This is a genomic window from Pseudomonas sp. GW821-FHT09A09 (assembly GCF_059418405.1).
This window is the reverse complement of the sequence record NZ_JBWKPU010000045.1, coordinates 1-46,234: the sequence shown is the minus strand read 5'-3', so window position 1 is coordinate 46,234 and position 46,234 is coordinate 1. Positions and strand designations below refer to the sequence as shown.

The 46,234-nt window shown below is 63.2% G+C and carries 44 protein-coding genes; 23 read left to right on the top strand and 21 right to left on the bottom strand.

Going from position 1 to position 46,234, the window contains the following annotated elements:
- Nucleotides 1–90: 90 nt before the first annotated feature.
- Both AC07OV_RS27410 and AC07OV_RS27405 read right to left on the bottom strand, forming a co-directional pair.
- Nucleotides 91–762 (bottom strand): response regulator transcription factor, encoded by a 672-nt coding sequence (locus AC07OV_RS27410; protein WP_176998983.1) that lies wholly within the window; start codon nt 760–762, stop codon nt 91–93.
- 227 nt (nt 763–989) lie between these two features.
- Entirely contained in the window at nt 990–2,234 is a 1,245-nt protein-coding gene (locus AC07OV_RS27405) for a methionine gamma-lyase (RefSeq protein ID WP_495093361.1), read from the bottom strand.
- A 123-nt stretch (nt 2,235–2,357) separates the two neighbouring features.
- Between AC07OV_RS27405 and AC07OV_RS27400 the strand changes: the two genes are divergently transcribed.
- Nucleotides 2,358–2,828, top strand: a complete 471-nt coding sequence (locus tag AC07OV_RS27400) for an Lrp/AsnC family transcriptional regulator (protein ID WP_495093360.1) — start codon at nt 2,358–2,360, stop codon at nt 2,826–2,828.
- 3 nt (nt 2,829–2,831) lie between these two features.
- On the opposite strand, the gene AC07OV_RS27395 is transcribed toward AC07OV_RS27400, so the two are convergent.
- Nucleotides 2,832–3,620 carry an AraC family transcriptional regulator gene (locus tag AC07OV_RS27395; RefSeq protein ID WP_178923240.1) on the bottom strand — a complete coding sequence of 263 codons (789 nt, stop codon included), beginning with the start codon at nt 3,618–3,620 and terminating at the stop codon, nt 2,832–2,834.
- A gap of 85 nt (nt 3,621–3,705) precedes the next feature.
- Between AC07OV_RS27395 and AC07OV_RS27390 the strand changes: the two genes are divergently transcribed.
- From AC07OV_RS27390 to AC07OV_RS27325, 14 genes are all read left to right on the top strand, one after another.
- Entirely contained in the window at nt 3,706–4,704 is a 999-nt protein-coding gene (locus tag AC07OV_RS27390) for a bile acid:sodium symporter family protein (protein WP_495093359.1), read from the top strand.
- A 107-nt stretch (nt 4,705–4,811) separates the two neighbouring features.
- Nucleotides 4,812–5,597, top strand: a complete 786-nt coding sequence (locus tag AC07OV_RS27385) for an EAL domain-containing protein (RefSeq protein WP_176998988.1) — start codon at nt 4,812–4,814, stop codon at nt 5,595–5,597.
- A gap of 63 nt (nt 5,598–5,660) precedes the next feature.
- Nucleotides 5,661–6,287 (top strand): response regulator, encoded by a 627-nt coding sequence (locus tag AC07OV_RS27380; protein ID WP_495093358.1) that lies wholly within the window; start codon nt 5,661–5,663, stop codon nt 6,285–6,287.
- Nucleotides 6,288–9,959 carry a transporter substrate-binding domain-containing protein gene (locus AC07OV_RS27375; protein WP_495093357.1) on the top strand — a complete coding sequence of 1,224 codons (3,672 nt, stop codon included), beginning with the start codon at nt 6,288–6,290 and terminating at the stop codon, nt 9,957–9,959.
- Between the two features lie 304 nt (nt 9,960–10,263).
- Entirely contained in the window at nt 10,264–10,722 is a 459-nt protein-coding gene (locus AC07OV_RS27370; RefSeq protein ID WP_494998789.1) for an REP-associated tyrosine transposase, read from the top strand.
- 265 nt (nt 10,723–10,987) lie between these two features.
- Nucleotides 10,988–11,533 carry a fimbrial protein gene (locus tag AC07OV_RS27365; protein ID WP_176998991.1) on the top strand — a complete coding sequence of 182 codons (546 nt, stop codon included), beginning with the start codon at nt 10,988–10,990 and terminating at the stop codon, nt 11,531–11,533.
- Nucleotides 11,534–11,595: 62 nt separating this feature from the next.
- Nucleotides 11,596–12,333, top strand: a complete 738-nt coding sequence (locus AC07OV_RS27360) for a fimbria/pilus periplasmic chaperone (RefSeq protein ID WP_495093356.1) — start codon at nt 11,596–11,598, stop codon at nt 12,331–12,333.
- Nucleotides 12,334–12,359: 26 nt separating this feature from the next.
- Complete coding sequence (locus AC07OV_RS27355) at nt 12,360–14,930, top strand: fimbria/pilus outer membrane usher protein (RefSeq protein ID WP_495093355.1); 2,571 nt, start codon at nt 12,360–12,362, stop codon at nt 14,928–14,930.
- Between the two features lie 12 nt (nt 14,931–14,942).
- Entirely contained in the window at nt 14,943–16,061 is a 1,119-nt protein-coding gene (locus AC07OV_RS27350; RefSeq protein ID WP_176998993.1) for a fimbrial protein, read from the top strand.
- 9 nt (nt 16,062–16,070) lie between these two features.
- Nucleotides 16,071–17,282: an EAL domain-containing response regulator gene (locus AC07OV_RS27345; protein WP_176998994.1), complete on the top strand. Its 1,212-nt coding sequence runs from the start codon at nt 16,071–16,073 to the stop codon at nt 17,280–17,282.
- Nucleotides 17,279–17,563, top strand: coding sequence for a hypothetical protein (locus AC07OV_RS27340; RefSeq protein WP_494998792.1), 285 nt, complete (start codon nt 17,279–17,281; stop codon nt 17,561–17,563). Before AC07OV_RS27345 ends, AC07OV_RS27340 begins: the two co-directional genes overlap by 4 nt.
- Nucleotides 17,564–17,618: 55 nt before the next feature.
- Nucleotides 17,619–17,978: a type 1 fimbrial protein gene (locus AC07OV_RS27335; protein ID WP_494998793.1), complete on the top strand. Its 360-nt coding sequence runs from the start codon at nt 17,619–17,621 to the stop codon at nt 17,976–17,978.
- Between the two features lie 124 nt (nt 17,979–18,102).
- Nucleotides 18,103–19,287 (top strand): sugar transporter, encoded by a 1,185-nt coding sequence (locus AC07OV_RS27330; protein ID WP_495093354.1) that lies wholly within the window; start codon nt 18,103–18,105, stop codon nt 19,285–19,287.
- 11 nt (nt 19,288–19,298) lie between these two features.
- Entirely contained in the window at nt 19,299–19,658 is a 360-nt protein-coding gene (locus AC07OV_RS27325; RefSeq protein WP_494998794.1) for a lysozyme inhibitor LprI family protein, read from the top strand.
- Between the two features lie 46 nt (nt 19,659–19,704).
- On the opposite strand, the gene AC07OV_RS27320 is transcribed toward AC07OV_RS27325, so the two are convergent.
- Complete coding sequence (locus AC07OV_RS27320; protein WP_176998999.1) at nt 19,705–20,115, bottom strand: hypothetical protein; 411 nt, start codon at nt 20,113–20,115, stop codon at nt 19,705–19,707.
- 212 nt (nt 20,116–20,327) lie between these two features.
- On the opposite strand from AC07OV_RS27320, the gene aqpZ reads away from it, so the two are divergent.
- Entirely contained in the window at nt 20,328–21,032 is a 705-nt protein-coding gene (gene aqpZ, locus AC07OV_RS27315; protein WP_176999000.1) for an aquaporin Z, read from the top strand.
- Nucleotides 21,033–21,083: 51 nt separating this feature from the next.
- Here aqpZ and tal read toward each other — a convergent pair whose 3' ends face one another.
- From tal to AC07OV_RS27280, 7 genes are all read right to left on the bottom strand, one after another.
- Nucleotides 21,084–22,007, bottom strand: a complete 924-nt coding sequence (gene tal / locus AC07OV_RS27310; RefSeq protein ID WP_495093353.1) for a transaldolase — start codon at nt 22,005–22,007, stop codon at nt 21,084–21,086.
- 24 nt (nt 22,008–22,031) lie between these two features.
- Nucleotides 22,032–22,985, bottom strand: coding sequence for a sugar-binding transcriptional regulator (locus AC07OV_RS27305; RefSeq protein ID WP_495093352.1), 954 nt, complete (start codon nt 22,983–22,985; stop codon nt 22,032–22,034).
- A 45-nt stretch (nt 22,986–23,030) separates the two neighbouring features.
- Nucleotides 23,031–23,831, bottom strand: coding sequence for an SDR family oxidoreductase (locus AC07OV_RS27300; protein WP_494998797.1), 801 nt, complete (start codon nt 23,829–23,831; stop codon nt 23,031–23,033).
- A gap of 23 nt (nt 23,832–23,854) precedes the next feature.
- Nucleotides 23,855–24,619, bottom strand: a complete 765-nt coding sequence (locus AC07OV_RS27295; protein WP_494998798.1) for an SDR family oxidoreductase — start codon at nt 24,617–24,619, stop codon at nt 23,855–23,857.
- Between the two features lie 155 nt (nt 24,620–24,774).
- Nucleotides 24,775–26,283 carry a sugar ABC transporter ATP-binding protein gene (locus AC07OV_RS27290; protein WP_495093351.1) on the bottom strand — a complete coding sequence of 503 codons (1,509 nt, stop codon included), beginning with the start codon at nt 26,281–26,283 and terminating at the stop codon, nt 24,775–24,777.
- Between the two features lie 15 nt (nt 26,284–26,298).
- Nucleotides 26,299–27,231 (bottom strand): sugar ABC transporter substrate-binding protein, encoded by a 933-nt coding sequence (locus tag AC07OV_RS27285; RefSeq protein WP_176999006.1) that lies wholly within the window; start codon nt 27,229–27,231, stop codon nt 26,299–26,301.
- Nucleotides 27,232–27,281: 50 nt separating this feature from the next.
- Nucleotides 27,282–28,289, bottom strand: a complete 1,008-nt coding sequence (locus tag AC07OV_RS27280; protein ID WP_176999007.1) for an ABC transporter permease — start codon at nt 28,287–28,289, stop codon at nt 27,282–27,284.
- A 361-nt stretch (nt 28,290–28,650) separates the two neighbouring features.
- On the opposite strand from AC07OV_RS27280, the gene AC07OV_RS27275 reads away from it, so the two are divergent.
- Genes AC07OV_RS27275 through AC07OV_RS27265 form a run of 3 tightly spaced genes read left to right on the top strand, consistent with a single transcriptional unit; the run spans nt 28,651 to nt 31,889 of the window.
- Entirely contained in the window at nt 28,651–29,487 is an 837-nt protein-coding gene (locus AC07OV_RS27275) for a transketolase (protein WP_494998801.1), read from the top strand.
- Complete coding sequence (locus tag AC07OV_RS27270; RefSeq protein ID WP_495093350.1) at nt 29,477–30,409, top strand: transketolase family protein; 933 nt, start codon at nt 29,477–29,479, stop codon at nt 30,407–30,409. Before AC07OV_RS27275 ends, AC07OV_RS27270 begins: the two co-directional genes overlap by 11 nt.
- A gap of 4 nt (nt 30,410–30,413) precedes the next feature.
- Nucleotides 30,414–31,889, top strand: coding sequence for an FGGY family carbohydrate kinase (locus AC07OV_RS27265; protein ID WP_495093349.1), 1,476 nt, complete (start codon nt 30,414–30,416; stop codon nt 31,887–31,889).
- Nucleotides 31,890–32,004: 115 nt separating this feature from the next.
- Here the strand turns inward: AC07OV_RS27265 and AC07OV_RS27260 are convergent, their stop codons facing one another.
- The 6 genes from AC07OV_RS27260 to AC07OV_RS27235 all read right to left on the bottom strand — a co-directional run bounded on the left by AC07OV_RS27260 (nt 32,005) and on the right by AC07OV_RS27235 (nt 36,700).
- The gene (locus AC07OV_RS27260) at nt 32,005–32,949 is read right to left on the bottom strand and encodes an aliphatic sulfonate ABC transporter substrate-binding protein (RefSeq protein WP_176999011.1); all 945 of its coding nucleotides are present in this window, start codon (nt 32,947–32,949) and stop codon (nt 32,005–32,007) included.
- 238 nt (nt 32,950–33,187) lie between these two features.
- Nucleotides 33,188–34,084 carry a DMT family transporter gene (locus AC07OV_RS27255; RefSeq protein ID WP_495093348.1) on the bottom strand — a complete coding sequence of 299 codons (897 nt, stop codon included), beginning with the start codon at nt 34,082–34,084 and terminating at the stop codon, nt 33,188–33,190.
- Nucleotides 34,071–34,346, bottom strand: a complete 276-nt coding sequence (locus AC07OV_RS27250; protein ID WP_495093347.1) for an Ada metal-binding domain-containing protein — start codon at nt 34,344–34,346, stop codon at nt 34,071–34,073. Before AC07OV_RS27250 ends, AC07OV_RS27255 begins: the two co-directional genes overlap by 14 nt.
- Nucleotides 34,343–35,041 (bottom strand): 2OG-Fe(II) oxygenase, encoded by a 699-nt coding sequence (locus AC07OV_RS27245; RefSeq protein ID WP_495093346.1) that lies wholly within the window; start codon nt 35,039–35,041, stop codon nt 34,343–34,345. Before AC07OV_RS27245 ends, AC07OV_RS27250 begins: the two co-directional genes overlap by 4 nt.
- Nucleotides 35,042–35,043: 2 nt before the next feature.
- Nucleotides 35,044–35,751, bottom strand: coding sequence for a 2OG-Fe(II) oxygenase (locus AC07OV_RS27240; protein WP_495093345.1), 708 nt, complete (start codon nt 35,749–35,751; stop codon nt 35,044–35,046).
- A gap of 85 nt (nt 35,752–35,836) precedes the next feature.
- Nucleotides 35,837–36,700, bottom strand: coding sequence for a LysR family transcriptional regulator (locus AC07OV_RS27235; RefSeq protein ID WP_495093344.1), 864 nt, complete (start codon nt 36,698–36,700; stop codon nt 35,837–35,839).
- Nucleotides 36,701–36,802: 102 nt separating this feature from the next.
- Here AC07OV_RS27235 and AC07OV_RS27230 point away from each other — a divergent pair, with 102 nt between their 5' ends.
- Nucleotides 36,803–37,801: a quinone oxidoreductase family protein gene (locus AC07OV_RS27230; RefSeq protein ID WP_495093343.1), complete on the top strand. Its 999-nt coding sequence runs from the start codon at nt 36,803–36,805 to the stop codon at nt 37,799–37,801.
- 60 nt (nt 37,802–37,861) lie between these two features.
- On the opposite strand, the gene AC07OV_RS27225 is transcribed toward AC07OV_RS27230, so the two are convergent.
- Together AC07OV_RS27225 and AC07OV_RS27220 are read right to left on the bottom strand one after the other, a co-directional pair.
- Nucleotides 37,862–38,209, bottom strand: coding sequence for a hypothetical protein (locus AC07OV_RS27225; RefSeq protein WP_494998811.1), 348 nt, complete (start codon nt 38,207–38,209; stop codon nt 37,862–37,864).
- Between the two features lie 145 nt (nt 38,210–38,354).
- On the bottom strand, nt 38,355–39,077 hold the full coding sequence (locus tag AC07OV_RS27220; RefSeq protein WP_495093342.1) for a pirin family protein: 723 nt from the start codon (nt 39,075–39,077) through the stop codon (nt 38,355–38,357).
- Between the two features lie 180 nt (nt 39,078–39,257).
- Here AC07OV_RS27220 and AC07OV_RS27215 point away from each other — a divergent pair, with 180 nt between their 5' ends.
- Nucleotides 39,258–40,208, top strand: a complete 951-nt coding sequence (locus tag AC07OV_RS27215) for a GlxA family transcriptional regulator (protein WP_495093341.1) — start codon at nt 39,258–39,260, stop codon at nt 40,206–40,208.
- A 149-nt stretch (nt 40,209–40,357) separates the two neighbouring features.
- A complete protein-coding gene (locus tag AC07OV_RS27210; protein WP_495093340.1) occupies nt 40,358–41,809 on the top strand; it encodes an ATP-binding protein in 1,452 nt (483 codons plus the stop codon).
- Here AC07OV_RS27210 and AC07OV_RS27205 read toward each other — a convergent pair.
- Both AC07OV_RS27205 and AC07OV_RS27200 read right to left on the bottom strand, forming a co-directional pair.
- Nucleotides 41,756–44,518, bottom strand: coding sequence for an ATP-binding protein (locus tag AC07OV_RS27205; protein WP_495093339.1), 2,763 nt, complete (start codon nt 44,516–44,518; stop codon nt 41,756–41,758). The genes AC07OV_RS27210 and AC07OV_RS27205 overlap by 54 nt on opposite strands.
- Nucleotides 44,519–44,576: 58 nt before the next feature.
- Nucleotides 44,577–44,975 carry a helix-turn-helix domain-containing protein gene (locus AC07OV_RS27200; protein WP_176999023.1) on the bottom strand — a complete coding sequence of 133 codons (399 nt, stop codon included), beginning with the start codon at nt 44,973–44,975 and terminating at the stop codon, nt 44,577–44,579.
- Nucleotides 44,976–45,180: 205 nt separating this feature from the next.
- Here AC07OV_RS27200 and AC07OV_RS27195 point away from each other — a divergent pair, with 205 nt between their 5' ends.
- On the top strand, nt 45,181–46,089 hold the full coding sequence (locus tag AC07OV_RS27195) for a LysR family transcriptional regulator (protein ID WP_176999024.1): 909 nt from the start codon (nt 45,181–45,183) through the stop codon (nt 46,087–46,089).
- The last annotated feature ends 145 nt before the right edge of the window (nt 46,090–46,234 follow it).

The following is a 46,234-nucleotide window of genomic DNA, read 5'->3' as shown; positions in this document are numbered from 1 at the left end:
CCCCCCCCCCCCCCCCCCCCCCCCCCCCCCCCCCCCCCCCCCCCCCCCCCCCCCCCCCCCCCCCAGCTCCCACATTTGTTCAGCGGTGCCTTAAAGTGCTGTGGTTTCTTCAGTGGCATACATCCACCGCAACAACGAATGCCGCCCGCTGATCCCCAGCTTGATCGATGCGCGCTTGAGGTAGCTTTCGATGGTGTTGACCTTCAACGCCAGTTGCTCCGCCAATTCCGGCGCGGTACGCCCGGCCAGCAGGCCGACGCACACTTCCAGTTCGCGGTTGGACAAGGTCAGCCCCGATTGCACCAGGCGTTCTTCAATGCGCCGGCGCAGGGTGTCGATGCCCTGGCTTTGCGGTACTTGCAGTTCGCTGTCGGTGCGGCACGGCTGGATGGCGGCGATGTGTTTTTCCACCATGGGCAGCAACAGCGAGGAAAAGTCCTGCAACATGCTGCGTTCCTGCGGCGAAAAGCTGTCGGACTGGCTCGCGCGGTACACCGACAGCACATAGCGCATGTCGTCTTTGCGCCGCGTCAGGTGCAGTTGTGCCGCGGGCTGTTCTTCCCCCAGCGCGGTCATGGAATCGGTGTACACGGGGCTGATCTTGCGGCGCAATTGCCCTTCGGAACTCACCCGTAGTTGCGAGATATGCGTGGCGTCCACTGCCAGTTGGGTGAGGATGAGGTCGTGCAGCATGCGTGGGAAATGGCGACTGCCGGTGCTGGCGATGACCTTGCCTATATGTGGGAACAGGTGTGAGTTCATCAATTCGTCCATGAGTTTCAGGTGCAGGCATTCGGCTATATAGCGACGGGGATTAAGAAGGTAACAAGTGCGAATAACCCACAGTGATAATGCGTCCCGTCGGAACGTATGCTAGTACAGCCTGGCGAAAGGATGGGGATCCAATCTGTAAAAAGTCGACATTAAAAACACAAAACGGTGGTCGGACCTGTCCGACCACCGTTGTGGGAAAGTGCCGTGCTTGAGCCTTATCTGACGGCGTGAGCAACCATCGGGGTATGACGCGGGGTTGTGCGTGTGCACTTGGCCAGGGCTTGCTGCACATCCGCGAGCAAATCGGCGACATCTTCAAGCCCCACCGACAGGCGCACCAGGCCTTCACTGATGCCGTGGGCCGCCCGTTCCTCGCGCGTGTAGGTGGAATGAGTCATGCTGGCCGGGTGCTGGGCCAGGGATTCGGCATCCCCCAGGCTGACCGCGCGGGTGAACAGCTTGAGTGCGTTCATGAAGCGTCGGCCAGTTTCGATCCCGCCCTTGAGTTCGAAGGCGATCATGCCGCCCGATTGGCTCATTTGCCGCGCCGCTAACTCGTACTGTGGGAAAGAGCGCAAGCCGGGGTAGGTAACGCTCACCACGGCCGGGTGCGCTTGCAGCGCTTCGGCCACGGCCAGGGCGTTGCTGCAATGGCGGTCCATGCGCAGGGCCAGGGTCTTTAGCCCGCGCATCAACAACGACGCATCCTGCGGCGACATCACGGCGCCGGTCAGGTCCTTGAGCCCTTGCAGGCGGATACGCTGGGCCAGCGCATGGCTGCTCACGGCGATGCCCGCGGTGATATCGCCATGGCCGCTGAGGTATTTGGTGGCCGAGTGCACCACCACATCTGCGCCCAGGTCCAGGGGGCGTTGCAGGTAAGGGGTGCAGTAGGTGTTGTCGACCACCAGCGTGATGTTGCCGTGCGTGTGGGCGATGTCGGCCACGGCGGCAATGTCCACCAGTTGCAGGTTGGGGTTGGCCGGGGTTTCGCAATAGATCATGCGCGTGGCGGGGGAGAGCGCGGCACGCAATGCCTGCGGGTCTGTGAGGTCAATGTGGCGCACCTTGATACCGAATTCGCCAATACCGTGGTGCAGCAGCGCGAAGGTGCAGCCGTAGAGCGTCTGGCTGACGATCACTTCATCGCCGGGGCGCAGCAGGGTCCAGAACGTGGCGGCGATGGCGCCCATCCCGGAGCTGAACGCCACCGCGGCCTCGCCATTTTCCAGGGTGGCCATGCGTGACTCCAGCAGTGCCAGGGTCGGGTTGGAAATGCGCGTATAGAAGTGCCCATTGGCCTCGCCGGCAAAACACGCCGCGCCGTATTCGGCGGTGGGGAAGGCAAAGGTTGCCGACAGGTAGGTGGGCGGCACGAGCGCGCCGTGGTGGTCCTTGGGGTCGTAGCCGTGGTGGATGGCGCGGGTGGAAAAGCCGAATGCATTGTGTTTATTGTTCATGTCGGACGCTCCTTATTTCCTACAATGCTATGCTCATAACCAGAGATGAACGTTGCAAAAAATGCGCATAAATCCCGCGTCCTGGGTTGAATCTCCTATAAAAACAATGAATAGAGGCACGTTATGCCCGTGAGTCTGGACCGCACCGACAAAGCCCTGTTAAACGCCCTGCAGGGCAATGCTCGCCTCACCGTGGCCGAACTGGCCGACCGCGTATCCCTGACCACATCGCCGTGCTGGCGACGGGTGAGGAACCTGGAAGAGAGCGGGGTGATCAGCGGCTACCAGGCGATCCTGTCGCCCAAGGCCCTGGGGTATGGGGTGACGGCATTTGTCAGCATCATGATGGAAAGCCACACCCAGGAAATCGCCCGCAAGTTCGAGCAGCGGCTGTTGGAAATTCCGGAGATCGTGGCGTGCCACAACGTGTCGGGGCGCTATGACTTTTTGCTCGAAGTGGTGGCCAAGGACCTGGAGTCGTTTGGCGAGTTTGCCCGCGAGGTGTTGCAGACCCTGCCGTGCGTCAAGGAGATCTATTCGAGCTTTTCCTACAAGTCGGTCCGGCCCTTGCGCGTGATCCCGTTGCCGGGATAAAGCTCAGCGAAAGAACTCCCCCGGCGTCGCCTCGAACTGCTGGCGAAACGCATTGATAAACGCCGACGTCGACTCATACCCGCAGCCCAGCGCCACGTCCGTCACCCGCTCGCCTTGCTCCAGGGCGGGCAGGGCGGTCAGCAGGCGCAGGCGTTGGCGCCAGGCGCGAAACGTCAGGCCGGTGTCACTGAGGAACAACCGGCTGAGGGTCTTCTCACTCACCCCCAGTTTCTGGCTCCACTGGCCCAGGGTAGTCTGCTGTTCCGGGTGCGCGTTGAGGCTGCGGTAGATCTGGCGCAGGCGTGGGTCCAGGGGCAGCGGCAGCATCAGGTCGACCTGAGGGGCGGCCGCCAGTTGGTCCAGCACCACTTGGGCCAGGCGCCCGTCGGGTCCGTCTTCGGCATACTCCACCGGCAACTCGCTGAAACTGCGGATCAACTCGCGCAAGAGGCTGCTCACTTCCAGTACATGGCAGCGTTCGGCCGCCCAGGTGGTCACGCTGCAATCGAGGTACAGGCTGCGCATTTCGGTGTGCGGCGAACTGAACACCCGGTGCGGCACGCCTGCGGGGATCCACACCGCACGCTGGGGCGGCGCGACGAAGCGGCCGACGCTGGTCTGAATCTCCAGCACCCCGGAAATCGCGTAGGACAATTGCACCCACGGGTGGCTGTGCCGGCGGGTCAGCGCCCGGTTAGGCAGCGATTCGGTGCGCCCATACACCGGGCGTGGCAGGCTGGAGAGCCCGGGCACCGTGCGGCGGACGGTCTTGTCATGTCCTTTAGGCGGCATTTACTGGCTCATTGGCGTTAGTCGGTAACAAGCCGTTACGTTAGAGTCGCGAGGATGCTCTTGGCAACCCCTGGAAGATTTGCTTATGACCCGCCCGCGTTTTCTGCCTGACAACTTCACCCTGACGTTGATTGCCACGGTGATCATCGCCTCCCTGCTGCCCGCCAGCGGCCAGACCGCCGTGGCCTTTGGCTGGGTCACCAACCTGGCCATCGCGCTGCTGTTTTTCCTGCACGGCGCCAAGCTGTCGCGCCAGGCCATCGTCGCCGGTGCCGGCCACTGGCGCCTGCACCTGCTGGTGTTCAGCCTGACCTTTGTGCTGTTCCCGCTGCTGGGCCTGGCGCTCAAGCCGGTGCTGTCGCCGCTGATCGGCAAAGACCTGTACATGGGCATGTTGTATCTGTGCGCGTTGCCGGCCACGGTGCAATCGGCGATTGCCTTTACCTCCCTGGCGCGGGGCAATATCCCGGCGGCGATCTGCAGCGCAGCGGCCTCCAGCCTGTTCGGGATTTTCCTGACGCCGTTGCTGGTCACCCTGTTGCTCAACGTGCATGGCGATGGTGGCTCGACCGTCGACGCGATCCTGAAAATCAGCGTGCAACTGTTGCTGCCCTTTATTGCCGGGCAGATTGCCCGTCGCTGGATCGGCGAGTGGGTCGGCCGCAATAAAGCCTGGCTGAAATTCGTCGACCAGGGTTCAATCCTGCTGGTGGTGTACGGCGCGTTCAGCGAGGCCGTCAACGAAGGCATCTGGCACCAGATCCCGCTGTGGGAACTGGGTGGCCTGGTGGTGGCGTGCTGCGTGTTGCTGGCCTTGGTGCTGGTGGCGTCCACACTGCTGGGCAAGGCCTTTGGCTTTAACCAGGAAGACCGTATCACCATCCTCTTCTGTGGCTCGAAGAAGAGCCTGGCGACCGGTGTGCCGATGGCGCAGGTGCTGTTTGCCGGGGCGACCATGGGCGTGCTGATCCTGCCGCTGATGCTGTTCCACCAGATCCAACTGATGGTCTGCGCCGCCCTGGCGCAGCGCTATGCCAAGCGCCCGGAGTCGATTCCGGAGCTGATGGCGCAGGTCGATCCTTAATCCTCTCTTGGGAAATTTCCTACGTATAGGTGGGAAGTTTCCCTTATAGATCAAGACTATTCCCGGCCACTATTACCCCATTCGCACCCGCAAAGTGGTTGGTAAGCATGGCCTCTTCCCCCGTCAAACCCTTGCCCAGTGAGTTGGAGATCCAGCGTGGCCTGGCCTTGGGTGAATTTCGCGCCTGGTTCCAACCCAAGTTCTTCATGCACACCGGCCAACTGGCGGGCGTGGAGGCCTTGGTGCGTTGGGAACACCCGGCGCGGGGCGTGCTGCTGCCCGAAGACTTCCTGGCCGCCGTGCTGGCCTATGACCTGATCGACGACATGTTCAAGCAATTGCTCGAGCAAGGCCTCAGCCTGCTCGGCGTGTTGCGCCGCCAGGCCATGCAGTTGGAGCTGGCGTTCAACCTGCACGCGTCGCAATTGCTCAGTGGTGCCTTGGTCGCCCACATCCAGTGGGCCCTTGGGCAGCACGGTTTTTCCGGCGCTTCCCTGGTGTTCGAGTTTGCCGAAAACGGTTTGCTGAACGCCTCGCCAGCGGTCCAGGAAAACCTGCTGCGCCTGCGCATGCTGGGCTGTGGCTTGGCCATCGACGACTTCGGCAACGGTTTTACGTCCCTCAAGTTGCTCTGCCAACTGCCCTTCAACCAGCTCAAGCTGGACGGCGGCTTTGTGCGCCACAGCCCCAGCATGGTCAGCAGCACCCTGGCACTCTCGCGGTTCCTGGGCATGAGCCTGGTGATCGAGGGGGTCAGCGACCCGCAGATCCGCGACGGCGTGCTGGCCCTGGGCTGTGAACTGGGCCAGGGTTTTTACCTGGCCCGGCCCATGGCGGGCTACCGTTTGCTGCCGTGGCTGGAAGCGCAGGCATCGGGCTATTCAAAGCTCTAAGAAATTTCCTACACTCAGGTCGCGCTCGTGTATTTTGTGGCGGCGTGTCTCACAGGGGTTGTTATGTTTAAAGCTTTAGTCGTGGATGATCATCCGTTTATTCGCTCCTCGGTGAAGATGCTCCTCAAGCAGGAAGGCTATGAGGTCGTGGCCGAGGCCGACAACGGCGCCGATGCGGTGCAACTGGCCCGTGAACACGAGCCTGAACTGATCGTGCTGGATATCGCCATGCCCAAGCTCGACGGCCTGGAAGTGATCGCGCGCATTTGCGCCCTGGGCCTGCGGTGCAAGATCCTGGTGCTGACCTCGCAGTCGCCGCTGTTCTATTCCATGCGCTGCATGAAGGCCGGCGCGGCGGGGTATATCTCCAAGACCAACGACCTGGATGAACTGATCAAGGCAATCAAGGCGGTCATGGGCGGCTACACATTCTTCCCCAACCTGGCCCACAGCTCGGTACGCCGCAGTGACGCTGAAACCACCGACCTGGAATTGATCCAGAGCCTGTCCGACCGCGAACTGACCATCTTGCAGCAGCTGTCCCAGGGCTTGAGCAACAAGGAAATCGGCGACGCGATGCTGCTGAGCAACAAGACCGTCAGCACCTACAAGACCCGCCTGATCGAGAAGCTCAAGGTCAAGTCGGTGGTGTACCTGGCCGATTTCGCCAAGCGCAATAACCTGGTCTGAATGAACAGGTCCTCGCGCAAATGGCTGATGGGCGCACTGCTCGCCGGCACCCTGAACGGCGCCGTGCTGGCGGCTGCGCCGGCTGACACCTATCAGGTCCTGGGCCGTTCCCATGTGTCGGAATACACCGTCTCGCTCGCCGAGCAGGACTGGAGCTGGCTGCGCGGGAAAGGCGCTTTGGTGCTGGGCGCGTCCGCCCCGGATTACTCGCCGTTTGGCATGACCACCAACGGCCGCGATTACGAAGGCATCACCGCCGACTACGCCAAGCTGCTCAGCGAACTGTTGCGCACCCCGGTGGAAGTGCGCCGCTTTGCCTCCCGGGCCGATGTGATCGAGGCGCTCAAGCGCGGCGAAGTGGACTTTCTCGGCACCGCCAATGGTTTTGAGCAGGCCGACCACGACCTGCTGATGTCGACGTCCTATGCCGAGGACCAGCCGACCCTGGTCACCCAGGTCGCCAACAGCCAGACCCTCACCGAGGACCTGGCCGGCAAGAAGATCGCGATGCTCTACCACTACCTGCCGCCGCAGGAAGTCGAGGCGTTCTACCCCAAGGCCACCTTGCAACTCTATCCCTCGACGTTGAGTGCGATCGGTGCCGTCGCCTTCGGCAATGCCGACGTGTACCTGGGCGACTCCATCAGCGCCCAGTACCTGATCAACAAGAACTACTTGAACAACGTGCAACTGGCCGACTTCTCGCGGATGGAGGTCAGCAACTTCTCCTTCGCGGTGGCGCAGGCCAACACCCGCCTGCTGCACATCATCAACACCGCGCTGGCGGCGATCCCCCAGGGCGAGCGCATGACCATCCTGCGCCGCTGGAGCGCGGGTGGCGGCAGCATGCCGGGGCGTACGGCACTGAACTTCAGCGCCAGTGAGCTGCGCTGGATGGCCGCGCACGCTCATGTGAGGGTGTCGGTCGACGACAGCTTCGTGCCGTTCTCGTTTTTCAACGAAGACGGCGAGTTCCGTGGCATCAGCGCCGATGTACTGGCCAAGGTCGCGCTGCGCACCGGCTTGAAGTTCGACGTGCGCAACACGCAGTCGGTGGCGGGCATGATCGAGCAGATCCGCACGGACAAAGCCGACTTGTTGATTACCGTCACCCCCAGTCAATCCCGTGAAAGCCAGATGCGCTTCACGCGGCCTTACTTGAGCACCCCTTACGTGCTGGTCAGCCGCACCGGCCCGAACAGCCCGGCCACTCTGGATGACATGGCCGGCAAGCGCCTGGCCGTGATCACCGGCAACCCGGTGCGCGACCAGTTGCTGGATCAGTACCCGAACATCACCCTGGTCAACGCGGAGAACGCCCAGCAAGCCATGGCCCAGGTGGCCAACGGGGAGGCCGATGCGGCGGTCAATTCGTTGATCACGGCGCGCTACATGATCTCGCGCCAGTACCGCGACCGGTTGCGCATCACCACCACGGTCGGCACCGAATCGGCGCGGGTTGCGTTCGCCACGTCGCGCGGTGCGCTGGAGCTGTATTCGATCCTGGAGAAGGCACTGCTGAGCATTCCGCCGGAGGAAATGGACGAAGTCACCAACCGCTGGCGCAGTGAAATTGCCGTGGATGACAGCTACTGGCTGCGCAACCGTGCCCTGATCCTGCAAGGCTTTGCCGTTGCCGCAGTCTTGTTGCTGGTGGCGTTTGGCTGGATCGCCTACTTGCGCATGTTGATGCGCCAGCGCAAGCAGGCACAGATCGCCTTGAATGACCAGATGGAGTTCATGCGCGTATTGATTGACGGCACGCCGCATCCTATTTATGTGCGCGACCGTGAGGGGCGCTTGCGCATCTGCAACAGCGGTTACCTCGACGTGTTCGGCGTGGAGCGTGACGCCGTGCTTGGCAAGACCGTGGTCGAAGGCGTGCTCAAGCGCGCCGACGAAGCCGCTGCCTACCATGAAGACTATTTGCAGGTGATGGCCGACGGCGTACCCCGGGTGCAGGATCGCCGCCTGACCATGGGGCCGGACAACGTGTTGACCATTTACCACTGGATGCTGCCGTATCGCGGCAGTGACGGTGAAGTCAGCGGCATGATAGGCGGCTGGATCGACATCAGCGAACGCCAGCACTTGCTCGAAGCCCTGCGCGAAGCCAAGGAAGGTGCCGACGCGGCCAATCGGGCCAAGACCACGTTCCTGGCGACCATGAGCCATGAAATCCGCACGCCGATGAACGCAATTATCGGCATGCTCGAACTGGCGATGAAAAAGGCCGACCAGGGCGTCACCGACCGTTTCTCCATCGAAGTGGCGTCGGGCGCGGCTCGCGGCCTGCTGGACCTGATCGGCGATATTCTCGACATTGCGCGCATCGAATCCGGCCGCCTGTCCCTGGCACCGGAGCGCGCCAACCTGCGTGAACTGGTGGAATCGGTGGCGCGGATTTTCGAAGGGTTGGCACGGCAGAAACAGCTGCAGTTGATCCTCGACCTGGATGCCAGTATCAACCGTGAGGTGCTGGTGGACCCGCTGCGCTTCAAGCAGATTGCGTCCAACCTGTTGAGCAATGCGATCAAGTTCACCGGCCAAGGCCAGGTGCGCCTGCGGGTCAGCGCCGAACCTGGCGCCGATGATGAGCGCCTGGCGATCTGCCTGCGGGTGGAGGACACCGGCAGCGGTATTTCCAGCGAAGACCAGCAGCGTCTGTTCAGCCCGTTTGCCCAGGCCAGCAACCATGGGCAGTCGGCGCGTGGCGGCTCTGGCCTGGGCCTGATGATCAGCCGCACATTGTGCGAAATGATGGGCGGCACCCTGGTGCTGCACAGTGTGTTGGGGCAGGGCACCCAAGTGGAAATGCGCGCCAGCCTGCCCACCCTGGCGGCGCTGGAACATGCGCCGGCTGCCGAGCCGGTGCAGATGCCGGCGTCCCAGGCATTGAAGGTGCTGGTGATCGACGATTACCCGGCCAACCGCCTGTTGCTCACCCAGCAACTGCACTACCTCGGCCACCGCGTGGTGGATGCCGAGGACGGCGCCCATGGCTTGCGGGCCTGGCGTGCGGAGCATTTCGACGTGGTGATCACCGACTGCAATATGCCGTTGATGAATGGCTATGAACTGGCCAGGGCGATTCGTGATGAAGAACGCGCCAGGGGCCTGCAACCCGGGCTGATCCTCGGCCTGACCGCCAATGCCCAGCCCGAAGAAAAAGACCGCTGCCTGGCGGCGGGCATGGACGATTGCCTGTTCAAGCCCATCAGCCTGCAGGACCTGAGCGCACGCCTGACCTCCCTGACCCCGGAAAGCGTGCCGGCACCGGTCGAGGCCTTGCCGGACGACATCGACCTCACCAGCCTGGAACAACTCAGCCGGGGCGACGAGGCCTCCATCAGAAGCCTGCTGCACGATCTGGCCACCAGCAACCAGCAGGACATGTCACGCCTGATGCAGCTGTTCACCCAGCACGACGTCACGGGCCTGTCCGACCTGGCGCACCGGGTCAAGGGCGGCGCGCGGATCATCAAGGCACAACGCCTGATCCAGGCCTGCGAAGCCTTGGAAACCGCCTGCGAAGGGCTCAATTCGGCCGTACTGACCGACGCCGTCGACGCCCTGCAACAAGCCATGGAACAACTCGAACACCACCTCGACACCTACCTGGCTTGTAGTGAGCGAGCTTGCCTCGCGCCGCAGGCACCGCGCACTCCCTGAAAAACCACGGCGCCCGAACTGGCACCGCCACACGCCTGTCCCTGAAATCCACGGCGCCCAAATTGGCTGCCACACACCTTGTAGTGAGCGAGCTTGCCTCGCGCCAGAGGCACCGCGCACTCCCTGGAAAAACACGGCGTCCGGCTTGAGACGGCGGCGCCCCCGGTGCGGGGCAAGCCCGCTCACTACAACGCCCGTGTCCGTGGTGTGGGGTACAGACACGTTCGGTAACTGGATGGCGCGGGGCGGAGGCGGGAGGTGGGCTAGCGTTAGTGCTCTCAAGGACGTTCCCAGGAGCAGCGGTTTGCTACCCACCCCTCAAACCCATCGCCTGCGTCGTGGCCGTTATTCGGAACACGGGCGCAGCTACCTCATCACTGCCGTCGTGCACCACCGCCAACGCCTGTTCACCGACCTGTTTCTCGGCCGCCTGCTGGTTGCCGAATTCCGTCGGGTCCATGAACAAGGCCTGGTCGACTCCCTGGCCTGGGTCATCATGCCCGACCATATCCACTGGTTGTTTGAACTGAAGCAGCAAACGCTGGCCGACGTGGTACGGCGTATCAAGTCACGCAGCACATTGACCATCAACAGACGCCGCCATAGCCAAGAGCGCGTGTGGCAACCCGGGTATTACGACAGGGCTGTGCGGGTGGAGGACGACATTCGCACCATGGCGCGTTACATCGTGGCCAACCCGTTGCGCGCAGGCCTGGTTGAACGGGTGGGTGACTATTCGCTTTGGGACGCCGCCTGGCTCTAATGCCCACTCCCTTAAAAACCACGTCGACTGAATTGGGGCGGCTGCGCCCCCCGGCGCGGGGCAAGCCCGCTCACTACAGATCTTTGGTGTGGGAAATTTCCTACGTGTTGCGGGGATGGATACTACATGGCTGGGTAATTCCAAGGCGGAAGATAAACCTCGTCGACACAGCAGATGCTTTGTTTATTTCAGGCGCGTATCCGGCGCCTGGCAACTCATCCGTGCATGGCGACAGTGATTAAAACTTTCCCCTTGGAGTTGCACCATGAAGATCAAAGCCCTCTCGCTCGCAGCCCTGGTTTGCGCCACCGGCGCCCAGTTCGCCAATGCTGCCGATGGCACCATCAATTTCAACGGTGAGCTGGTCAACCAGACCTGCACCATCGCCGTTGACGGCGTTGTCAGCCCGGCCGTTGCCACTGTGACCCTGCCAACCATCTCCACGAGCCTGTTGACCGCTGCCGGCCAGGCCGAAGGCCGTACCGGTTTCAACATCCAGTTGAGCAACTGCGTCGGTTCTGCCGCCACCGCTGCTGCGTTCTTCAACTCGGGCGCCACCGTAGACCCGGTCACCGGCAACTTGAACAACATGACCGGCACCGCCACCAATGTGCAACTGCAACTGGTCGATGCCCAAGGCGGCGCGGTGATCCAGGCCGGTAACACCAACCAGCTCACCCGCACCACCCGCAACACCATCGACGCCAGCGGTGCGGCCAACATGCCGTACGCCGTGCAGTACTTCGCCACCGGCACCACCACCGCCGGCACCGTGGTCAGCTCCATCACGTACAACGTCGACTACCAGTAAGCCCCAGTCACATCTGCGCGCGGCCTGTGCGGCGCGCCGATGTGCGGCTGATGAGGTGTGTTATGTCCTGCCTGAAAATGCTCCGCCGTAGCGCATGTGTGGCCCTCGCCACGTTGGTCTGCTCCCAGGCCATGGCCGGTGTGGTGATCACCGGTACCCGTTTGGTCTACCCCGCGGGCCAGAAGGAAATCACCGTCAAATTGAACAACAACGGGATGCACCCCGCGCTGGTCCAGGCCTGGGTGGATACCGGTGATATCAACGCCAGCCCCACCAGTTCCAAGGCACCGTTCGTGCTGTCGCCGCCGGTGTCGCGCATCGACCCGAGCAAGGGCCAGAGCCTGCGCCTGATGTTCACCGGCGCGCCATTGGCCAGCGATAAAGAGTCGGTGTACTGGCTCAACATCCTGGAGATCCCGCCCAAGGCCGATGGCCCGGTGGACCTCAATGTGCTGCAAATGGCGTTTCGCTCGCGCATCAAGATTTTCTACCGCCCCGATGGCCTGCCGGGCAGTGCCACCGATGCACCCGCCGGGCTGCAATGGAAGGTCATCCCGCAGGGCCAGGGCTATGCGCTGCAGGCCTACAACCCGAGCGCGTTCCATGTGTCGCTGGTGGAACTGACCCTCGCGACCGGCAACCAGCGCTTCGAAGGTGAGAACGGCATGGTCGACCCGGGTGCGACCCGCGTGTTTGCGGTCAATGGCCTCAAGGCCTTGCCGGGCGCAGGCCAGGTCGAGTTCAACGCCATCAACGACTACGGCGCCCTGATGCCGATGCAACAACCGCTCAAGCCCTGACCTCCATCGCGCACGAGTAACTGACCATGACTATTCCAGGCCTGGGCCACGGCCCGCAGGCGCAACCGCGCTTTGCCCTCAACCCGCTCGCAGTGGGTGTCATCACCGCGCTGGTCGGGTGCCTGGCACCGTCGGCGTGGGCTGAAGACGTGCAGTTCAACGACGCCTTCCTGCCCGAGGATTCCCGCAGCCTCGACCTCACCCCGTACCAGAAGAGCAACCCGGTGCTGCCGGGCAACTATCGGGCGGATGTGGCGGTCAACGGCAGCCTGGTCAGCCGTCAGGACATCCGTATCAACGCCGATGCCGATGGCAGCCACCCCGTGGTGTGCTTCAACAGCGGCCTGCTGCAGCTGATTGGCGTGGACATGCACAAGCTGTCGGCCCACGCGAGCGCCGCCCTGGAGAGCGGCGCCACGTGCCTGGAGCTGGGCCAGTTGATCGAAGGCGCCATCGCGACCTTTTCGCCGGACAACCAGCAATTGGATATCAGCATTCCGCAGGTGGCCTTGCGCCGGGACGCCCGTGGGTATGTCAGCCCTGAACTGTGGGACCGTGGCGTCACGGCCGGCACCTTGAGCTACACCTTCAACGCCAACCACAACAAGACCGACTTTGGCACCTACGACTCGGCCTACCTGGGCCTGAATGCCGGCTTGAACCTCGGCGACTGGCGCCTGCGCCACAACGGCTCGCTCAATTGGCAGAAGGACTCGGGCCAGGACTACCAGACCCTCAACACCTACGCCCAGCGCGACGTGACAAGCCTGCAAAGCCAACTGACCGTGGGCGAGGCCAATACCAGCGGCGAGATCTTCGACACCCTGGCCTATCGCGGCGTGCAACTGGGCACCGATGACCGCATGCTGCCCGAGTCCCAGCGCGGCTACGCACCGGTGATCCGTGGCATTGCCCGCACCGGAGCACGGGTGGCGGTGCGCCAGGCCGGCAACCTGCTCTACGAAATCACCGTGGCGCCCGGCGCCTTCGTGATCGACGACCTGTACGCCACCGGATACGGCGGCGACCTGGACGTGACCGTGTACGAGGCCGATGGCAGCGAACAACGCTTCGTCGTGCCTTACGCCGCCACCGCCCAACTGCTGCGCCCGGGCACCTCGCGCTTCAGCGTGACCGCCGGTGAAACCCGCAGCAACTACCTCGACCGCCAGGCCAAGCTGGTGCAAGGCACCTACCAACTGGGCCTGAGCAATATCTTCACCGGCTACGGCGGCGTACAGGGCAGCGATGACTATCGCGCGCTGCTCGGCGGGCTGGCGTTCGGCACGCCGATTGGCGCCATGGCGGTGGATGTGACCCAGGCCCAGACCGACCTTAAAAGCGGCCAGGCCAAAGGGCAGAGCGTGCGCATGAGCTACAGCAAGAACATCCTCAGCACCGGCAGCAACTTCGCCGTGGCGGCCACGCGCTTCTCCACCCAGGACTACCTGGATTTCACCAACGCGATGCAACTGCTGGATGCCGAGCGTACGGGCCTGGATACCAGCCTGTTCGGACGCCCGCGCAGCCGTGTGTCCCTCACCGCCAACCAGAGCCTCGGCCCGTGGGGCCAGGTGGCGTTCAGCGGCTTCACCCAGAATTACTGGAACCAGCCGGGCCGCGATGTGCAATACCAGTTCAGCTACAGCAAGCAAGTGCGCCAGGTCAGCTATGGCATCAGCGCCAACCGCAGCCGTGTCGGCCTGGGCGAGATGGACACCAGCCTGTTGTTCACCGTGAGCATGCCTTTGGAGTTCGGCAAGTCCACCCACCAGCCGCAACTGTCGGCGCGGGTCATGCGTGACACCCAGGGCAGCTACAGCGAGCAGGCGACCCTCAGCGGCACTGCCGGCGAGGATCGTCAGTATCAATACAGCCTCACCGGTGGCCATGAAGGTGCCAGCGGTGCCAACAGCACCTCGGTCAACGGCCAATACATCGGGCCCAAGGCGATTGTCGGTGGCACGGTCAGTCGTGGGCAGGGCTACGACAGCCTGTCGCTGAATGCCAGCGGCAGCGTGGTCGCCCACCCCGAAGGCGTGACGTTTACCCCGTATCGCGGCGAAACCATGGCCGTGATCAGCGCGCCAGGTGCCCAGGGCGCCAAGGTGGTCGGCTTCCCGGGCCTCAAGCTCGATGGCCGAGGCAATGCGGTGGTGCCTTACCTGCGCCCCTATGAATTGAACGAAGTGGCGATCGACCCGATCGGCTCTTCCCTGGACGTGGAACTCACCGAAACCAGCCAGCAAGTCGCCCCGCGCGCCGGTGCGGTGGTGGCCCTCAAGTACGGCACCAGCACCGGTGAAGCACTGTTGCTCAACGTGACGCTCACCGATGGCAGTGCGCTGCCGTTCGGTGCCAGCGTGACCGATGACCGGGGCGTGTCCGTGGGCGTGGTGGGGCAGGGTGGCCAGCTGTATGCGCGGGTCAAGGAGGATGCGCGGCGTTTGTTGATCAGTTGGGGAACCCAGGCCGGCCAGCAATGTGCGTTGCCGCTGCCCGCCGGCAAAAGTGACGGCCAGCAACTGCGCCAGCTGGATGTGGTGTGTGCCTCACCAACGGACACGTCGCGGCTCAGTGCCGCGCGGTCGAACTGATTCGGAGGTTATATGAAGTCTGTATTGGCCATTTTGGCGTGTGTGTTGAGTGTGTTCGGCAGCCAGGTTTCGTTCGCCGCCGTGTGCCGCTTTTCGGACGACAATCCGTTGGGAAACCGGGGTGTGACAGCCACCATGCCGTTGTTGGGGACGAACATCACGGTGGGTCGTGATGTGCCCCTGGGGGCTGAGGTGTATCGCCAGACGTTCGCGCCCGCCAGCGTCATCAAAACCACGTGCAACGACATCAGCACCTACGCGATTGAACGCAATTTCTTCACCCGCACGCCGATGCCGTTGAGCAGTTGGTCCTCGGGCCCCTATGCCGGGAAAATCTATGAAAGTGGCGTGCCCGGGATCGGCATCGTAGTGACGCATGGTAATGATGCCTTGCCCTATGACTGGAACTGGATGAACTGCACCGGTTGGACCGTCACCTGCGTGATTTCGCTGGGCACGGGGACGCTCTCGTTCACGGTGCTTTTCATCAAGACCGGGCCTGTGTCTGCGGGCGTCGTCAATGGCAGCAATATCCCATCGCCGGGTCGCAACCTGATCACCGACATGACGATGGACATGATCCGCCTCAACTTCTCCGGCAGCATCAATATCGTCTCGCGCACCTGCGCCACGCCGGACGTCGCGGTGCCCATGGGCAGCCATCAGCTCAGTGAGTTTTCCGGGCGCAACACCTTCACGCCCTGGAAGGATTTCTCCATTGCCCTGAACAACTGCCCGGCGTTCAACGGCTACTACCAGAGCAGTGGGCCGACCTGGGTCAGCGATGGCGGCAGCGGCGTGGTGGGCAACCTGGATTCACGCAAGAGCAACGTGCTGCGGGTGCGCATCGACCCGACGCTGGCGGCGGTCAACCCCACCCAGGGCATTCTGAACGTCAACCCCAGCGCGCCCGGCGACAGCCCGGCCGCTACCGGTGTGGGGGTGCAGGTGGCCGACAGCCACGGCACGCCCTTGCCACTGGCCACCTTGCGCGCCAGTGGTATCACGCCGCGTGCCGATGAAGGGGCCAGCTATTCCATACCGCTCAAGGCCCGCTATATCCAGACCGAAGACCGCATCACGGCCGGTCCGGCGAATGCCACCGCCACCTTCACCATTGACTATTACTGAGGCTTTTTCATGTCATTTCTACCGCTGCGGGTCCTGGTACTTGAGGACCATCTGTTCCAACGTTCCGTGGCCGTCAGCTTGTTGAAGCAACTGGGCTGTGGCGAAGTGCTGGAAGCTGCCAATGGCGACGAGGCCTTGGTGGCGCTGCACCGCGCCGGCAGTGTGGATGTGGTGGTGTGCGACTTGCAAATGGATGGCATGGATGGCCTGGAGTTTATCCAGCGCATCAGTGCCACCGGGCAGGTGGGCGCGATCATCGTCAGCAGTGGCCTGCCTTGGGACGTGCGCCGCGCGGTGCGCCAGATGGGCGCGCTGCTGGGGGTGAACATGCTTGGGGATATTGGCAAGCCGTTGCAGGCTGAAGCCCTGCAGCCGTTGCTGGAACTTGCGTTGAGCCAGCGCCCGGTGGTTCCTGAGGTGCAGTCGCCGCTGGACATCGCCGATGAGCCACAGGTACGCCAGGCCATTCTCGACCAGCAACTGGAGGCTTGGTATCAGCCCAAGTTCGACCTGCAGACCGGTGCCGTGCTCGGGGTGGAAGTGTTGGCGCGCTGGAACCACCCGTTCAAGGGGGTGCAGTCGCCCGCGGTGTTTCTGCCGGCGATGGAAAAAGCCGGCCTGATGGACGAACTGCTGTTTGCCCTGATGCGCCAGGGCCTGGCCCTGCAACGCCAGGCCAAGGGCCAGGGTTTGAGCCTGGACCTGGCGTTCAACCTGCACGCGGCGCAGTTGGCCGATGCCGGCCTGACCGCCCACATCAAAGGCCTGCTCAGTGCCTACCAGGCGCCGTGCGCAGGCATCACCTTTGAACTCACCGAGAGCGGCCTGCTGGAAGTGCCAGCCGTGTCCCTGGAAAACCTGGTGCGCCTGCGCATGCTGGGGTGCCGCCTGTCCATCGATGACTTTGGTGCCGGGTTCTCCTCGTTGCAGCGCCTGTGCCAGTTGCCGTTCAACGAGATCAAGCTCGACGCCGAATTCGTCCGTGGCCTGGCCCATGAGCCACGCTGCCGCGCGGTGATCGGCAGCACCCTGGCCCTGGGCAAGACCCTCGACATGTCGGTGGTGGTGGAAGGCATCGAAACCGCCGAGCAACACCAGCAACTGCTGGAACTGGGCTGCACCCAGGGTCAGGGCTACTGGCATGCGCGGCCGATGCAGGGCGCCGACCTGTTGCGCTTGCTGCAAGGCGACGCGCAACTGCGCCGTTGGAGCCAGCCATGATCAATAAAGCCTTGCGCATCATGATCGCCGACCCGCAGCATCACCAGCGCCTGCGCCTGGAACAGGACTTCAACCGCCAGGGTTATTACGCCATTGCGCCGGTGTCGAGCCTTGATGAAATGCTCACGCTGCTCGATTACGGTGGTATGGGCTTTGACCTGGTGCTGGTGAACGCCAGCCTGGGCGCGAGCGAGCGTTTCGACCTGTCGGCCTATTGCCTGGAGCACCCACGGGTGGGGCAGGCGTTGATCTACGCGGTGCCCCAGCGACAAACGGCCTAAAGTCCGAGCCGTCGTGGACGACTACCTTCTTAACTACACAAGAAGGAGCGTCGGCATGAACCTCAAGCGTTTGTCATTGGTTACCGGCTTTCTTGCGGTGTGGGCGGGAAGCTGCATGGCGGCCTCTTCGGGCGTCATTCAGTTTCACGGGAGCATTGTCGAGCCCGGTTGTGTGCCGGACGCACCGGGCGGCGCCGCGATGCTGTTGAAAAACTGCCCGCAAGCGTCACGCGGTAGCCAGTTCGACGTGCGGCCAGCCCGTAGCGTCCAGGCGCTGGGCAACGCTGCGGCCAACGTCAAGCTGGTGACGGACAGCGGCGAGGGGCGCTATTACGACCAGCGGTATGTGCTGGTGGATTCACGGGGCAAGCCCATTCAATCGGGGGCCTACGTGGTCACCATGACCTCGCCTTGAGGGCGCTTGAGGTTAATTTGAGCGGGATGAGCGTCAACAACCAGGTCGCAAACCTATAGAATGCTCGGCGGCGGCGCTTGTCCTGGGCGGCCGCTTGATCATCGCCAGAGTACCGCGCCCTTCAATGAGCATTTCAGCCGCAACCCCCCAAGCCAACTGGCAACCGGTCATCGCCCTCGCGCTGGCCGCGTTTGTGTTCAATACCACCGAATTCGTCCCCGTCGGGCTGCTCAGCGCCATTGGCGCCAGCTTCGACATGCCCATCGCCAGCGTCGGCCTGATGCTCACCATCTACGCCTGGATTGTGTCCCTGACCTCGCTGCCGGTGATGCTGCTGACCCGCAACGTCGAGCGGCGCAAATTGCTGATCGTGCTGTTTGGCCTGTTTATCGCCAGCCATGTCCTGTCCAGTGTTGCCACCAGCTTCGGCATCCTGATGCTCAGCCGGGTCGGCATTGCCTTGTCCCATGCGTTGTTCTGGTCGATCACCGCCTCGCTGGCGGTGCGCCTGGCGCCAGAAGGCAAGCAGGTGCAAGCCCTCGGTCTGCTGGCCACCGGCACCTCCCTGGCGATGGTGCTGGGCATTCCCCTGGGCCGCCTGCTGGGCGAAGCCATGGGCTGGCGCACCACGTTCCTGGTGATCGGCGCCTTTGCGGCCGCCCTGGTGTTCTGGCTGGCGCGCACCTTGCCGTTGCTGCCCAGCCAGAACTCCGGCTCCCTGCGCAGTTTGCCATTGCTGTTCAAGCGCCCGGCGCTGGTGGCGCTCTACGTGCTCACCGCCATGACCGTGACCGCGCAGTTCACCGCCTACAGCTACATCGAACCCTTCGTCGAAGGCGTGGCCGGCATGAGTGGCGGCGCCGTGACCCTGATCCTGCTGGTCTTCGGCGGCGCGGGCATTATCGGCTCGCTGCTGTTCAGCCTGGTACACCGCTTTAACCCGCACCTGTTCGTGGTCGGCGCGGTCTCCATCCTGGCCGCCTGCCTGGCGCTGCTGTTACCCCTGAGCGGTGCCGAGTCGTACCTGGTGGCACTGAGTGTGTTCTGGGGCATGGCGATCATGGGCTTCGGCCTGGCTATGCAATCGAAGGTGCTGGTATTGGCGCCGGATGCCACGGACGTGGCCATGGCTATGTTCTCCGGCATCTACAACATCGGCATCGGCGGCGGCGCCCTGATGGGCAGTTGGGTTGGCAGCCAGTTCGGCTTCGCCTGGATCGGCGCGGCGGGCGGCTTGCTGGCGGCAATGGCGTTGATTGGGTATTGCCTGGCGATTCGCAAGTTCGGGACGGGTGTACCCCGTCAGTGAGGAGATACCTTATGACGATCAAACCTTTGGTGCTTGCGCTGCTTGCCAGCGTGTCGGCACTGTTGGTCAGCCCTTCGAGCTTCGCCGCCAGTTTCGATTGCACCAAGGCCAAGGCGCCTGACGAAATCACCATCTGCAAGACCGTCAGCCTGAATGACCAGGATGTGACGATGGCGTTGCTCTACGACCTGAACAAGCACTTCATGGCCATGGGCGGGCGCGGCTCGTTGATGGACGGGCAGGCCGAATGGCTCAAACAGCGTCAAGCCTGTGGTTCGCAGGTGAGCTGTCTGAGCAACGCTTACACGCAGCGCATTGGCATGTTGCGGCGGTTTATTGATGAGCGGGTGATGACGAAGGGGCCGTTTTGATAGCGCTCTGATTTCTGCGGCGTGACGCCTCAATCGGTTTCGGCAATCAGGAGCGATTGCACACTGGATAACGTTTCCAGGTTTGAACGTATTCCCAAAGCAGCTTGCGTTCCAAGTGCTTGATATAGGCCTTCGTTTGAGGGCTTCCAATGTCAACCGGGCAGGCGGACACCCACAGGTGTTCGACCGGCGTGGTCTCCCTCAGGGTCTGTCTGAAGGTGTTGCCGCCTGAGTGACCTGGCCGTTCGTTGAACGCAGACACATTGAACTGCTGCAGTCGTTTGGCAAGCGTCTGCCCGGTGGTCTCACCGATGTAGATAGTTAACTCATGCCCGGTGTGTGAGTCAGGTTTGCTTTCGCTGCGAGCAATGTAATAAACGCCGGGTAATTGTTTCCCGGGCAGTTCGTTGCGGTTTGTCCAGGGATGCCAATCAGAGAACTCCAACTTATGCGGCATATGCCTTTCTTCCTTGTAAGACCTAAAGAGGCAATGCTATCTCGAAAAGTGGCTACAGGCCACTATCTGGCGATCCACGTGTTTCATGTATTGACCGAAGACTGGTAAAGAAGACCCCGTAAAAACCAGACAAGTCTCACGGAGTATCTTGTTGCGCATTGCTACCGTCGCCCAGGACCGCACACATCCCGTGTGATGGCACCTGAGTAGCAATGGAGTCGCGTGTGCAAAAGCGTTTGACTGTAGAGTTTCTGGGCACTTTCTGGCTGACGTTCGGCGGCTGTGGCAGTGCCATTCTGGCGGCGGCATTCCCTGGGTTGGGCATTGGTTTTGCCGGTGTGGCCCTGGCATTTGGTCTGACCGTGTTGACCATGGCCTATGCGGTGGGAGGAATTTCCGGCGGGCATTTCAACCCGGCGGTGACCGTCGGCCTGTGGGTGGGGCAGCGAGTGTGTGGCGCTAAGGTGTTGCCCTATATCGTGGCGCAAGTCATCGGCGCGATTGCCGCGGCTGCGGCGCTGTATGTGATTGCCAACGGCCAGCCAGGTTTTGAGATGGGCGGCTTTGCAGCCAACGGCTACGGTGCGTTGAGCCCGGGCCTGTTCGACATGAAGGCCGCGCTGGTGGCTGAAGTGATCGCCACGTTCTTCTTTGTGCTGATCATCATGCGCGTCACCGCGCCGGGCCCGGCCGCCGCCTTCGCGCCGATTGCCATCGGCCTGGCCTTGACCCTGATTCACTTGATCCTGATCCCGGTGACCAATACCTCGGTCAACCCTGCACGCAGCACTGGCCCGGCGTTGTTTGCCGGCGGTGAGTACATTGCGCAACTGTGGTTGTTCTGGCTGGCACCGATTGTCGGCGGGGTGCTGGGCGCGTTGGCGGCGCGTGCATTGGACGAACGCAGCCCGCAGTAATGCGGCGGCTTTTGCAGGAGCGTGCTTGTGCGCTCCTGCATAAAACCTGCGTTACAGCGCAGCCAGTACGGCCTCGAGTTTTTCCTGGTCTCGCGCGAATTGGCGAATGCCTTCGGCGAGCTTTTCGGTGGCCATCGCATCTTCATTCGACGCCCAACGGAACTGCGCTTCGGTCAGTTGCTGGCGCGCTTCGCCCGTGGCACCCGGCACCAGTTTGCGTGCCAGCGTGCCGTTGTCGTCGGCGAGTTTTTGCAGCAGGTCCGGGCTGATGGTCAGACGATCACACCCCGCCAGTTCTTCGATCTGGCTGAGGGTGCGGAAACTGGCGCCCATGACCACGGTCGGGATGTTGTTGGCCTTGTAGTAGTTGTAGATGCGCGTCACCGACTGCACGCCCGGGTCTTCGGCGCCGGTGTAGTCCAGGCCGGTGTTCTTGCGGTACCAGTCGTAGATGCGGCCCACGAATGGCGAGATCAGGAACACCCCTGCGTCGGCGCAGGCCACGGCCTGGGCGAAGGAGAAGAGCAGGGTGAGGTTGGTCTGGATACCGGCTTTTTCCAGGCGCTCGGCGGTGCGGATGCCTTCCCAGGTGGAGGCCAGCTTGATCAGCACACGGTCACGGCCGATACCGGCCTGGTCGTACAGGGCGATCAGCTGGTTGGCCTTGGCCCACAGCGCGTCTTCATCGAAGGACAGGCGTGCATCCACTTCGGTGGAGATACGCCCCGGGATCACCTTGAGGATGCCAGCCCCCACCGACACCGCGAAGTGATCGCAGGCCAGGTCTACATTGCCCTTGGAGTGGGCGACGGCGCTGCGCAGCAGTTCAGCGTATTCCGGGATGGCGGCAGCCTTGAGCAGCAGCGACGGGTTGGTGGTGGCGTCCACCGGGCGCAGGCGGCTGATGGCTTCCAGGTCGCCGGTGTCGCAGACCACGGTGGTGAATTGTTTGAGTTGTTCGAGCTTGGACGTCATGGACGGCAGTCTCCAGAAAAGGGGTTAGTGGTTCAGGGCCTGGGCGGTGTCGAGGTCGGTGATCAGGATGTCGAGGTAGCCGCCCTTGAGGGCACCGCGAATCGCCTGGACCTTGTTCAGCCCGCCCGCCAGGCCAAGCACACGTTGGATCGAGCGCAGTTTGGGCAACGTCACCGACACCACGAATTCTTCGTCTTCTTCCAGTACCGGTTTGCCCTGGGCGTCGAAGTAACGCAAACAGATATCACCCACGGCGCCGCGTTCGGCGAGCAGGCGCAGCATGTCTTCGGTGTAGTAGTTGCCGCTGTTGCGAAGCAGTTGCGAGGGTTCCAGGTCGCCAATGCCGACGATCGCCAGGGTGATGCTGTCAAAGCGCTGCAGCACCTCCTTGACCTCTTCCATCTGCACGATGCGCTGCTTGCTTTCCACCGACTGCTCGATGCTCTGGGACGGCAGCAGGAATGCCGGGCAGTTGAGCAAAGTGGCCAGGCGCTGGGTGAGCAGGGTGGCTTCGAAGGCGCCTTTGTGGCCCACGCCGCCGAGCAATTGCACCACTTCCTGGGCGCCTTGCTTGCCCGGTTGCGCGTGCAAATGGCCGACCATGGCGCGGATGGTGCTGCTCCACGACGAAATGCCGATATGGTCCTGGGGCGACAGGCTGGTTTCCAGGTAATGCGCTGCCGCCGAACCGATGGCCTGCTTGATGCTTTCATCGTTGCCGGGTTCGGTGGCTTCCACCACGATCACCCGGCGCACGCCGTAGCGGCGTTGCAACTGGGTTTCCAGTTCCAGATGCAGGCCTTGCAGGCGCATCACGCTGATCTTCACCACGCCTTCCTGCAGCGCCCGGCGCAGGGCGCGGCTGATAAAGGACTGGGACAGGTCCAGTTGCTCGGAAATCTCGGACTGCTTCAGCCCTTCTTCGTAATAGAGGCTGGCGATCTTGGTGATCAGGCGCTGTTCTTCGATCTGGCTCATGAAAGCCTCAATAAATGAATCAATGTCGGTGAGGATACCAAACCCTTACGACATGATCAGGCCGCCATCGATATTGATCGCCTGGCCGGTCAGGTAGGCCGCATCGTCGGAGGCCAGAAACGCCACCAGACCCGCCACATCCGAGGGTTTGCCGGCGCGGCGCAGGGGGATGTTCTTGACCCATTCGGCCATCAGTTCGCCCTTGCCGTAGCGTTTTTCATCGGTGCTGAGGATCTCGCCCCACACGCGGTCGTTGTAGTCCCACATTTCGCTTTCGATGATGCCGGGGCAAAACGCGTTGACCGTGATGTTGTGCCGCGCCAGTTCCAGCGCCAGGCTTTGGGTGATGCCGATGACGCCCATCTTGCTCGCCGCGTAGTGCGGGGTATAGATAAACCCCTGGCGGCCCTGGCCGGACGAGGTGTTGATCAAGCGCCCGCTGCCTTGCTTGACCATGTACTTGGCTGCTTCCCGGCAGCCCAGCCAGACGCCGGTGGTGTTGACGTGCAGCACCTTGTCGAAGTCGGCACGGGGCATTTTGTCGTAGTGATCAATGGTGATGATGCCGGCGTTCTGCACCGACACGTCGATGCTGCCAAAGCGCGCGTGGCCTTCGCGGTAGAGCTTTTCGATATCCTCTTCGTCTGTGACGTCGATGCCCAGGGCGAGGGTGGCGACCTTGTATTCCTGGGCCAACTGGTCGGCGGTGAACGTCACGCGCTCCAGGTCGTTGGAGGCCAGCACCAGATTGGCGCCTTCCTGGGCGAAGCGTTCGGCAATGCCGGCGCCGATGCCACGGCAAGCACCGGTGATGACTACAGTTTTACCGCTGAAGCGTTGCGACATGACAAAAGGCTCCAAAAAAAGGTTTACCAGCAGACAAAACCACCATCGACCAACAGGTCGACGCCGGTGCAGAACGACGAAGCCTGGCTGACCAGGAAAATCGCCGGGCCGACCATTTCTTCCACGCTGGCCATGCGGCCCATGGGCGTGGTCTGTTCAAAGATCTTCACCTGGTCGGCCACTTCCGGGCGCGAGTTCATCGGCGTGGCGGTGTAGCCGGGGCTGATGCAATTGACCCGCAGGCCCTTGTCGGCCCATTCCATCGCCAGGCTTTTGCTCAGATGGATCACCCCGGCCTTGGACGTGTTGTAATGGGCTTGCAGCAAGCCACGGTTGACGATGCTGCCGGACATGGACGCGATGTTGACGATAGCGCCCTTGCCCCGGGGCAGCATTACGGCAGCCTGGGCCTGGCAACTGAGGAAAATCCCGGTGAGGTTGATGTCCAGGGTGGTTTGCCAGCGTTGCAGCTCCAAGTCTTCGGCGGCCTGGGCATTGGCGATGCCAGCGCAGTTGACGGCCACGCTGAGTTCGCCGAGTTCGGCTTCGGTACGCGCCACCGCCGCGTCGAGGGCAGCACGTTCGGTGACGGTGCCGCTCAGGGTCAGGGCGCGACGGCCCAGGGCCTGGATGCGTTCCACGGTGCTGGCGATGCCGGGGCTGCCCGGCAGGTCAAAACAAGCCACATCGGCCCCAGCCTCGGCCAGCCCGACCGCGATGGCCTGGCCAATCCCGCTGCCGGCGCCGGTCACGAAGGCTACCTGGCCGTGAAGACTAAAAAGTTGCATGAACGACTCCATTATTTGAAATAACACCGAACCCCTGTGGGAGCTGGCTTGCCTGCGATGGCGGTAGCTCAGTCACATTTGCATTGGCTGACCCTCCGCTATCGCAGGCAAGCCAGCTCCCACATTGGATCTTCATTGTTTGCGAGGGTAGGGCACTAGGCCGTGGCCATTTCCATCACCGAAACCGGTGTGGCCTCGCCGCGCTCCAATATTCCCATCTGCCGGCCCCGGCTCATCACCATCACCCGGTGGGACAGGCCCAGCACTTCGTCCAGGTCCGAACTCACCACAATCACCGCCATGCCCTTGGCTGCCAGGTCTGCGATCACTTCATAGATCGCCGCCCGTGCGCCCACGTCGATGCCGCGGGTGGGCTCGTCGAGGATGAACACCTTGGGGTTGCGCGCCAGCCACTTGGCAATGATCACCTTCTGCTGGTTGCCGCCCGACAAACTGGAAATCCGCGACTGCGGCGCACCTTTCACGCCTAGCCTTGCCACCGCCGTGCGCGCGAATTCGCGCAGCGGGGCAGGCAGTACCCAACCGCGTTTGTCCAGCAGGTCGGTGTTGCCATAGATCAGGTTGTCTTCGATGCGATGTTCCACCACCACGCCTTGCTGCTTGCGGTCTTCGGGCACCAACACCACACCGGCCTGGATTGCCTCGAAGGGCGAGCGCAACTGGCGAATCTCGCCATCCAGCACCATATGCCCCTTGATGTCCTGGGCCGCGCCGGCAATGGTGCGCACCAGTTCGGTCCGCCCGGCGCCGACCACACCGGCAATGCCAAACACTTCGCCGGCGCGCACACTGAAATCGATGCCGTGCAGCGCAAACTCACGACAACTCAGGTCTTTGACCTGCAACATCACCTGTTCCTTAGGCGCCTGCAACGTCGGGAAAATCCGCTCCAGGCTGCGCCCGACCATTTGTTCCACCAGTTCGCGCACCGGCACTTGGGCCGTGGCGTGCAGGGCGATCTGGCGACCGTCACGCAGCACCAGCACACGGTCGGCGATGCGCGCGATTTCTTCCAGGCGATGGCTGATATAGATGAACGACACGCCTTCAGCCTTGAGCCGCTCCACCTGCTGGAACAACAGCTCGGTTTCTTCACCGCCCAGGGCGGCCGTGGGTTCGTCGAGGATCAGCAGCCGCGCCTTGAGGGTCAGCGCCTTGGCGATTTCCACCAGCTGCTGGGCCGCCACGCTCAGGCCTTCGACCTTGCGCGACGCCGGCACCTTGAGCCCCAGGCGCTCCAACTGGATCTGCGCCTGGGCTTCGATGTAGTCGCGGTCGACCCGCCCGTGACGCATGGGCAGGCGGCCGACGAAGATGTTCTCGGCGATCGACAATTGCGGCAGCAGGCGGATTTCCTGGTGGATCAGGCCGATACCGGCGCTCAACGCGGCCCCCGGCGAGTCGGGGGCGTAGGGCTCGCCGAGCCAGGTCATGCTGCCCCCGGCTTCGGGTTGCACCAGGCCCGCGATGATCGACGACAAGGTCGACTTGCCCGCGCCGTTCTCGCCGAGCAAGGCCAGCACTTCGCCGGGGCGAATGTCCACGTTGACCTGGGACAGCACCTGCACCGGCCCATAGGCCTTGCTGATATTGCGCAGGCACAGCACCGCCTCAGCGGTGGTATCCAGAGCGGCTGCTCTCATGACGACCTCCGAGGTTTACGGGTGCTGTTGCAGGAACGGCGCGACGTTTTCTTTGGTGGTCAGCACGGTCGGCAGCAGTTGTTCCTTGGGCACGGCTTTACCGGCCTTGAGGTCGATGGCCGACGCCACGGCCAGGCGCCCCATTTTCTGGGTCTGCTGGGTCATGGTCGCGTTCAGCACGCCACTTTCCACGGCCTTGAGCCCGGCGACGTCGCCGTCGAAACCCACTACCACAACTTTATGATCGAGGTTGCCGACCTTCACCGCCTGCGCGGCACCCAGGGCCATGGCATCGGCGCGGCCGAAGAATACGCTGATGTTCGGGTCACGCTGGAGCAGGTCCTGGGCCACGGCGAAGCCTTTGTCCTGGGCCCATTCGGCCGGTTGCTGGGCGACCACCTTGAGGTCCGGGAAGGCTTTCAAGCCTTCTTCGAAGCCTTTGGCCCGGTCTATTTCAGGCGTGGTGCCCAACTGGCCTTGCAGGATGGCGATGCGGCCTTTGCCGTCGGTGATCTTGCCCACGTATTCGGCAAGGGTCTTGGCCCCGGCCACGCTGTCGCTGGCGATAAAGGTGTCACCCGGCGCATCGGGTGCGTTGCGGTCCACGGCAATCACCGGGATGCCAGCGGCCTTGGCGGCTTTGACGGGCACACCGGCTGCGGTGGCGCCGGCCGGGATGTAGATCAACACGTCGATCTGGCGGGTGATCAGGTCTTCAATCTGGCTGACCTGGGTGGACGAGTTGCCCTGGGCGTCCACGGTGATCACCTTGATCCCCTTGGCCTTGCCCTCGGCTTCCACCGATTGCTTGATCTGGTTGAAGAAGTCGGCCTGCAGGTTGGCCACGGCCAGGCCGATGGTCAGGTCCTTGGCCCAGGTGGTGCCGGCTGCGGTGAGGGTGGCGGCCGCGAGTGCGGTGGCGATAAGCAGTTTCTTGGGGCTGAACATGTCGGTGACTCCTGGTTTTATTGTTGGAGGGTGTCAACTGTCGAACAGGTTTATCGGGCGGTGCTGGAGCGGCGTCGCAGGGTGTCGATGGTCACGGCGAGGGCGATGACCACGCCGATCACCACTTGTTGAATGAAGGGCGAGACGCCGAGCAGGTTCAAGCCATTGCGCAACACGCCAATGATCAGCACGCCCACCAGGGTGCCGCCGATGCTGCCCACGCCACCGCTGAGGCTGGCACCGCCAATCACCACGGCGGCGATGGCGTCCAGTTCCAGGCTCAGGCCGGCGCTGGGTTGGGACGAATCGAGGCGGGCGGCGAGGGTGACGGCGGCGATACCGGCCAGGGCACCGCTGATGGCATAGACCCACAGGGTGATCGCACGCACCTTGATGCCGGACAGGCGCGCCACTTCGGGGCTGCCGCCCATGGCATAGAGGTTGCGGCCACCGGCACGAAAGCGCAGGAACACCCAGGCCACCACCAGCATCACCAAAAACAGGCCGACGGTGGCCGAGAGGAAGCCGAAATGCCGCACCGTGGCCAGGCTGGTGAACCAGTCCGGGTAGCCGACGATCTGCCGGCCTTCGGTGAGGATATTCGCCAGGCCTCGGGCGACCGACATCATGGTCAGCGTGGCAATGAACGGCGGCAGCTTGGCATAGGTAATCAGCCCACCGGACACCAGCCCGGCGAGCATGCCGCTGGCGATCGAGATCGGAATTGCAAAGCCCAGGGGCATGGCCTGGTCCTGGTACAACCAGCCCAGCATCATCATCGAGAACGCCAGCACCGAGCCGACCGACAGATCGATGCCGCCGATCACGATCACCGCCGTCATGCCAATCGCCAGGATGCCCAGCACGGTGACTTGATCGAGGATGTTCAGGCCATTGCGCAACGAGAAGAAGAATTCGGAACTGAAGGAGAAGACCAGCACCAGCAGCACAAGGCCGATCAGCGGGCCACCGATGTTGCTGGGAAGCAGTTTCACCAGCCGGGGACGGCGGGTCGGCTTGAGATCGGCCGGGTGATGGACAGAGGCTTTGGCGTCCACATTGTTCTCCTGACTTATTTTTTTTGGAGTTCATTCAGGCAGCGTGAATATTTATGCGTGCCTGACTGTTAATTCAGATTCCAGTGACACCGTGGCAAAGTCAAGCGCTTAATTTTTCATGCATGCCTCTAGACCGCCGTTTTTGCCGGGCGCAAAGCCACGGGATAGATAAGCGCGCGTGGGATTTTAGCCGTCTGTCCGAGGGGCATTTCCGGGTTTTATTTCATTTTTCCGCCGTTCGCTCACTTGACCTGCTGCGGGATCGGCGTCTAAATAGAAATATATTGTCACTGCTGAATAAATATTCAAAACAGCCGTGGACGCTTTCACCCCGCGTGGTCAGCCTCAAAGGAGCCGCTGCATGAATGCCTTCCAGTACGACGCCCACCAGATCAAAGAACAGGCCCGTTTGATCCGGCGCCACGTGATCCGCTTGAATGCCGACTCCCCGGCAGGCGGCCACACCGGGGCGGACCTGTCGGAAACCGACATCCTCGCCACCCTGTATTTCCGCATCCTCAACACCGGCCCCGAGCGCACCGAAGACCCCGAGCGCGATATCTACATCCAGAGCAAAGGCCATGGCGTGGGCGGTTTGTATTGCTGCCTGGCGCAGGCCGGCTACATCCCCACCGATTGGTTGCCGACCTACCAGCACTTCAATTCCCACTTGCCCGGCCACCCGGTGCGGCAGAAAACCCCGGGCATCGAACTCAACACCGGCGCCCTTGGCCACGGCTTGCCCGTGGCGGTAGGGCTGGCGTTGGCGGCGAAGCTGTCGGGCAGTAAAAAGCGCATCTACGTGCTGACCGGCGACGGCGAACTGGCTGAAGGCTCCAACTGGGAAGCGGCGATGGCGGCGGCCAAGTACGGGCTGGATAACCTGTTTGTGATCGTCGACAAGAACAAACTGCAACTGGCCGGGCTGACCGCCGAGATCATGCCGCTGGACCCGTTGGACGTGAAATGGGCGGCCTTCGGTTTCACCGTCAGCGAGTGCGACGGCAATGACGTTGGCCAACTGATCGAGACCCTCGAAACCATGCAAGCCCACACCGGCTCACCCCAGGTGCTGATCGCCCACACCATCAAGGGCAAGGGCGTGTCGTTTATCGAAGCGCGTCCCGAATGGCACCATCGCGTGCCCAAGGGTGACGAAATCAACGCAGCACTGGAGGAGTTGAATCATGGCAAGTGAACACTTGGCGAGCGTCATGGTGGAGGCGTTTATCGCGGCAGTCGATGCCGGCCTGGACGTGGTGCCGGTGGTCAGTGACTCCACCTCCACAGCCAAGATCGGCCCGTTTGCCCAGCGCTTCCCCGAGCGGTTGATCAACGTCGGCATTGCCGAGCAGTCCCTGGTCAGCGTGGCGGCTGGGCTGGCGTTGGGTGGCAAGATCGCGGCCACCTGCAATGCCGCGCCGTTCCTGATTTCCCGCGCCAACGAACAGATCAAGGTGGACGTCTGCTACAACCAAGCCAACGTCAAGATGTTCGGCCTGAACGCGGGCGCCAGTTATGGCCCATTGGCCAGCACCCACCACAGCCTTGACGATATTTCGGTGATGCGCGGGTTTGGCAATGTGCAGATCTTCGCCCCGGCCGACGCGTTGGAGTGCCGGCAGATCATCGATTACGCACTGCGCTATAAAGGCCCGGTGTATGTGCGGCTCGACGGTAAAGCCTTGCCCGAGGTGCACGGCGCCGACTATCGATTCGTGCCCGGCCAAGTGGACATCCTGCGCCAGGGGGCGGACGTGAGCATCGTTGCGTTGGGCTCCGTGGTACACGAGGCGGTGGATGCGGCGGCCTTGTTGGCCGAGCAGGGCATCCAGGCGCAGGTGGTCAACCTGTCGTCGATCCGCCCGTTGCAGCGTGACGCCTTGCTCAGTGCACTGAGCACCACGCGCGCAGTGATTACCGTCGAAGAACACAACATCAATGGCGGCGTTGGCAGCCTGGTCGCCGAAGTGCTGGCCGAAGCCGGGCTGGGTGTCGCACTAGTCCGCCTGGGCATCGGCGACGGAGAATACGCCGCGGCCGGCGCCCGCGAACCGACCCGCGCCTTGCATAACATCGACGCGGCTGGGATTGTGGCGGCTGCCACTCGGTTGCGGTGAACCCATGACAAACCACACTCCGCTGATCCTGGCGATAGATGAAGGCACCAGTAACGCCAAGGCGGTGCTGGTCAACGAACTCGGGCAGGTGATTGCCCGGGGTTCGCGGCCCTTGAGCATCAACCACCCTCAGCCCGGGTTTTCCGAGCAGGACCCGTTGTTGATCTGGCTGCACACCCTGGCCGCGATTGAAGAATGCCTGGCCCAGGTGGATCGGCCGATCACCGCATTAGCCATCAGCAACCAGCGCGAGTCGGTGGTGGCCTGGGACCGGCGCAGCGGTGAGCCATTGTCGCCGTGCATCAGCTGGCAATGCCGGCGCTCCACGGCGTTGTGCGCACAGTTGCATGAGCAGGGGAATGAAGCACGAATCCTGGAAAAGACCGGGCTGGCCCTCGACCCGATGTTTTCCGCTGGCAAATTTCGCTGGATCCTCGACCACCTGGACAACGGGCATGCACGTGCGGCTGCCGGTGAAATCTGCCTGGGCACCGTCGACAGTTGGTTGTTGTGGAAGCTCAGCGGGGGTCAGGTGTTCGCCACCGACTATTCCAACGCCGCGCGCACGCAACTGTTCAACCTGCACACCGGCACCTGGGACCCGGAGCTGTTGGCGCTGTTCGCGATTCCTGCTGCGGCGTTGGCGCCGATCCGGCCGAGTGCGGGTTTCTTCGCCGAAACCGTCGCGCTGGGCGGCTTGCCTGCGGGTATCCCGGTGATGTCGATGATTGGCGACTCCCATGCGGCGCTGTACGGGCAGGGTGGTTTCGCCCCGGGGTTGGTCAAGGCCACCCTCGGCACGGGCTCGTCGTTGATGACACCGATGGGCGGGCCTATTGCGTCCACCCATGGGCTTTCCACCACCTTGGCCTGGCATGACGGCCGCGCGGCGACGTTCGGCATGGAAGGCAACATCGTGCATACCGGCGCCGCCGTGCAGTGGGCCTCGCGGCTGGTGGCCGGTGAGTCGCTGGACGCGTTGACCGAACAGGCCGCGCAATTGCCGGATAACGGCGGCGTGTACTTTGTGCCGGCGCTGTCCGGGTTGGGGGCACCGCATTGGCAAGCCGACGCCCGTGGCTTGATCTGTGGCCTGAGCGAGGCCACTTCGGGCGCGCATATTTTGCGCGCCTCGCTGGAGTCCATCGGCTATCAGATTCGTGATGTGTTTGAGGCGATGCAGCAGGACATCGGCAGCCCGTTGAAAGAGCTGTGGGTCGACGGTGGCGCGACACGCAATCGCTGGCTGATGCAGTTTCTGGCCAACCTGCTGCAACGTCCGGTGGTGCGCAGCCTGTCGCCGGAAGTCTCGGCATTGGGTGCGGCGCACCTGGCGGGCAGGGCGTTGGGGATTTGGGCGAGTGACGAAGCGTTAAGCCAGTTGGAGCGTCAGCGTGAGCGCTTCGAGCCGCAGGCGGATCCGGCGATGGCAGGCCGTTACGCCGAATGGAAAAAGGCCCTGGCGCGCACCCTTCTCTAACCCCCAAACATCAATCCTGTAGGCGCCGGCTTGCCGGCGATAGCGGCCAGCCTGACCCACCGCAATCGCCGGCAAGCCGGCTCCTACAGGTGATCGGGTTGCCAGATGCAGATGTTCATGGCTTCCAGGTCTGTACGTCCTTGGCATCCACAGCCTTGGGCAGCAAGCCGGCCTTGAAGAACGCATCGGCAATCTTCTGCTGTTCGCCCAACTGATCGAGCGTCACCGGTTGCACCTGATAGCTGCGGTGCGCGTTGGCCGCTTCAACGGTGGCCACATCCAGGTTGCCCCACAGCGGGCCCAGCACCTTGGCGGCGTCTTGCGGGTGGGTTTTCACCCATTGGCCGGCTTTTTCCAATTGTTCGTACACCACCTTCAGGACCTCGGGGTGGGCCTTGGCGTAGGGCGTGCCCGTCAGGTAATAGCGCTTGTAACTGGCCAGACCCGCGCCATCCGCGAGGGTGCGGGTGGGCAGCTGGCGCTGCACGCCTGTGAGGAAGGGTTCCCAGGTGACCCAGGCATCGACTTTATTGTTCTCGAACGCGGCGCGGCCGTCGGCCGGTGTCAGGTAGGCCGGTTCAATATCCGAAAACGCCAGGCCAGCTTTGGCCAGCGCGGCAATCAACAGGTAGTGGGTGCCAGCGGCTTTGGTCACGGCGACTTTCTTGCCTTTGAGGTCGGCCAGTTGCTGGATCGGCGAGTCTTTGCGCACCACGATGGCCTGGGCCGAGGGCGAAGGCGCTTCCTGGGCGAAATAGGTGAGTTTGGCCTGGGCCGCCTGGGCGAAGATCGGCACGGTGTCAGCCACGTCGGCGCTGATGTCGACGTTGCCGACGTTGAGTGCCTCCAGCAGCGGCAGGCCGCTGGGGAACTCGTGCCAGGACACGTCGATGTTGTCGGCCTTGAGGGCTTTTTCCAGGGTGCCCTGGGTTTTGAGCAGGGTAATCAGGGTGGACGATTTCTGGTACCCGATACGCACGGTCTCCTGGGCCTCGGCGCTGACCGCCACGGAAAAAGCCAGAAGCCCGATGACAACGGCGAGGGGACGACGAATAGACATGGCGCGCTCGATCTTCAATGGAATGGCGCCAAGCATAAAGTTCTAAAAACCAATCGATAAATACTCTTTCGATCTGAGCTTAAAGCGCTTTCTCACCTTGTAGTGAGCGGGCTCGCCCCGCGCCCGCGCCGCCACGAACACCGCAGGTTTCCCGGGAATATAGGCGGTGGGGCTTATTACGCCGCGCGGGGTAAACCCGCTCACTACAACCGCCCGCTGCCACAATCCCCGCGAAGGGTCAGGCGGCTGATTTGGGCCGGCTGTCGCTGAGCACAAACCACACAGCCAGGCAGATGAGGCCGCCGCCATAGAGGTGCGCGATGGACAGGTGCTCACCCAGGAACAGCACGCCCCACAGCACGCCGAACGGTGGGATCAGGAAGGTCACCGTCAATGAACGAACCGCTCCGATATCGGCGATCAGGCGAAAGTACAGGATGTACGCATACGCGGTGCACACAAACCCCACCACCCCCAACGCTGCCCAGACCGTCGGGTTGCCCCAGCTGTTCGGCGGGTTGAGCACGGCTGAAACACCAAAGAACGGCAGCAGAAACAATGTCGCGCCGATCTGGCTGCCAAAGGCCACGAGCTTGGCGTCCAGCCCGCCCTTGTCGGCGATCCAGCGGCGCGTCAAAAACCCTGCAACGCCGTAGCACCCGGTGGCGACCAGGCACGCCAACGCGCCAATCACCACGGCGACCGAAAGGGTGACCGGCCCGGTGGTGGTCAGCAGGGTGATGCCCATCAGGCCAATCACCACCCCGGCGGCTTTTTTCGGCGTCAGCGGGTCGCTGAAAAACAGTGCGCCCATCATCACCCCCATCAGCGGGGTGGTGGCGTTGAAGATCGCCGAGTAGCCCGCCGGCAGCAACGTGGCCGCCACGCCGTACATCAGGAACGGCACGCCGGAATTGATCACACCCAACACCAGGGTGGGTTTGAGTTTGCCGTTGAAGGCGATGCGGGTGCGTAGCACGGTGACAATCACCGCCAGCCCGATGGCCCCCAACAGCACGCGGAAAAACGCCGTGGGCAAGGCGCCCAACACCGGCGCGGCGATGCGCATGAACAGAAAACTGGCGCCCCAGATCGCCGCCAGTACCAGTAGCCGAACACCGTCAGAAAGCTTCATGCGTCACCTTTTTTGTGGAATTCCAAATCGCGTATTGCTCGGGCATGCACACCGCACACGGCCTGTAGCCGGCGGCAATGGCGGTGGGCTCGTCGGCAAAGAACACGCGGTGTTTCACATAACCACCGTTGGCGATTGCGCGCCGTGCGGCGCTGCAGTCCAGGCGGCCGTAGATCCGGCTGCCGCGATGCCCGGCGCAGGTGCCCGGTACAAGGCTGGCGTAAGGTTTGCCCGTTACCCCGAGCAAGGTGAACGTCTTCATCGGCCACCCTCCTGGGCATCAGGCGCATCATGGAACAGCACTTCCAACCCCACGCGTTCGCCACCGCGCACGCGGCTGATGGCGTGCTTGAGGTTCACACGGTAGTAACCCCGGCTGCCTCTGAACGGGCGCACCGCCGTGGCGATGACCGCCACGTCACCGCGTTTGAGCGGTACCACCATCGGCCGCGATTGCAGGCGCGGGCGCTGTTCGGTCATCACCAGTTCACCGCCTTGGAAGTCCGTCCCCGGCTCGGACAGCAGCGCAACCAGTTGCAGGGGAAACACATGGGCCCCGGCATTGCGTTGATGCAGAGGCACTTGGTCATGCACACGCAACCGGCACAGGTGGGATTGCCCTCGGGTCTGGCCAGCGTCGCGGTTTTGCCTCAGAAACTCATCCAGCGTAGCCGGGTAGCGCGCGTCGATGGCCAGGGTTTCGTTCCAGCGGTTGGCGAGCGGCACCAGGCGCCGGTAGAGCGCCGTGCGCCACTCGGCCAGCGGGGTGGGCAGGTCTGTCTCGAAATAACGCCATTGCGCAAACAGGTCCTGCGCGGTGAGGTGCCCGGCCAGTGAGTCGATGCCGGCTGGGCTCAACAACCCGGGCAGCACGGCGTAGCCTTCACTATCGAGTTGGCGTTGGAGGTCGGCCCAGTCCAGTTGATCAAGTGCAGCATCGAATTCAAACAGACTCATGTTTACCTCGCATCATGAAAAATCAGGCCGACGGCATGGCGCTGGCCACTGCGGATGCGGCTCACACCGTGGCGCATGGCGACTTTACGGAGACCGCGCGGGCCCATGACCGGGCGTTGATTGACGGTAAACACCAGCCCATCGCCCTGACGCAGCGGGATGACTTCGGCGCGCTGGCCCTGGGATGAACGCTCGCTCATGACGAACTCGCCGCCGACGAAATCCCGTCCGGGTTCCGATAACAGAATCGCCACCTGGAGCGGGAAAACGTGCTCGCCGTAGAGGTCCTGATGCAGGCAGTTGTAGTCACCGTCGCCATACTTGAGGATCAACGGGGTAGGGCGGGCCTGGCCTGCGGCATGGCAGTGGCGCAGGAACTCGTTCAGTTCGCTTGGGTACTGCACGTCGAGGCCCAGCTGGAGGTTCCAGGCATTGGCAATCGGGGCGAGACCTGTGTAGAGCGCGTGCCGCAGTTGCTCAAGCAACGGCGGCAAGGGGTAGGCAAAGTATTTGTACTCGCCGCGCCCGAAGCCATGCCGTGCCATCACCACCCGCGAGCGATAACCGGCTTCTTGCGCATAGAGCGCGGCAAGCGCCTCGCACTGTTGGGCTGTCAGCAGCGCGGGCAGCACCGCGTTTCCGTGGGCTTCAAGCTCACGGGCGATGCGGCTCCAGCCGTGCGTGGGGGCGTTGTCTCTGGGGGTGTGCATGGCCTTGACGCTCATCGGTGGGCAGATGAGCGGAGTCTAGGGGGCCTGTACCGGCTTGGAACTCTGCGGCTTGCGGTCGAATTTTTTAACGGCGCAACTGCGCTTCACCTTCGATGCACGCCACCAGAAACTCCATCACCACTTTCACCAAGGGCGAGCGGCGCATGTCCGGGTACACGGTGAGCCAGATGTCCCGCATGGGGCCATCGGTGGCGGTGGGCAAGCAGGTCAGCAGTGGGTCGTGGTCGCCCACCAGGGTCGGTAGCACTACCGCACCCACCTGGGCGCGGGCCGCCATTTGCTGGGTGACCAGTTCGCTGGCGGCAAACACGATGGGGCGCTGGCCGCGCAGTTGGTGCATCCACGCCTGTTGGGGCAAGTGGTCACGGCTGCTGTCGTAGGCGATGAACACCCATTGAGCGGAAGGCTGTTGCGCTAATTCGGCAGCGCCGTACAACCCGAAGCGCACCACGCCGATCTTGCGCCGTACCAGCGCGTCTTCATCGGGACGCACGGTGCGCAGGGCGATATCCGCCTCGCCTTTGTCCAACGCAGCCAGTTGGGTAGAGGGCATCAGCACCAGATTCAGCTGTGGGTACTGCGCGCGCAATCGCGCTACATGAGGTGCGATGCAGTGGTTGGCGATGGACGGCGGGCAACTGACCCGTACCGTGCCGGCCATCTCGATGGAAGCGACCCGCGACAGGCGCATCACGTCGGTCGCCATTGCGTCCATGCCCGCCGCCAGTTCGGCCAACGCCAGGCCTTGTGCCGTGAGCGGGCGGCTGCGGGGCAGGCGGTCCACCAGTTTTACGCCCAGGGCTTTTTCCAGTGCATCGACCCGGCGCCCCACGGTGGCGTGTTCCACCTGCAGCTCGCGGGCGGCCGCCGACAGCGATTGGGTACGCGCCAACACGGTGAAGTAATACAGGTCTTGCCAGTCGAACATCGGGGTATTTCCGCACAGAGGCCGGGAGGGATTGGGGAATTTTCCTACTGATAGGCTCCTTTTACCATGGCCGCTTCCCAGAGCAAACGGAGTTGTTGCCCGATGAAAGCCATCACCCTGCAAGCCTATGGCGGCCCTGAAGTCGCCCAGTTGCGCCACGATGTTCCCAAGCCCGAGGTCACCCCGGGGCATGTGCTGATCAAAGTTGCCTGCGCCGGAATCAACTTCATGGACATTCATACGCGCCAGGGCAAATACGCCCAGTCGGTGACCTACCCGGTGCGCCTGCCGTGCACCTTGGGCATGGAAGGTGCCGGCGTGGTGGTGGAAGTGGGCGCCGGTGTGAGCCACTTGGCCGTGGGCGACCGGGTGGCGTGGTGCATTGCCTGGGGCGCGTATGCCGAATACGCCAATATCCCGGCCGACAAAGTGGCGCAGATTCCCAGCGAAATCACGTTCGATCAGGCGGCTGCCGCGATGTTCCAGGGCTGTACGGCTCACTACCTGATTGATGACGTGGCGCGTTTGCAGGCCGGCGACACCTGCCTGATTCATGCTGCGTCCGGCAGCATCGGGCAATTGCTCGTGCAAATGGCCAACCGTTTGGGCGCGACCGTGTTCACCACTGGCAGCACCGCCGAAAAATGCGCGATAGCGCTTCAGCGCGGCGCCCACCAGGCCTGGACCTATGACGGCTTTGCCGACCGGGTGGTGGACGCCACAGCGGGCCAAGGCGTGGACGTGGTGTTCGACTCGGTGGGCAAAACCACCCTGCGCGACAGTTTCCGTGCCTGTCGCACCCGTGGTTTGATCGTCAATTACGGCAACGTCTCGGGCTCGCTGACCGACCTGGACCCGATTGAACTGGGTGAAGCGGGTTCGTTGTTCCTGACCCGCCCACGGCTGGCCGACCACATGGCCGACGGCGCCACCGTGCAACGGCGTGCCAATGCGGTGTTTGCGGCGATGCTGGAAGGTTCGCTCAGTGTGGACATCGAAGGGCATTACAGCCTGGAAACGGTGCAGCAGGTGCACGCACGGATCGAAGCCCGGCAACAGATCGGCAAGGCCGTGTTGTGGATTGACCGCGACCTGCATTAATCACAGGCGAAAAAAACCGGCTGATCAGGCCGGTTTGGGGCACCTCGCCAACGGCGAGGGTTATGCGTTGTTGCTGTGCAGACGATCAGAACCACCTTCGGCCAGGCCACGTTCCTGCAGACGATCAGCACCGCCTTCAGCCAGGCCACGTTCTTGCAGACGATCAGCACCGCCTTCGGCCAGGCCACGTTCTTGCAGACGGTCAGCACCGCCTTCAGCGACGCGACGTTCCAGCAAGCGATCAGAACCGCCTTCGGCAACGCGGTTACCTTGCAGGCGGTCTGCACCACCCTCGGCAACGCGGCTGTCCATCAGGCGATCTGCGCCGCCTTCAGCGACAACAGGGTGAGCAAAAGCGTTGGCAGCGAGTACCGAGAAAGCGAGGCTAAGCAGGATTTGGCGTTTCATGGTTGTGTGCTCCGAGTGTTTAAGTAGGTTGCTGCTGGGTATGGGTTTGATGGTACGCGTTGGATTTTTTAAGAGAACTTCATTGCACTGATGGTGACTATCGACGCCAGCGATGGCCCGTTTCAGGGGGCCATCGTGGTGCACGTCATGGCATCTGCGGCAGTTCTTGCGGGCGCAGGTCAAACACCAGCACCTCGGCTTCCGCGCCGCCGCCGAGGCGGATCTGGCGTTCATCCCATACACGGGCGCCGTCACCTTCCTGCAAGCGCTGGCCGTTGACCTCGACGCTGCCCCGGGCCACATGGATGTACACATGGCGGTCCGGCGCCAGGTCCAGGCTCGCGGTTTCGCTGCCGTTGAACAGCCCGGCATACACCCGCGCATCCTGGCGAACATGCAGCGACCCCTCGGCGCCATCCGGCGAGATGATCAATTGCAAGCGCCCGCGTTTTTGCGCTTCGCTGAAGTGCTCCTGTTGGTAGCGCGGTTCTGCGCCGGCCACGTTCGGCACGATCCAGATCTGCAGGAAGTGCACGCCACGGCTTTGGCTGTGGTTGAACTCGCTGTGGGCCACGCCGCTGCCGGCGCTCATCAGTTGCACGTCGCCCGGGCGGATCACCGAGCCGGTGCCCAGGGTGTCCTTGTGTTCCAGGGCGCCTTCGAGCACATAGGAGAAAATCTCCATGTCGCGGTGCGGGTGCTGGCCGAAGCCTTTGCCGGCCGCCACGCGGTCATCGTTGATCACCAGCAGGTCGGAAAAACCCTGCTCGCTGGGGTTCCAGTAGTTGGCGAACGAGAAGGTGTGGAACGACTTCAACCAACCGTGATTGGCGGCGCCGCGTTCGGAAGCTTTGCGAAGGGTCAGCATGGTCTTGTCCTCAAGTGAGCGGGGTCTGCGAGATGCAGGTCGCTTGCGTTGAGAAGAAGGTTAATGGTTACCGATAAATTCATTAAGAGGCTGAAAACTGAATAACTGTCTCTCTAAAGTTGACAGTAAAAGGCATGCCATAATGTCCGCCGCTTCCCTTATCGACGGACCTTGCTCTCTATGAAAACCGTGGCCATGGCGCTTTTTCCCGACTTCCTCCTGCTCGACATGGCCGGCCCGCTCGAAGTGTTTTCCATTGCCAACCGCTACCTGCCGCAGTCCGACCACTACCAGATCCTCACCCTCGGCATCGAGCCCGGGCCGCTGCGTGCCTCCAACGGTGTGAGCGTGCAGCCCGACCTGCTGCTCGAGCAGGCCAGTGATGACTATGACCTGCTGTTGATTCCCGGCGGCCCCGGCGCCTACAACGAATGCCACCCGGCGTTGCTGCCCTGGTTGAAAGCCGCCGCACCCCGGGCGCGGCGCTTCGGTTCGATCTGCACCGGCGCCTTTGTGCTCGGGCATGCCGGTTTGCTCGACGGGCACCGCGTGACCACCCACTGGCACTACACCGAGCGCCTGATCAAGGCGTTCCCCAAGGCGATCGTCGAGACCGATCGCATCTACCTGCAGGACGGTCGGCTGATCACGTCGGGCGGCGTCACGGCCGGCATCGACCTGGCGCTGTCCATCGTTGCCCAGGACCACGGCAAGGCGGTGGCGGTGGAGGTGGCCAAAGTGCTGCTGGTGGTGATGAAACGCCAGGGTGGCCAGGCGCAGTTCAGCCCGATGACCGCCGCCGTGGCACCCCATGAAAGCGCGATCACCCGGGTGCAGAACCAGGTGCTGGCGCAGTTGGACCAGCCGTTCACCATTGAGTCGATGGCCGCATTGGCCGGCATGAGCCCACGCCACTTTGCGCGGATGTTCACCAAGGAAGTGCAAATGACGCCCATGGCCTTCCTGCAAGGTGCGCGCATCGACCGCGCCCGGCACCTGCTGGAAACCACCGACCTGCCGCTCAAGACCGTGGCGTTCCACGCAGGCTTTGGCAGCGTGCGCTACATGCGCTTTCTGTTCAGTGACAAGCTCGGCCTGAACCCGACCCAGTACCGACAACAGTTCAGTTAACGACAGGATGTCCGTCTGGGGCACCCGAATGTCCGTGTCGCTCCCCCTGCCAGCATTGTCCTGTCACGACAGGCTGGCAAGATAGCCACAGGCCCACGGAAAAGGATGCGCAGCCGCCCAAGGCCGGGCGTTCCAGCGCTTTTACATAGATGAATAATCCTCACTCGGTGAGCTTCGGCCCCTACATCTTTCATCCTCAGCAACGCTTGGTCAGCAAGGCCGGCTGGCCGGTGCCATTGGGTGGGCGTGCGGTGGACATTCTCGCGGTGCTGCTGGAGGCGCCAGGCCAATTTGTCAGCAAGCAGACGCTGATTGCCCGGGTCTGGCCGAGCAGCGTGGTGGAAGAAAACAACCTGCGGGTGCACATCGCGGCCTTGCGCCGGGCCTTGACTGGCCACCCCTATATCCTTAACGAACCGCAACGCGGCTACTGCTTTGCAGCGCCGCAGCAAGACGTGCTGCCCGCGGCGGCGCCTCGGCATAACCTGATGGCGCGGCTCAGCCCGGTGATCGGTCGTGACGAGTTGCTGGGAACGCTGGCACGGCGCCTGTCGGGGCAACGCTTGATGACCCTCACCGGTTGCGCGGGAGTGGGCAAGAGCACCCTGGCGCTGGCCCTGGCCGAACGGGTCTTGCCGCGATACCGCGACGGCGTCTGGTGGGTGGACCTGGCGACAGTCGACGCGCCCACCCAGATGCTGCGCCACCTGGCCAGCGCCCTGCACCTGCAACCCTGTGGCAGCGCCACCGACCTGTGCCAGCAGCTCGCGACGCGCCAGCTGTTGCTGGTGCTCGACGGTGCGGATTTGTTGCTCGGTGCCTGCCGTCACCTGGTGCGTGCCCTGCGGGATAAGGCGCCTCAGGTCAGCGTGGTGTTGAGCAGCCGCGAAGCTTTGCAGGTGCCGGGCGAATGGGTGCAACCCGTACCGCGCCTGGCTGTGCCGGCGCCCTCGGCGTGGGCCAGTGTCGAGCAGGCCATGGATTACCCGGCGGTGCAGGTGTTCGTTGCACGCGTACGCGCCGCGCAACAAGGTTTTGCCCTGCGACGGCAGGAACTGGCCCCGCTGCGCGATATCTGCCGGCGCCTTGATGGCATCCCGCTGGCCCTCGAATTGGCGGCCGCCCAGGTGAGTGCCCTGGGCGTGCACGGCGTACACGCACAATTGCAGCAAGGCTTGCAGGTGCTGACCCGTGGCCGCCGCACGGCGGTTGAGCGGCACCAGTCCTTCACGGCCGCCCTGGATTGGACCTACGAGCGCTTGAGCTTGCCGGAGCACTGGCTGTTCCTGCAGATGGCGCTGTTCAAGATGGCCGTGACGTTGCCGGCCTTGAGCCGACTGGTCGCCGGCACCGAGCTGGAGCATGCCGACTTGTCTTACTTGCTGGGGCGCCTGGCGGGTACTTCTTTGCTGACCGTGGAACCCGGCCCCGGGCCTACGCGCTACCGCCTGCTCAACAGTGTGCGCAGCTACGCCCTGGCGCAGTTGCGCAACCCCGAGCAAGTGGCGCGCCTGCAACAAGGCTATGGGCATTACCTGGGGCCGTTTTCAGGCCGGCCGTTTGTCTTGCAGCTCGTCGAGCAGGCGGCGTGCGCGAGTTAGGTCATGGGTGGCAAACCCTTCGGTGAATTGCCCATAGACCGAACCCATCAGTTCGCGGGCGACGCGCAAGCGGCCTTGGTCTTTCCATAACCGCGCCAGTGACGTGGCACTGCGTAATTCCCAGGCCAGCGCACCTTGCTGATGGGCCAGGCCCATGGCCTCCAGCAGCAACGCTTCGGCCCTACGGGCGTCCGCCATGCCTTCAGCCCTGACCCGCAGAATCTCTGGGGTACACCAACCGGCCGCCCCGTTTCGGGCGCGCTCAAACGCGCTGTCACTGACCTCGCGGGCCTGGAAGGTCAGCAGGAGGTCTTCGACCAATCCCAGGCCTTGCAGCGATGCGTGTTGCGCCGTGCCCGCGTAGTGCTGGGCCCAGGTATGAAACAACTGCACCGAGTGTTTTTGGGATTGTTGCAACAACAGCTCCAGTAACGCCTGTGCTGCCGGGGTGTCGCCGTTGTAGCGAGCGATCACCACACCGGCCAGCGCCAGGGTGTAGCAGATCGACGTGCCGTGGTTGATCTGCAACGCCAGTTCCAGGGCTTGGCTGGCCGTGCGCCAGGCGCGCTCTGGAAAACCGCGCAGCCACAGGGTACGCGCCAGGATGGTCAAGGACGCCACGCTCTGGTCGTACTGCACGCCGAAACCATGGGTAAACCGGTTGAGGTGGCCGCTGTGGGCCATGCGCTGGATCACCTGCTCGGCGTTGTGCAGCGCCAGCGCCTGGTTGCCGGCGAAATGCTGCGCCAGCACCCGCAGGCGCTGGGCGCTGAGGGCCAGCAGCGGTTCGGTGTGCGGGCCGAGTTGATCAAAGTGCAGGCTTTGCGCCAACGCTTCACGGTAGTTACCGCAGCACAGGTTGACCGCCATGTGCCCCGACACTGCACGTAACTGGCCGGCCAGGTCCTTGCCGCCTTCGGCCAGGCGCCGTGCGCAGGCAAAGGCGGCAATGGTCTGCGGTGTGCCGCCCTGGGTGTGATAGGAAAAACTGCCCAGGGCCAGTTGCAGCAACATGTGCAGGCGCTGGCTTGGCGCGCTCGATTGCTTGAGCCGTGCCAGGGCCTTGCCCACGTACAGACCGTGTTCGCGCAGCAGCGACAACTCTTGCCACAGCGGCATGGCGCCGACCGTCAGGCGAATGCCCAGCAGGTGCGTGCCCTGATCGCCCAGGCCCCAATCGAGGGCGGCGCGGATGTCTTCACGCAAAGGTGCGTAACGGTCGATCCAGGTTTGGGTAGCAATCAACTCCCAGTCATCCTGGGCCTGGTTCATCAACGCCAGGCAGCGTTCGGCATGGCGTTCACGGGTGGCCTGGAGTTCATCGGCCACGCTGAGTTGTTCCAGGGCGTAGGTGCGGGTGATATCCAGCAAGCGATAGACCATCTCTTCATCGCCGGCTTCCACGTTGAGCAGGGACTTGGCGACCAATTGGGTGATCGACCCCAGTACCTCGCTGGGCGCGATCTGCTCCCCGGCAATCACCGCGGCGGCACTCGCCAGGCTGAACCCGCCGCGAAACACCGCCAGGCGACGCAGGCAGATCTGCTCGCAAGGGGTCAGCAGGTCAAAGCTCCAGTCCAGCGTGGCGCGCAGGGTTTGCTGACGGGGCAGGGCGCTGCGCCGGCCACGGGTGAGCAGGCGGAAGTTGTCTTCCATCTGCACCAGCAGCCCCGGCAGGCCGAAGCGTTCGATCTGGGCGGCAACCAGTTCAATGGCCAGGGGAATGCCGTCCAGGCGCTGGCAGATATCAATCGCCAACGGCAGCTCGGCTTCGCTCAGTTCAAAGCTGTCCTGGTGGGACATGGCCCGCTCGATCAGCAACTGCAACGCCGGGTAGCCCAACGCCTGGGCGCGGTTGCCGGTGGCGGGCGGGCAGGCGAGGGGTTCCAGGCGTTGCACGCATTCGCCTTCGGCCCGCAAGGCCTCGCGGCTGGTGGTGAGGATTTGCAGGTGAGGGGCGTGACGCAGCAGGGTTTCGCTGATCAGCGCGATGTCATCGAGCAGGTGTTCGCAGTTGTCGATCACCAGCAGTAGCTGGCGGTCGCGCAGTTGATGGGCAAAGGCGGCGAGGGGCTCATGCTCGGCGCACGTCAGGTCGAGCAGGGCGGCGAGGTTGGGCAGGATCATCGACGGTGCGCTGAGCGGTGCCAGGTCCAGCAGGCGGATGCCGTCGCGGTAATGCCCGATCAGCAGTTCCGCCACGCGCAACGCGACGGTGGTCTTGCCGATGCCCCCGGGGCCGGTCAGGGTGATGAAGCGTTGCTGGGGCAGTTGCTGCACCAGCGTGTCGATCAGCGCCTGGCGGCCGATCATGCGGGTGTGGCGCAGCGGCAGGTTGTGGCACGCGCGTTGGGAGGCGCCGTCGGCGGGTAGCGTCATCGGTTCGATGCTCAGTGGCGCAACAAAACTGTAGCCACGCTGCGCCACCGTGACGATATAGCGCTGCCCGGCCTGGCCATCGCCTAGCGCCTTGCGCAGTGCCGCCATGTGCACGCGCAGGTTGCCGTCCTCCACCACGCTTTTGGGCCAGACCCGGGCGATCAGTGCTTGCTTGCTCACCACATTGCCGGCGTTTTCCAGCAGCACCAGCAGGATGTCGACTGCGCGCCGCCCCAAACGCAGCGGGCGACCGGCCTCCAGCACCAGGCGTTGGTGCGGGTGGACGCGGTAGGGGCCGAAATGCACGGCCTGGTCGCAGTGGTCACTCATGGGTGGCCGTGCTCTGGAAAAAGGGTCTGGGCAGCATATGCCACGCGGGTGCAGACCACTAGGCCGCGATCACTTGGGGCTTGTGGCGTAATTGGTGGTTTCGCCAGGTCATCGGGTTGACGCCTTCGCTGCGGGTGAACATGTGGCAGAAGTGCGCCTGGTCGCAAAACCCGCATTCCAGGCTGATTTGCGTCAGGCTCAGGGCGGAGCCGGTGATCAGCTCCTTGGCCCGTTGGATGCGCTGTTGGCGTATCCACTCCTGGGGCGACAGCCCGGTGGTGCACTTGAACGCGCGGGAAAAATGGCTGCGCGACAGCGCACAGGCCTGGGCCAGGTCAGCAATGGCCAGGCTTTCACCGAGGTTGGCGAGGATCAGTTGTTTGGCAATCCGCTCGCGCCGGGGGCAGAGGCCGCCGGTGGCGGATAAGCGGGGAGCACAGTGCTCGAGTCGGGCCATGACGAGTATCCGCAGTCGATGGGAGCGTTCCCGGTGAATGGATGCAGTGTAGACGTGGTCAATCTTGTTGCCGGACCGTCTGGCTGACGAGTTAATCGTTGTTAATTTCGCCAGGTCCAGGGCCGGAAAAGACAGCACAGACGTGCAATCGCGGCGCCGACGGGCGTGCTTATCTGGCGGCTTGCCAACCGTTTGGATACACGCCATGAACCGTAACGACCTGCGCCGCGTCGACATGAACCTGCTGGTGATTTTCGAAGCGCTGATGTTCGAAAAGAACCTGACCCGGGTGGCCGAAAAGCTGTTCATGGGCCAACCCGCCGTGAGTGCGGCGCTGGGACGTTTGCGGGATTTGTTCGACGACCCGTTGCTGCTGCGCAACGGGCGGGGCATGGAGCCCACGCCACGCGCCGTGGCGATACTCAAGGAGCTGCAACCGGCCATGGACACCATTTCGGGCGCGGTCAGCCGCGCCAAGGATTTCGACCCCTCTACCAGCTGTGCGGTGTTTCGCATTGGCCTGTCCGATGACGCCGAATTTGGCCTGTTCCCGCCGTTGCTCAGCCAACTGCGCGAAGAGGCCCCGGGGATCATCGTGGTGGTGCGGCGGGCCAATTACTTGTTGATGTCGTCGTTGCTGGCCAGTGGCGAGATTTCGGTGGGGGTGAGCTACACCACCGAACTGCCGGCGAATGCCAAGCGCAAGAAACTGCGGGATATCCCGTGCAAGGTGTTGCGGGGGGATGACGGCGTGCAGCCGCTGACGTTGGACGACTACTGTTCGCGGCCCCATGCGATGGTGTCGTTTTCGGGGGATTTGAGCGGCAACATCGACCTGGACCTGGCACGCATTGGTCGGTCGCGGCGGGTGGTGCTGGCGGTGCCGCAGTTCAGTGGGTTGCGGGCGTTGCTGGCGGGGACGCAAATTATTGCAACGGTGCCGGATTACGCGGCGTGTGCGTTGACTGAGGGGACGACGTTGCGGGCGGAGGATCCGCCGTTTGCGATTGATGCGGCGGAGTTGTCGATGGTGTGGAGCGGGGTGCATGACAACGACCCGGCGGAGCGGTGGTTGCGGGGGAGGATTGGGGAGCATATGGCTCGGGTGGTTTGATTGGGTGCAGATCCGTTGCTGTGGTAACGGCGGCTATTGGTTCCGCCCTTACGGCGGGTCACTTTTGGAAAGAGCCCCAAAAGTAACCAAAAGGGCTCTTGCCCCAACACTCGGTGCCTCGCCTAGGCTCGGCATGCCCTCACTC

Coding starts and splice junctions, on each gene's coding strand:
- AC07OV_RS27295 (WP_494998798.1), bottom strand. CDS start 24,619: ATGCAACTTTTTAGTCTTCACGGCCAGGTAGCCTTCGTGACCGGCGCC.
- AC07OV_RS27345 (WP_176998994.1), top strand. CDS start 16,071: ATGTCATTTCTACCGCTGCGGGTCCTGGTACTTGAGGACCATCTGTTC.
- AC07OV_RS27235 (WP_495093344.1), bottom strand. CDS start 36,700: ATGTTCGACTGGCAAGACCTGTATTACTTCACCGTGTTGGCGCGTACC.
- aqpZ (WP_176999000.1), top strand. CDS start 20,328: ATGGAGTCGCGTGTGCAAAAGCGTTTGACTGTAGAGTTTCTGGGCACT.
- AC07OV_RS27220 (WP_495093342.1), bottom strand. CDS start 39,077: ATGCTGACCCTTCGCAAAGCTTCCGAACGCGGCGCCGCCAATCACGGT.
- AC07OV_RS27305 (WP_495093352.1), bottom strand. CDS start 22,985: ATGAGCCAGATCGAAGAACAGCGCCTGATCACCAAGATCGCCAGCCTC.
- AC07OV_RS27390 (WP_495093359.1), top strand. CDS start 3,706: ATGACCCGCCCGCGTTTTCTGCCTGACAACTTCACCCTGACGTTGATT.
- AC07OV_RS27385 (WP_176998988.1), top strand. CDS start 4,812: ATGGCCTCTTCCCCCGTCAAACCCTTGCCCAGTGAGTTGGAGATCCAG.
- AC07OV_RS27245 (WP_495093346.1), bottom strand. CDS start 35,041: ATGAGTCTGTTTGAATTCGATGCTGCACTTGATCAACTGGACTGGGCC.
- AC07OV_RS27335 (WP_494998793.1), top strand. CDS start 17,619: ATGAACCTCAAGCGTTTGTCATTGGTTACCGGCTTTCTTGCGGTGTGG.
- AC07OV_RS27350 (WP_176998993.1), top strand. CDS start 14,943: ATGAAGTCTGTATTGGCCATTTTGGCGTGTGTGTTGAGTGTGTTCGGC.
- AC07OV_RS27205 (WP_495093339.1), bottom strand. CDS start 44,518: ATGAGTGACCACTGCGACCAGGCCGTGCATTTCGGCCCCTACCGCGTC.
- AC07OV_RS27330 (WP_495093354.1), top strand. CDS start 18,103: ATGAGCATTTCAGCCGCAACCCCCCAAGCCAACTGGCAACCGGTCATC.
- AC07OV_RS27405 (WP_495093361.1), bottom strand. CDS start 2,234: ATGAACAATAAACACAATGCATTCGGCTTTTCCACCCGCGCCATCCAC.
- AC07OV_RS27395 (WP_178923240.1), bottom strand. CDS start 3,620: ATGCCGCCTAAAGGACATGACAAGACCGTCCGCCGCACGGTGCCCGGG.
- AC07OV_RS27380 (WP_495093358.1), top strand. CDS start 5,661: ATGTTTAAAGCTTTAGTCGTGGATGATCATCCGTTTATTCGCTCCTCG.
- AC07OV_RS27320 (WP_176998999.1), bottom strand. CDS start 20,115: ATGCCGCATAAGTTGGAGTTCTCTGATTGGCATCCCTGGACAAACCGC.
- AC07OV_RS27285 (WP_176999006.1), bottom strand. CDS start 27,231: ATGTTCAGCCCCAAGAAACTGCTTATCGCCACCGCACTCGCGGCCGCC.
- AC07OV_RS27250 (WP_495093347.1), bottom strand. CDS start 34,346: ATGAAGACGTTCACCTTGCTCGGGGTAACGGGCAAACCTTACGCCAGC.
- AC07OV_RS27200 (WP_176999023.1), bottom strand. CDS start 44,975: ATGGCCCGACTCGAGCACTGTGCTCCCCGCTTATCCGCCACCGGCGGC.
- AC07OV_RS27340 (WP_494998792.1), top strand. CDS start 17,279: ATGATCAATAAAGCCTTGCGCATCATGATCGCCGACCCGCAGCATCAC.
- AC07OV_RS27210 (WP_495093340.1), top strand. CDS start 40,358: ATGAATAATCCTCACTCGGTGAGCTTCGGCCCCTACATCTTTCATCCT.
- AC07OV_RS27195 (WP_176999024.1), top strand. CDS start 45,181: ATGAACCGTAACGACCTGCGCCGCGTCGACATGAACCTGCTGGTGATT.
- AC07OV_RS27400 (WP_495093360.1), top strand. CDS start 2,358: ATGCCCGTGAGTCTGGACCGCACCGACAAAGCCCTGTTAAACGCCCTG.
- AC07OV_RS27325 (WP_494998794.1), top strand. CDS start 19,299: ATGACGATCAAACCTTTGGTGCTTGCGCTGCTTGCCAGCGTGTCGGCA.
- AC07OV_RS27265 (WP_495093349.1), top strand. CDS start 30,414: ATGACAAACCACACTCCGCTGATCCTGGCGATAGATGAAGGCACCAGT.
- AC07OV_RS27360 (WP_495093356.1), top strand. CDS start 11,596: ATGTCCTGCCTGAAAATGCTCCGCCGTAGCGCATGTGTGGCCCTCGCC.
- AC07OV_RS27410 (WP_176998983.1), bottom strand. CDS start 762: ATGAACTCACACCTGTTCCCACATATAGGCAAGGTCATCGCCAGCACC.
- tal (WP_495093353.1), bottom strand. CDS start 22,007: ATGACGTCCAAGCTCGAACAACTCAAACAATTCACCACCGTGGTCTGC.
- AC07OV_RS27215 (WP_495093341.1), top strand. CDS start 39,258: ATGAAAACCGTGGCCATGGCGCTTTTTCCCGACTTCCTCCTGCTCGAC.
- AC07OV_RS27365 (WP_176998991.1), top strand. CDS start 10,988: ATGAAGATCAAAGCCCTCTCGCTCGCAGCCCTGGTTTGCGCCACCGGC.
- AC07OV_RS27300 (WP_494998797.1), bottom strand. CDS start 23,831: ATGTCGCAACGCTTCAGCGGTAAAACTGTAGTCATCACCGGTGCTTGC.
- AC07OV_RS27230 (WP_495093343.1), top strand. CDS start 36,803: ATGAAAGCCATCACCCTGCAAGCCTATGGCGGCCCTGAAGTCGCCCAG.
- AC07OV_RS27290 (WP_495093351.1), bottom strand. CDS start 26,283: ATGAGAGCAGCCGCTCTGGATACCACCGCTGAGGCGGTGCTGTGCCTG.
- AC07OV_RS27255 (WP_495093348.1), bottom strand. CDS start 34,084: ATGAAGCTTTCTGACGGTGTTCGGCTACTGGTACTGGCGGCGATCTGG.
- AC07OV_RS27260 (WP_176999011.1), bottom strand. CDS start 32,949: ATGTCTATTCGTCGTCCCCTCGCCGTTGTCATCGGGCTTCTGGCTTTT.
- AC07OV_RS27225 (WP_494998811.1), bottom strand. CDS start 38,209: ATGAAACGCCAAATCCTGCTTAGCCTCGCTTTCTCGGTACTCGCTGCC.
- AC07OV_RS27270 (WP_495093350.1), top strand. CDS start 29,477: ATGGCAAGTGAACACTTGGCGAGCGTCATGGTGGAGGCGTTTATCGCG.
- AC07OV_RS27355 (WP_495093355.1), top strand. CDS start 12,360: ATGACTATTCCAGGCCTGGGCCACGGCCCGCAGGCGCAACCGCGCTTT.
- AC07OV_RS27275 (WP_494998801.1), top strand. CDS start 28,651: ATGAATGCCTTCCAGTACGACGCCCACCAGATCAAAGAACAGGCCCGT.
- AC07OV_RS27240 (WP_495093345.1), bottom strand. CDS start 35,751: ATGCACACCCCCAGAGACAACGCCCCCACGCACGGCTGGAGCCGCATC.
- AC07OV_RS27375 (WP_495093357.1), top strand. CDS start 6,288: ATGAACAGGTCCTCGCGCAAATGGCTGATGGGCGCACTGCTCGCCGGC.